This is a genomic window from Streptomyces sp. 17_S59 (assembly GCF_056930295.1).
In genome coordinates this window covers 7109010-7166286 of record NZ_JBXOWD010000001.1, presented here as the reverse complement: position 1 = coordinate 7166286, position 57277 = coordinate 7109010, and the positions used below count along the sequence as shown (strand labels likewise).

The following is a 57277-nucleotide window of genomic DNA, read 5'->3' as shown; positions in this document are numbered from 1 at the left end:
AGGGTGCCCCACACATACGGGTCGGCCTGGGCGCTGCCGTACGGTGCCCAGGCGAGGCGGGACTTGCCGGTCCTGTCCTGGGTGTCGGAGTCGTAGACGAGGATGTTCGCGGTGAGGCGCTCGGGGTCGGCGACCGCGGGGAGGGCGCCGAGCGGGATCCTGGCCTCCACCGTGTAGCCCGTGTACGGCTCGGTCACCGTGGACGCCACCGCCATGCCGGGGGCGGTGCTCTCCGCCGGGCCCTGGTGGTTGTCGCCGTCGCGCTCGGCGCAGGGGCCGCCGCCGTTGGCGGTGAAGGGGAGGATGCCCGTCTTGAAGGTGGTGGAGGTGTCGTCGGAGCGCCCCTGCGGGTCTAGGGTGATCTCGACGGAGTCGGTGCGCCAGTGGCGTTTGCAGTCGTCCCTGGCGTCGAGTGCGGCGCCCTTGGTGTCGTCCGTGACGTGGACGAGGACGTAGAGGTCGTCGCCGTGGCGGGCGATGCGGGCGTCGGCCGCGCAGTCCGCGGGGGTGCACTCCTTGCCGTCCCAGTGTCCGAGTCCGAGCTTCGGCCCGGGGTATTCGTCCGGGCCCGCCTTCCCGTCCACGACGGGGGCCTCGGCGACCTCGGGGACGGTGGTGGCGGGAGGGGTGGGGTAGGCCGGTTGGGCGTCGTTGGCCAGCCACGGCATCTTCACCTTGCCCGTCCAGTCGCGGAATTCGGCGTACTGCGGGCGCAGTCCGGACTGGGGGTGCACCGGGACGTTCACGGGCCTTCCGCCGTCGGCCAGGACCGTGAACCATTCGCAGGGCAGTTTCTCCGTCGGTGTCCCGACGTCCGCCGGCAGGGAGCCGAAGCCCTGGGTGACGTATGTGCGGGCCGCGTCCCTTTCGATCTGGGCCCAGGTCTTTCCGTTCGCGCGGGATCGCGCGCCGGGCCAGATGCCGATGACAGGCAGGCCGGTGTGCGGGTCCTCGGCCTTCCGCTCGGCGCACTGTTCGCCTGCCGGTCCCTGGAATCCCCAGTTCTGGGTGAGCAGGCGGGAGGGTTTCCACGCCTTGTAGTGCTCCTTGGCGATCTGCTCGGGGAACGCCTTCGGGTCCCCGGCCATGCCGAACGCCTCGATCGCGAGACGCCCGGCCTGCTGGTGGCCGCCGTGCTGGTTGAAGGGGCGGGGGTCCATGGTCACCACGGTCTTCGGGGTGGTCGCCCGGATCAGCCGCACCAGCCGTTCCAGGGTGTCGGCCGACTGCTGCGGGGGGCGGTTCCAGGACTTGCCGGTGAGCGGGGCCGACAGGGTGTACCAGAAGTCGGGCTTGTCGAGGTAGAAGACATTGCGGATGCCGGCGGTCGCGACGGCCTCGCGTTCCTCGCGCTCGCGGATCATGCCGAGTGCGGTGCCCTCTTCGGGGCCGACGGCGTTGCCGCCGCCCTCGCCGCGAGTGATGGTGACGACGCCGGTGCCGATCCCGCCCTGTTCCTTCCACCGGGCGAAGGTGGCCAGGGACTGGAACTCGTCGTCGGGATGGGCGCCGATGAACAGGACGTCCGTGTGGGCCGCGTCCCTTCCCGTGGGGGAGGCCGGGCTTCTGTGCTCGTCGGGCTCGGCGGATGAGCTGCACGCGGTCACGGCCAGCGCGCTCCCGACGAGTCCTGCCACGGCGAGGGCCGTCGGCAGGGCGCGGCGGGGCTTGTGAGGCTTGTGGGGCGTCAAGGGAACTCGTCCTTTCCTCGGCGACACACCGAGGCTTTCCGTGCTCCCGCGACTCAACCTTCACTCCTGCCGCGGAGTCTTCTCTTCCGGCCTCCGGGCCCGCCTCTGTCGGCGGGCCCGGGACCGGCGGGGGTCAGGAGCGCGCCCGGCGGGGCTGCTCGCTGCGCTCCTCGGCCTTCTCCTTGTTCTTCTCCTTGATGCGGACCGTTTCCTTCCGCACCTCGGCCTGAGTGGCGCGCTCCTTCTGGAGCCACTCGGGGGACTCGTTCTTCAGCGCTTCGATCTGCTCCGTGGTGAGGGCCTCGGTGACACCGCCGCGCGCGAGGCCCGAGATGGAGATGCCCAGCTTGGCCGCGACGACCGGGCGCGGGTGCGGGCCGTTGCTCCGCAGCTCCTGCAGCCACTGGGGCGGGTCGGCCTGGAGGGCGTTCAGCTCGTCGCGCGAGACGACACCCTCCCGGAACTCTGCGGGGGTGGCCTCGAGGTATACCCCCAGCTTCTTCGCCGCGGTCGCGGGCTTCATGGTCTGGGGATTCTTGTGCGACGTCATGCCGTCAAGGATATCGAGCGTGTGCGCTACCCCTGACCACGCCCGGTAATCTGGCCGGGTGACAGGCTCGGAAGCATCTCCCTCGTTCCAGCTCGCGTACGTACCGGGCGCGACCCCCGCCAAGTGGGTGCGGATCTGGCAGGAGCGGCTGCCGGACATTCCGCTGAACCTCGTCGCGGTGTCCGCCGCCGAGGCACCGGACGTGCTGCGCCACGGCGACGCCGACGCGGCTCTGCTGCGGCTGCCGATCGACCGGACGGACCTCAGCGCGATCCCGCTCTACACCGAGACGACGGTGGTCGTGCTCCCCAAGGACCACGTCGCGGCGGCGTTCGACGAGCTGGCCGTCGAGGACCTGGCCGACGAGGTCGTCTTCCACCCCCTCGACGACACCCTCGACTGGGAGCACCCGCCGGGGCGGCCCGCGATCGAGCGGCCCGCCACGACGGCGGACGCCATCGAGCTGGTGGCGGCCGGTGTGGGACTGCTCGTCGTGCCGCAGTCGCTCGCCCGCCTGCATCACCGCAAGGACCTCACCTACCGGACGGTGACGGGCGTGCCCCAGTCGCGCGTCGCGCTGTCGTGGCCGGAGGAGCGGACGACCGACCTGGTGGAGTACTTCATCGGAATCGTCCGCGGGCGGACCGTGAACAGCACGCGCGGTCCCCGTCCCGGGGCGCCGACGCAGCCCAAGCCGGAGGAGAAGCGCTCCGGCGCCACGAGCGGTGCACGGCGGAAGCCCGCGCCCCGCAAGACGGCCGGCAAGGGCGCGCGGGGCGGCTCCGGCGCCCACAAGGGCGGCCGGCGCGGCAAGCCAGGCCGCCGGTCGTAGCCCGGGCGGCCGCGCTCGTCAGCCCCTGTCCGTCCCGCACAGGGCGTGGTCGACCAGCTCCCGGGTGGCCTTGTTGAGCCGGACCGTGTCCGGGCGGCTTCCCGTGCTGGTCACCGACACGGCGACTGCCCGCCGCCCGTCCGCCGTGACGCCCGTGCGGGTGTACGAGCCGAAGCCGTCGCCCTCGTGGTGCCAGTACCCGCTGCCGCAGGACAGCGGCGTCCAGCGCAGCCCCAGCCCGTACCCGCCCTCCGGCCACTCCGCCAGGTCCTCGGCGGCGCCGGTACGGGCCACGGTGCGCTGCATCTCGGCGAGCTGGTCCTTCGGCAGCAGCCGACCGGTGACCAGGGCACTGCTCCCGCCAGCCCGCGCCGTCGGCCTTCTCCGCGATCATCCCGGCGAGGAGGTAGTTCGTGTTGGAGTAGGCCCAGCGCGGCTGCCGGTGGTCCGGGACGAACAGCGGCGGGTGCTGCAGGGCAACGGCCACCCACCGGTCGGCGGGCGTCGTGTCGTAGCGGTGCCGGTCGAAGTCCTCGGTCACGGCCCGGACGAGTTCGGGGTCCCGCACATAGTCGAACAGACCACTGGTCTGCTGGAGCAGATCCCGCACGGTGATCTTCGAACCGTCGTTGCCGTTGCCGGAGACCACGCCGGGCAGCCACTTCTCCACCGTGTCGTCCAGCGACAGTTTGCCGTCGGCCTCCAGCAGCAGGACCAGTGCGGCGGTGAACGTCTTGCTCGTGCTGGCGGTGCGGAACTGGGCGTCCCACGGCACCTGTGCACCCGTCCGTGCGCGGACGGTCTCCCGTCCGTTGCTCACCTCGGCCAGCACGGCCACGTCGCCGCCCATGGCCCGTACCGCCCGGACGTCCGCGTCCAGGGCACCGCGCCCGCGGCCCCCGTCGGCGCCGCCGTGACGATGCGAACGACTCTCCCCCGGGGGCCCCGACCCCGCGCGCATTGATCGCGTTCCGTGATGAGTGCGTACGCGGATCGGACCTTGGTCCGTGTGGTGCGTGCGGCTTGACTTGGGGTCAGGCGGAAAGGCCGCCGGAATCCGACGGAGCACGGGAGATCCTCATGAACAGCACCGAACCCCGGGACGTGGTGCAGCGCTACTTCGACGCGCTGGCGGCAGGCGACCAGGACGTGATCCGGGACTCCTGGGCCGAGGACGGCAGCTGCTGGTACGGCGGGGACCTGCCGATCTCCGGCACCTGGAAGGGCCGGGACGGGGTGATCGACGGGTTCCTGGCGACGGCCTTCGCCCATCTCGACCCGGAGCAGGAGATCGGGGTGCGGGTCACCAACGTGTTCGGCGAGGGCGAGCAGGTGCTCGTCGAGTGGGACTCCTGGGCGACCGGCAGGACCGGAAGGCCCTACCGGCAGAAGAACATCGGCGTCTTCATCGTCCGTGACGGCCGGATCGTCACCATGCGCGAGTACGCCGACACCCAGCACTGGGAGCGTGCGCTGGTCGCCGACGGGGCGTGAGCCGAGCGGCGGGACGCAGGGCGCGCCGGGCGCGCGCCGCGTCAGCCGACCGTCACCTTGACGATGCGGCCGGACGCCTCGACGACGAACAGCTCGCGCCCGGGGTCGTGGTCGCCGAATCCGCGGGGCAGCCGGACGCTGGTGGGCATCCGCAGGCCGCCCGCCAGGACGCAGGACCGGCCGGTCGCCGGGTTCACCCGGATCAGCTGGCCGTTACGGAAGCTCGCGACCACCAGGTCGTCGCCGAAGGCGGTGAGGTCGTCGAGGAGCTTGATGTCCAGGGGGTTCGGGCTGAGGTTGGTGATCGTGGTGTGGTGGGCGGGGTCCTTCAGGGGGATGCGCACGATCGGGGACGCGGTGCTGGTGATGACGCTCGCGTACAGCTGATCGCCGACGATCTCCAGGCCGTTGGTGCCGAAGACGTCCGCCTTCCTCGTCCACTCCTCGTCCCGGGTGCCGTCCGGCCGGAACTTGAGGATGCCGGTGGCCAGCTCGCGGCTGACGTAGAAGTTGCCGTCCGGGTCGACGGCGAGGCCGTTGATGCCGGATATCCCGGCCACGAACCTCTCAGGCCGCGGCTCGGCGGCGGTCGGGTCGAACCGCATGATGCCACCGGCCGGAGTCAGCGGATTCACACCGAAGTTGACGTACATCATCCCGTCCGGTCCCCGGCGGATCCCGCCGGGGCCGGGCACCGGGACAGTGACCCGCAGCGTCCCGTCGGGGGCGTACCCCTCGACCCGGTTCTTGGTGATGTGCGAGACCCAGAGGGTGCCGCGTCCGTCGAACTCCAGGTTCTCCCGCCAGTCCAGCAGGGGTATCCCGCCCTCGCGGAACACCTCCACCTTCGACTGTTCCGGGCACCGGGCCGAGGCCACGGCAGCCGACGGGCCGGGCGTCGCCGACGCCGCCGGGGCGCCAACCACCAATGCTGCCAGCAGACTTCCCACGACTGTCACTGAGCGAATAGGCATGCGGTCCGTTGTACCGGTGTGCCACTCGCCTCACCAGCCACCCGTCTGCCAATGGTTATCCGCCACCGACACTGCCGACGAGCGTCCGCACTTCCTGAATCCGGCCGGCCGGGGCCGGGCCCCGGTCAGCCGCGCCGCGGGAGCGCGAGCTGCCGGACTCCGGCCCTGGCGCCGCAGAGCGCGGCCAGCGCCCGGCTGTACTGGCTGACCACCGGTACGTGAGCGAGGTCCTGCCCGCCGCACACCATGGACTCGGCGGCCCCGGAGACGTTGCGGACGGGCCCCAGGGCGTTTCCGACGTTGTCGGCGTGGGCGGGTGCGGCCATGCCCAGGACTGCGGCACCGAACATTCCAAGAACGACGATCTTCTTCATGGCCGGTCCAACGATCCGCGGTGCCCGGTGGATGTGCCCCGGCGGGCAGAGCACCGTCCGGAATGGTGGACTGGATGCAGCAGGGATCGTCCATGCCCGCCTTCAGAGTCCCGAGCACCAGATGAGCAGCCACCCCGCCGATGCCCCCGCTCCCCCGCCGGACCGCGCCCTCAACGGCCCGGTCGTCTCCCGGCAGGAGTTCGACACGCTCTTCGAGGCGGTCCGTACGTGGGGCCGCTGGGCGGACGCCGGCCGCGGGGCCTGGAACCGGGTGACCCCGGAACACGTGCGGCAGGCCGCGGCCCTGGTCCGGTCCGGGGCCGTCGTCCCGATGGCGCGGCCCTGGGACACCGCGCCCGGCCCGGACAACGCCAGACCCGCGTTGCACTACATGTCCGACCTCGGCGACGTCGAGGCCCCGGAGCCCTCCACCCACAAGGACTTCATCGGCGTCGACTTCCACGGCAAGGCCGCCAGCCATCTGGACGCGCTGTCCCACATCGCCTACCGCGGGCAGCTCTACAACGGCGGCACGGCACGGGAACTCGTCGGCGCGGGCGGGGCCCGCTTCGGCGGTGTCCCGGCCCTCGGCGCCCTGGTGACCAAGGGGGTTCTCCTCGACCTGCCCGCCGTACTGGACCGCAGCTGGCTCGAGCCCGGACAGGCCGTGCACGCCACGGACATCACCGCTGCGGAGGCGGCACTCAAGGTGAGGATCGGCGAGGGCGACGCGGTGCTGGTGCGGGTCGGCCGCTTCCGTCGCCGCCGGGAGCTGGGGGCCTGGGACGCCGACGCGGCCTGTGCGGGCCTCCATGTGGATGCCGTGCCCGTGCTGGCCGAGCGCGGCATCGCCCTCCTCGGCAGCGACGGCGACAGCGATGTGCGCCCCTCCCCGGTCGAGGGGGTGCACTCCCCGGTCCACACCCTCGCCATTGCCGCGATGGGCGTGCCGCTGCTGGACAACCTCGATCTCGAGGCGCTCTCCGCCGCCTGTGCGCGGGCGGGCCGGTACGAGTTCCTGATCGTCGTGGCCCCTTTGAACATCCCGGGCGGTACGGGCTCGCCCGTCAATCCGGTCGCGGTCCTGTGACGGCCGGGGCCGCCCGGGGCCACCCTGGCGCTGCCCCCACCTCGGATGACTACGGACAGTGGCGGAGCATTCCCGTCCGCGATCGGTGCCGCTGAATCGGTGCCGCTAAATGGACAAAGTTCTAAAATGGAACGCTGGCGCAAAGGCTCCCGCGCACGAGTGGCCGGGCCGCGCGCACCGATGAGGGAAGTGATCCGGATGGGGCTCGTGGCAGACGACATCGGCCCCGTACTCGCCCGTGATCATTTCCTTCGGGGCGAGGCGGTGGAGGAAGCCGTGCGCAGCCCGATCCTGAGTTCCTGGCAGCGTTCCCTGGCCCTGGGGCTCTCGCCGGACGGATGCGAGCTTCCCTACACCGATGACCTCGACCTGGACGGGCGCCTCGTCCAGGCGGCCGCCCCCGTGCTGGACCGGCTGCAGCTCAGGTTCGCGGGCAAGAACATGAACGTGGCCCTGGCCGACGGGCGCGGGGCCGTGCTCCAGCGCCGCTTCGGCGAACCCACCATGGCCGGGAGCCTGGCCCCGATCCAGAGCGTCCCGGGCTTCGTGTTCGCCGAGAAGTACGGCGGAACCAACGGCATCGGCCTGGCGCTCGCAGAGCGCCGGCAGATCAACGTCTACGGCGCCGAGCACTTCGCCGAACGCTCCCAGTCGAACGCATGCTCGGCGATTCCCGTCCGTGACCCGCTCAACGGGCGCATCGAGGGCATCCTCTGCCTCGGCTATCCGCACACCGACGCGGACGCGGGGCTGGACGTCGTCATCCGCAGGGCGGCCGACGCCATCGAACGGCGGCTGCTGGAGCAGAGTTCGGCACGCGAGCGCGCCCTGCTGCAGGCGTACCTCGACGCCAGGTTCCGGCTGCCCGCCGGCGACGGACAGGTGGGCGAGCTTGCCGCGAGCGGGCTGGACTGGCGCGACCAGATGGTCCTCAAGGAGAAGGCCGCCGAGCTGATCTCCTCGGCGCAGCGCGCCGCCGTCGAGGTGTCCCTGCCCGGCGGCCGGCGGGTCACCCTGCTGAGCCGCCCCGTGACCAGCCCCACCGGGGTCGAGGGCCTCGTCGTCGAGGCGGTCCTGCCCGCGCTGCACCGGCGCCTGGCCGTCTCCACCGAGGCCGGGGCACCTGCGCACCTGCTGGGACGGCAGGCCCTCACCGATGCCGTCCCGCTGTCCTGGCACCTCGCCCCGGACACGCGCGGCCGGGCCCCCGCTCCGGCCCGCGAGCCCGTCGCGCCCGGGGTTCCGGAATCCGCGGCGGCCGGCAGCCTGGTGCTCGTGGGAGAGCCCGGGGTGGGCCAGTACGCCGTGGCGGCCCGGCGCCGCCTGGAGCTGCTGTCCGAGGCCAGCACCCGCATCGGCACCACCCTGGACGTGCGCCGCACCGCGCAGGAACTCGCCGAGATGGCCGTCCCGCGCCTGGCCGACTTCGTCACCATCGACCTGCCCGAGGCGGTGCTGCGCGGCGACGAGCCCACCGATCCGACCAAGGACCTCCACCGCACGGTGGTCCACGGCATCCGCGGGGACTGCCCCTTCTACCCCGTCGGCGAGCGGGTCCACCTCCGGCCGACCACCCCCCAGCTCCGCTGCCTGATCAGCGGACGGACCGTGCTGGAGCCCGAACTGAGGACCGCCACGGGCTGGATCGCCCAGGACCGCGTGGCGGCCCAGCGCATCCTTGCCCACAACGTCCACTCGCTCATCACCGTCCCGCTTCTCGCCCGCGGCATCGCCCTGGGCATAGCGAGCTTCTACCGTGCGCGGGATCCCGCGCCCTTCGGGGACGACGACCGCTCGCTGGCCCAGGAACTCGCCACGCGCGCCGCCATCTGCATCGACAACGCACGCCGCTACACCCGCGAGCACGCCATGGTCCTGGCCCTCCAGCACAGCCTGCTGCCGCAGGGCTTCCCCGAGCAGAACGCCGTCGAGGTCGCGCACCGCTACATGCCCGCCGAGTCCGGGGTCGGCGGCGACTGGTTCGACGTCATTCCCCTCTCCGGCACCCGCGTCGCCCTTGTCGTCGGGGACGTCGTCGGCCACGGGCTGCACGCCGCCGCCACCATGGGCCGGCTGCGCACGGCCGCCCGCAACTTCGCCGAGCTGGACCTTCCTCCGGACGAGGTCCTCTTCCACCTCGACAACCTCGTGGGGCGCCTGGACCGGGAGGAGTGCGGCGACAACCCCTTCGCCGGCATCACCGGGATCATCGGCGCCACCTGCCTGTACGCCATCTACGACCCCACCTCGCAGCTGTGCACCATGGCCAGGGCCGGGCACTGCCCGCCCGCGCTGGTGCGCCCGGACGGCACCGTCGTCTTCCCCGACCTGCCCGCCGGTCCGCCCCTGGGGCTGGGCGGGCTCCCCTTCGAGACCGCCGAATTCCACCTCCCCGAGGGCAGCCAGCTGGTCCTCTACACGGACGGGCTCATCGAGGACCGCGACCGCGACTTCGACACGGCCCTGGAGCAGCTGCGCCGGGCCGTGGCCCATGCGAACCGCCCGCCCGAGGAAACCTGCCGGGCCGTGGTCGAGGGCGTGGTGCCCGCCCACCCCGCCGACGACATCGCCCTGCTCGTCGCCCGCACCCACGCCCTGGACCCCCACCGCATCGCCACCTGGGACGTGCCCAGCGACCCGGCAGTCGTGTCCACCGTCCGCGCCGCGGTCACCCGGCAGCTGGCCGAATGGGGGCTGGAGGAGATCGGCTTCGCCACCGAACTGCTGCTCAGCGAGCTGGTCACCAACGCGATCCGGTACGGCTCCGGACCCATTCAGGTGCGTCTGCTCTACGACCGCACCCTCACCTGCGAGGTCTCGGACACCAGCAGCACCGCCCCGCACCTGCGGTACGCCGCCACCACCGACGAGGGCGGCCGGGGACTGTTCCTCGTCGCACAGCTCTCCCAGGCCTGGGGCACCCGCTACACCCCCGGCGGCAAGGTCATCTGGGCCGAGTGCGCCCTGGAGATGCCGCCGGGGACGTCCGGCATCGACGAGATCTCGCACGAGATCTCCTTCGACGACATTCCCGCGATCTGACGCCCTCCGGCATCCGGGCCGAAGCGGGTCGTAGCATGACGGGCATGCGGTAGCCGGTCCTGACAGGTCCCGACAACCGACTCCCGGAGAAGTCCGTGCACGACACTCCCGACACCACCCCCCGCCCGGGCCGCGACCCGGACCCCCTGGTCCGCATCCGCGGTCTCGGCAAGCGGTTCGGCGGCACGCTCGCGCTGGACGCGGTCGACCTCGACATCCGCTCCGGCAGCGTACTGGCGCTGCTCGGCCCCAACGGTGCCGGGAAGTCCACCCTCATCAAGGTGCTCGCGGGCGTCCACCACGCAGACCGGGGCGACGTGACCGTCGCGGGGCATCCGCTCGGCACCGAGGCGGCCTCCCGCGCCATGTCCTTCATCCACCAGGACCTGGGGCTGGCCGGGTGGATGACGGTCGCCGAGAACATCGCCCTGGGCACCGGGTACCCGCGCCGGGCGGGGCTGGTGTCCTGGCGGCGGACCCGCCGGCAGTGCGCCGAGGCCCTGGGCGTCGTCGCCGCGCACCTCGACCCGGACGCCGTCGTCGCCGACCTCACCCGGGCCGAGCGCTCCCTGGTGGCCATCGCCCGCGCACTGTGCACGCAGGCCGCACTCATCGTGCTGGACGAGCCGACCGCGAGCCTCCCGGCCGCGGACTGCGCCCGGCTCTTCGACGTGCTGCACACCCTGCGCGACCACGGCCGCGCCATCGTCTTCGTCACCCACCGGCTCGACGAGGTGCACAAGGTCGCCGACGAGTTCGCCGTCCTGCGCGACGGGCGCGTCGTCAGCCACGGGCCGCTCGCCGGTTACGCCCCGGCCCGGCTGGTGCACGACATCGTGGGCCACGAACCGGGCGGCCACCGCCTCGCCGACTCCGCCAGGGGCCCGGCCCTGCTGCGCCTCGAGGACGTGCGGGTCCAGGACACGGGGCCGGTCGGCCTGGAGCTGCACGCCGGCGAGATCCTCGGCATGGTGGGGCTCACCGGCGCCGGGCACATGGCCCTGGGCCGTGCCCTCGCCGGGACCGGGCCGATCCCCGGCGGGCGGGCCCTGCTCGGCGGCCTGCCGTACCGGCCCGGCTCGGTCGCGGCCGCCGTCGGCGCCGGTGTCGGCTTCGTGACCAGCAACCGCCAGGACGAGGGCTGCGCCGCGGAACTGACGGTGCGGGAGAACTTCCTGGCCAACCCGCATGCGGGCGGTGCGCCGGGCGGGCACTGGATCAGCCCCGGGCGCGAGCGCGCCGAGGCCGCCGCGCTGATCGAGCGGTTCTCGGTACGCCCGCGGGACAGCGAGGTGCCGATCGCCACCCTCTCCGGGGGGAACCAGCAGAAGGTCGTGCTCGGCCGGTGGCTCAGGCTGCGGATGAGGCTGCTGATCCTGGAGGAGCCGACCGCCGGGGTGGACGTGGGCGCCAAGGCGGCGATCTACCGCCTGCTCGAGGACGCACTCGCCGGCGGCCTCGCCGTCCTGCTCGTCTCCACCGACTTCGAGGAGGTCGCCGACGTGTGCCACCGGGCCCTGGTGTTCGTACGGGGCGGCGTGGCGGCGGAGCTGAGCGGCGCGGCCCTCACCGTCGGCTCCCTCACCCGCGCCGCCTCGGCCATCACTCCCCTCACCGGGGCGCCGGGATGAGCCCGTCGCCCGCGCCGCGGCCCCCGCTGGGGCGCCGCTTCGGGCACCTCGTCGGCGCCTACGGCCTCCTGGCCCTCACGGCCCTGCTGTTCCTGGCCTTCTCCCTCGCACTGCCGGACACCTTCCCCACGCTGGACAACATCTCCGCCGTCCTGTCCAACCAGTCGATCCCCGCCATCCTGGCCCTCGGCGCGACGATTCCCATCACCACCGGCAAGTTCGACCTGTCCATCGGCTACGGCCTGGGCCTCGCGCACGTCATGACGATGCGGCTCGTCGTCACCGAGGGCCGGCCCTGGCCGCTCGCCTGCCTCGTGGTGGTCCTCGGCGGGGCGGTCGTCGGCGCCGCCAACGGCGCCGTCGTCGAATGCGCGCGGATCGACTCCTTCATCGCGACCCTCGGCACCGGCAGCATCATGTACGCCTGCACCGGCTGGATCACCGGCGGGGCCCGGATCGTCCCCGGCCCGCACGGCCTGCCCGCCGCCTTCACCGACCTCTACGACTCCCGGTTCCTGGGGCTGCCGGTGTCCGCCTTCTACGTCCTGGCGCTCACGGCCGTCCTGTGGCTGCTCCTGGAGCGCCTGCCCCTGGGCCGGTACCTGTACGTCATCGGGTCCAACCCCCGTACCGCCGACCTGGTCGGCATCCCCACCCGGCGCTGCGTCGTCGTCGCCTTCGCCGGATCGGGCCTGGTCGTCGGCATCGCCGGGGTGCTGCTGGCCGCGCAGCAGCAGATCGGCAACCCCAGCGTCGGCATGGACTACCTGCTGCCCGCCTTCGTCGGCGCCCTGCTCGGCTCGACCGCGATCAGGCCGGGCCGGGCCAACGCCCTGGGCACCCTCGTGGCCGTCACCGTCCTGGCCGTGGGCCTCGCGGGCATCGGCCAGCTCGGCGCCCAGTTCTGGGTGACTCCGCTGTTCAACGGCGCCACGCTGATCGTCGCCGTCGGCATGGCGGGCTACGCCGCCCGGCGGCAGCTGCGGCAACGGCGGACGGACCCTTCCCGGTCGCTCCACGAACCGCCCGGGGCCGCCTCGTGACCTCCGGCCGCCGGCTGGCCGCGCTCGTGCTGGCCGTGGCGGCCACCGCCGTCACCGGCTGCGAGCGCGGTTCGTCGACGGGCTCCGTGCCGCCCCCCACGGGGCCGGTGCGCGCCGGCTGCCCCGCCGCACTGGCCGGTGCCGAAGCGGCCGTCGAGCAGGCCGAGAAGACGGACACCGAGTGGAACGGCCCCACCACCGGCCCCGCGGCGGTGCCGGGCAAGGACATCGTCTACGTCGCCCAGACCATGACCAACCCCGGCGTCGCGGGCACCGTCCAGGGCGTGCGGGACGCGGTGCGGGCCATCGGCTGGCGCGTCCGGGTGATCGACGGCCAGGGCACCCCCAACGGCATCCAGGCGGCGTTCGGGCAGGCCGTCACCCTCCGGCCGGCAGGCATCGTCATCGGCGGCTTCGACCCGCGGCTGACGTCCCAGCAGGTCGCGAAGGCCAACGCGCAGCGCATCCCGCTCATCGGCTGGCACGCGGTCGCCTCCCCCGGGCCGAGCAAGGCCCCCCTGCTCTTCGCCAACGTCACCACCAGGGTGGACGACGTCGCGCGGATCAGCGCGGACTGGGTCATCGCGCACTCGCGCGGCAACGCCGGGGTCGTCGTGTTCACCGATGCCTCGATTCCGTTCGCGCGGCACAAGTCGGACCTCATCGAGAAGGAACTCGCCGGCTGTCCGGGCACGAAGCTGCTGACGCAGGAGAACATCCCGATCCCCGACTCGAGCAGCAGGACTCCCCAGGCGGTCGCCGCGCTCCTGGCCCGCTTCCGGAACCGGTGGACCCACTCCGTCGCCATCAACGACGTGTACTTCGCCGACGCCGCCCCCGCCCTGCGCGCGGCGCGCAGGAAGGGCGCCGGAGCCCCCTTCAACATCGGTGCGGGCGACGGCGATCCCTCCGCCTTCCAGCGCATCAACAGCAGGCAGTTCCAGGCGGCCACCGTTCCCGAGGCGCTGCTCGAGCAGGGGTGGCAGATCGTCGACGAGTTCAACCGCGCCTTCGCCGGCGAGCCCGCCAGCGGATACGTCGCCCCCGTGCACATCGCCACCGCCGCCAACAGCGGCGGCGGCACCGGCTGGGACCCGCACGGCTACCGCGCGGCGTACCGGAGGATCTGGGGCCGCCGCTCCCCGGCAGAACCCCCTCACTGACCTCTCCTCGAACGCCACGCTCCGTGCCACCATGTCAAGTTATGGCACAGGGCGAGGGCGAGTTACGGCACAGCGTGCGCATCTCCGCACCCGGGCACGTGCAGGAAAGGGACGTCACGTCCCTGGAGGCGTGGCTCAAGGGCGAACCGGAGCTGAAGGACCGCGTACAGGTGAAGCGGGGCGCCCGGGGTGCGGAAGCCGGCGTTCCCATGGGCCCTCAGCTGGACATCGTGCTTCATGTCCTCGACTGGGGCGGTTCCGCGGCCGTGGCCGAGATCATGCGGCGCGCGATGGAGTCGATCAAGGAGTGGCGGACGAGCCGGCGGGCCCTCGGCGATCCGGACCCTCCCGACTTCCGGGCGGTGCAGGACGACGAGCAGGACCGGCGCGATGGCCGGACCTGAGCAGCACGGGGGAACCAACCGCGCGCTGCTCGTCGGCGTGGCGCACTACGCCAGCAGGAGGCCGCTGAGATTCGCAGAGGGCCTGGGGGACATCGCCGCCGTCGCACGCAATCTGGAGGAGCTGCGGACGGTGCTGTGCGAGGGCGGGGCGTTCGGCGAGGACGGCGTGGAGTCGCTCTCCTCGCCCGGCGTCGAGCAGTTCGAGCACCGCCTGGGGCACGCGAGGGACCGTACGGACGGGCTGCTGCTGGTCTACTTCGCCGGGCACGGCATCGTCGACACGCGTACGGGCGGACACGGCCGTCTGCTGCTGGGGCTGCGGGACGCCAAGGTGGAGCACGGACCCGGCTTCCCGGGGTGGATCCGCTGGGAGGACGTGCTCAACCGGCTGTGCTCCGGCGAGAGCAGGCCCCGGCACACCGTGGTGGTCCTCGACTGCTGCCATGCGGGCAACGCCGCCGGCGCCTGGGAGGAACTCGACGAGCAGGACCAGAAGCGCGTCTCGTTGCTGCTGGCGGTGCAGAAGAACCAGCGGATCGATGCGGGGAGCGCCAGGACGCCGACCCCGTACACGGCACAGCTGATCCGGCACCTCGGGCGGGCCGACGGCGCAACGGGCGGTGCCGTGACCCTGGGCGGCCTGCACAAGCGCCTGTCGGAGGGCCTGCGGACCGCCAGGACGGTGGGCGGCAGGGAGTGGAGCCCGCAGGCGTGCCGGACGGACGCCGCGGAGGGCGAAGTCCTGGCCCGCCCGGTGGCCGCCGCCGCTCCCGGCGGGGTGGACGGCGGGGCCTGCGACGGGGGCGGCGACCCTCCCGGGCCCGTTTCCCGGCCCCACCGCGTGCGGCTGATCTCCGCGCTGCTGCTGGCCTCGGTGGTCGCGCTCACCGCCGTCCTCTGGTGGACCGCTTCCGGGGACTCCCACGGTGAGGGGCCCGCCGCCTCGTGCGCGGGCCACCCCCCGCTCGAGCTGCGGGTGCTCACCGACCCGGATCTGGCGCCGGTCGTCCGCAAGGCGGCGGACAGCTTCGTCGCGTCCGACGCGAACAAGGACTCGGACAACTGCCGCCGCACCGGTATCACCGTCTTCGGCGCCGGTGCCGCCGAGACCGTGGAGGCGTTCCGCACCCAGTACGGGGAGTGGGCGCACGGCGGCCGGTCCGGGTTCAACCCGGTCGGCACGGTCGGGCCGCAGCCGGACGTATGGATACCGGCCTCCTCGGCGAGCCCGCACCGGGCACAGGACGAGGGGAGCAATCAGTCGTCGGTGCTCACCCTGGACTTCGACGACAGACACCCGCTGGCCCATGTGCCCATGGTCCTGCTGCTGCCCGAGCAGCTCGCCGAGCCCGAGGGCGGCCGCGCCGGCCGCACGCTCGCCGAGCTGCTGGCCTCGGCGAAGGGGAAGGACGGGCAGGCGGAGGTCCGGCGGGCCGACCCGCGGTACACCGACGCCGGGCTCGCCGCGGCCCGGGGGCTGTACCGGACGGACGCACCGCGCAACGTCGAGCTGGGGCAGCGGCGCCAGGGACACGCCGCGCCGACGGGCAAGGACCTGGTGTGCGGTCTGGCCGGGGGCACTTCGGCCGACGCCCGGGCGGTGGACCGGCGCACCGCGGTCCTGGTGGCGGAGCCCACCCTCGGGCAGTACCAGCACTGCGTCGGTGAGACCGGAGTGACGCGCGTGGCCGAGTACCCGAACGACGTGCCCGGGCTCGACCCGGTGTTCGTCCACGTCCGCTGGAACGACGCCCGTCTCGACGAGGGCGACCGCGACCGGGCCGTCCAGCGGTTCCGGTCCTGGCTGGCCTCGGACGACGGCCGGAACGCCTTCCAGGGCGAGGCGTTCCGCACGGCGGCGCAGTCCCCTCTCCCCTCCCCTCCGCCCGGCTTTCTGGCGAACCCCGGCCCGCTGCCCCGCGCCCTCGCCGCGGACGAGGCCGTGGACACGCTGGAGAAGTACCGGCAGGCCAACGCGGCGAGCCGGGTCCGCTTCCTGCTGGACAGCTCGGGGTCCATGAGCCGGTGGTGGGACGGGCCGAACGGCGCGCGGGAGATCCTCAAGCAGTCGATGAGCCGGTTCGGCTCCGAGGACATCTTCGGTGTGTGGAGCGTCGCCTCCGCGGGATCCGACCCCCCGTACCGCGAACTGCTCGCCTTCGGCACCCACGGCTCGTGGTCGAGGACGGCCGACAAGAGCGAGCAGGACAAGGCCGCCGAGGCGGGGAAGAAGGTGGACGACGCGGTGCCGGAACTCTCGAAGGAGGCGGACATCGGGGGTGCGCTGCGGGCGGCTCTGAACCAGATGCCCCGTGGCGACGAGGACGACGGGCACCCCCAGCTCGTCGTCCTGCTCACCGACGACGAGGACAACGACCGCTTGGACGCGGCGCAGCAGGCCGATCTCGTGACGTTCGTGGCCGGTCGGAAGGTGCCGGTGGTGATGGTCTCGTTCGACTCCGGCGGCTGTCTGAAGGGCCGGCTGGACCTGCGCGTGGCCGAGGCGAGCGGCGGCAGGTGCCTGGACGCCCGGGGCGACCTGGCCAGGGATCTCGGCACCGAGGTCGCCCAGGTCGCGCAGGGCCACCAATAGCACGACGGGGGCAGCAGCATGAATCTCTGGAGGATGGTCCGGTCGCTCGTCTGGGGTGCCGTCCTGGTGCTCGTCGCGACTGCCTGTTCCGGGCACGGCGAGCCGGACGGGCACACCGGGACGGCGTCGGTGCGGCCGCTGACCGGGACGCAGCTCGTGATAGCGACCGGCGTGGACGTCACGGGCAAGAACGGAATCCGCAAGCGCCTGGTCGACGCGTGGAACGAACTCCAGGAGAAGGAGAACTCGCCCTACCGTGCCCGTGCCGTCGTCCTGCCCGGCTCGGCGGATCTGCAACGGAGCCAGTTGCTGGCGGCGCTGCAGTCGGGGAGTGCCGGCTACGACGTCGTGAACCTGGACGTCACCTGGGTCGCGGAGTTCGCCGCGGCCGGACTGATCCGGGAACTGCCCACGGACTACGCCGACGACGGTGACGTCATCGGCAAGGTGGCCGCCACGGCCCGCTGGAAGGGAAAGGTCTATGCCGCGCCCTACAACAGCGATGTCGGCCTGCTGTACTACCGCCGTGACTACCTGGTCGGCGGCGCGGGGATCGACCGGAAGAGGCTCGATGCGCTCGCGGGCGAGCACGCGACGTGGGACGACGTGGCGTCGCTGATGGACGCGGTGGACGCATGGGCACGTGCCGACAAGTCCGACAAGTCGAAGGACTACCGCAGCGCCTGGACGAGTCAGCTCGGCGCCTACGAAGGGCTCACCGTCAACGGCACCGAAGCCTTCGCATCGGCGGGGGTGCGCCTGACCGGCGAGGACGGCCGCTATTCCGCCTCGCCGAAGGAGCTGGAGAAGGGAGTGGCGGAGTTCCGCCGCCGGACCGGGAGCCCGCACACGCTCGAGGGGGCCTTCGAGTCGGACGAGGCCGGCACTCTCAAGGACTTCGCGGAGGGCCGGACCGCCTTTCTCCGCCACTGGCCCTACGCGTACCGGACCCTTCACGCGGCCCTGGGCGACGACAAGTTCGGCGTCGCTCCCCTGCCCGGCGCCGCTGCGCTGGGCGGCCAGGACCTCGCGGTGTCCGCCAGCCCGGCCATGCCGGAGGAGCGGGTGCGGAAGGCCCGGGAGCTGGTCAGGTTCCTCACCGACAGGACCAGCGAGCGCTGTCTGCTGGACGCCGGCTTCGCGGCGACCCGCAAGTCCGCCTACACGGATTCGGGCGTGTCGTGCGACGACCGCCGCGCCGCGCCCGGTGCGGCCGGTCCGTCGGAGGGCAGCGGCGCCGACATGCCGCGCGACAAGGACCGGCGTCCGCTGTACGCCCAGGGCACGCTCCTGCCGGCTCTGGAGGCGGCGGCGCTGCGCCCGCGCACGCCGCTGTACGGGGCGTTCACCCACGCGTTCACCACGGAGCTGAGCAGGCTGCACAGCTCGCCGAAGGCCAGGTCGGCATCCGACGAGGACGTCGCCGAGGAGCTGGACGCGGCGCTCCGCAAGGTCCTGCCGAGCGGCTGAGGGCGAGCGGCCGAGGACGAACGGCCGGGGAGGGGTTCAGGAATCGCGGGTGATCGCCAGGACCGCCATGTCGTCGTCGCGCGGACCGCCGGTCCACTGCTCCACGTCGGCCACCAGGGTCTCGATCACCTCGTCCGGCCCGCGGAAGGGACCCAGGCCGGAGAGGCGGGCGGCGGGTTCGTAGAAGGCCCCGGAGCGGTTCCGGGCCTCCGTCACGCCGTCGGTGACCAGCAACAGGGTGGCGCCGGCCGGGAACGGCCAGGTCGAGGTGTCCGCCTGGGCCGCGCCCAGGCCGCTCATCGCCAGCGGGAGCCCCGGCTCTCCCGGATCCAGCGCCGACACCGCACCGCCTTCCAGGAGATACGGCGCGGGATGGCCGCAGTTCAGCAGCGAGACGTGGTCCGCGTCCGGCGGGATCTCACCGAGCAGGGCCGTGACGAACCCTTCCATCCGGACGTCCTCCTCGCGCCGCGCGGCCTCCTTCAGCAGTGCGCGCTCCAGGTGTTCGGCGAGCACCGGCAGGTCGGGGGCCTGCTCCGCGGCCTCGCGGAACGTGCCGAGCAGCACGGAGACCACGCCGACGGCGCCCAGGCCCTTGCCGCGTACGTCAGCGATCATCAGCCTGGTGCCGTGCCGCGTGTCGTGCACGGCGTAGGCGTCCCCGCCGATCAGCGCCTCGATCTGCGCGGCCTTGTAGACGGCGGCAACGGCCAGGGGGCCGAGCCGGGCCGGCGGCGCCGGCAGCACGGCGCGCTGGGCGACCTCCGCGACGGAGCGCATCGTTTCCAGGTGCCGGCCGTGGCGGGCGATCACCCTGTTCACGCCGACGCCGACGAGCGCCGCGAGCACCGCATTGGTCAGTTCGAGTGTGCCGACGACATGGCCGAAGTAGCCGTCCTTGACCGCCAGCGCCAGCTCGACGAGGACGACGGCCGCTCCCGTCGCGACGGTGTGCGGCAGCGGGAGCAGGGCCCCTGCCACCACGACGGAGGCGGCCAGCGTCGGATCGCCCCAGTACTGGTCGGGCGAGAAGACGTTCCAGAGGGTCCCGGCCACGATCAGTGCGGCGGGGGCGAACGAGGCGTACCGGGGCCACCGCGTGACGAGTGGGTCCATCCGTACCCCGCTCTCACATTCGACCGATCCGTACCGGATGCCGATCCTATGCATCCCCTGCGCGGAGCGGCGGGATCGCATCGCCAGCGGCGATCGCCGGATACGCACCCATACGGACGCCGCACGGCTGGCAGCCGTGATCCGGTCCGGGGATGCTGGACCGTGGTGTTCGGCACGGACGAGCGGGAGCGGGCAGGTGAAGGCACCGAGCGCAGGGCCGGCCACCGTGGTGCGCTGGCTCCTGGGCCACCTCCAGCTGGTGCCCCTGCTGATCCTGGCCGCGGGCGTCGTCATCGACCTGAACACTCCTCCGCACTTCAGCGCGGAGGCCTTCTACACGGCGGCGCCGATGACGGCCGCGGCGCTGCTGTCGCCGCGCGCGACGATCCTGGCGGGCATCGGCGCCTGTGCGGCCGATGCCGCGCTGCTCGCCCACTTCGGCTTCATCGGGGACCCCGGTGGGCTGAGCGAGCTGGCGGCGGTCGCGACCGTCTCGGCCTTCGCCGTCGTCGTCAACCGGCTCATGCACTACAGGGACGTGCGGCTCCAGTCCGCTCGCGAGGTCGCCCTCGCCGTGCAGCGCGCGGTGCTGCCGCACCCGCCGGAGTCCCTCGGCGCCCTGCGCATCGCCGTGCGCTACCGGTCCGCGGTCAGGGAGGCGCAGATCGGGGGCGATCTGTACGGCGTGCAGGACACTCCGTACGGCGTGCGCTGCCTGGTCGGCGACGTGCGGGGCAAGGGCATGGAGGCGGTCAAGGCGGTGGACGTGGCGCTGGGGGTGTTCCGGGAGGCGGCCGAGGAGGAGCCCGCGCTCGCCGCCGTCGCCGAGCGGCTCGACCGGGGGCTGGTGCGGGAAGCCGAGCGACGGGAGGGGCTCGAGCGGGCCGAGGGGTTCGTCACCGGCGTGCTGGCCGAGATCCCGCACGCGGGCGACGAGTTGCGGCTGGTCAACCGCGGCCACCCGGCACCCCTGCTGCTGCGGAACGGTGAGGTGCGCAGCGCGGAGCCGTCCGAGCCGGCTCTACCGCTGTGCCTGGCGGAACTCGGCCCCGGCAGGGACGTGGCCGACACGGTGCCGTTTCCTGCGGGGGCGACTCTCCTGCTGTACACCGACGGCCTCACCGAGGCCAAGGACCGTGCGGGTGCCTTCTTCGACCCTGTCGCGGCGCTGACCGGCCGTGTCTTCGCGGGTCCGGACGAGCTGCTCGACGCCCTTCTGGCCGATGTCGGCCATCACACCGGCGGCCGGATCACCGATGACATGGCGTTGCTGGCGATCACTCGGGACGCCGTCGACCAGGTGTAGGCGCCGGGGTCGAAGCTGTGCAGGCGTGTGACGAGGCGGCGGGTGGACCAGGGCCAGCAGAAGGTGTTCACGCCGGGGACGCCGAAGTAGTAGCCGGAGCAGTCGGCGGAGTTGTAGACGGTGGTCCGCAGGGCCCGGTGCAGGGCCGTGTGATGGGCTTGTTCGGCCTCGGGCCGTACGTCCATCGCGGTGTGCCCGTGGGTGCGCAGGTGGGTGAGGGCCGTGGTGACGTAGCGGAGCTGGGCTTCGAGGACGGTGGGGACCGCGGTGGTGCCGGTGAGCAGGTTCGGCCCGATGAGGAGGAAGAGGTTGGGGAATCCGCTGACGCTGGTGCCCAGGTAGGCGCGGCGGCTGCCGGCCCAGGTCCGGGCGAGTGCGGTGCCGTGCGTGCCGTGCAGGCGGGGGGCCAGGGGCAGGTCGCCGATGTGGAATCCGGTGGCGAGGATGACGACGTCGGCGGGGACGCGGGTGCCGTCGGCGCCGAGGACGTCCCGGCCGTGCACGGCGGTCGCCCGGGTGGGGTGGAGGTGGACGTTGGGCCGGGTCAGGGCCGGGTAGTAGGTGTCGGAGGCGATCAGGCGGCGGGCACCGAGGCGGTAGCGGGGGGTCAGGGCCTGCCTGAGGGCCGGGTCGGGCACGGAGTTGCGCAGGTGACGGCGGGCTGCGGCTTCGAGGGGCGGCAGCAGGCGGGGGTGGCGCAGCGGCACGCCGACGGCTTCCTGTGTCCAGTGGTGCAGGCCGCGCAGCGCGCGGCGCGCGGCCGGGTGGCGGCCGAGGAAGCGGTGGACGGCCGGGGGGAGCGCGTAGTCCGGTTTCGGGAGCACCCACTGGGGGGTGCTCTGGAAGACGTCCACGCGGGCTGCGCGGGGCTGGATCTCGGGCAGGAACTGGACCGTGGAGGCTCCGGTGCCCACCACGGCGACGCGGCGTCCCGTCAGATCGGTGTCGTGGCGCCAGCGGGCGGAGTGGAAGACCGTGCCGGGGAAGCCGTCCAGCCCGGGGATGTCGGGGTAGCGGGGCCGGTGCCAGGGGCCCGTGGCCACGAGGACCGCCCGGGCCGTGCGGGGGCCCGCGGTGGTGTGCAGGGTCCAGCGGTGCGCGTCCGGGTCCCAGCGGCCGGCCAGGACGTCCGTGCCGTAGCGGATCAGCTTGTCCACGCCGTGGTTCGCCGCGGTGGTCTCCAGATAGCCCAGGATCTCGGGCTGGGCGGCGAAGCACCTGCTCCAGGGGTGGGGGGCGAAGGAGTACTCGTACAGCACGGACGGTACGTCGCAGCCGCACCCCGGATAGGTGTTGTCGCGCCACGTGCCGCCGAGCCGGTCGGACTTCTCCAGCACGACGACGTCCTCGATGCCGGCTCGGCGCAGGGCTATCGCGGCGGCCACTCCGGAGAGGCCGGCCCCGATGACGAGGACCTCCGCCTCGCCGCGCCTGTTCCCGACGGATCCGTCGGCCATGGCCTCGTCCCCCTTGTCCCCCTCGACTGCCGTGCGCACCCCGGCACCGGTGCGGGAAGGGCGCGTGCGACCGGTCACACCAAGGCGAGGGAGCCTACCGGCGGGTGATACCGAAATGAGAGGTGTGACGAAAACATGACTCATACGAGTGATTTTTCCTGGATCGGAGATATCCGGTGCTCCGGCCTGTGATTGGCTCCCGGGTATGACCCTGGGGGCGGAGCTTCCGGAACCTCGCAGCCGACACCGTGCCGCCGGCGAGCAGGAACCCGGCCTCCCCTACCCAAGCGGCTGGTTCTGCCTCGCCCATTCCCGCGAACTCGCCCCCGGCACCGTCCTGACCCGCCGTCTCGCGGACGAGGACGTCGTCCTCTACCGCACCCGCGACGGACGGCCGTACGCGGTGCGCCCTTACTGCCCGCACCTCGGAGCCCACCTCGGCACCGGTGGCACCGTCGAGGAGGGGAACCTGGTGTGCCCCTTCCACCGCTTCGCCTTCGCCCCCGACGGCGCCTGCGTCGGCACCCCCGGCAGCCCGCCGCCGCGCGCCCGGCTGGAGCACCACACGCTGTGCGAGCGCAGCGGCTTCGTCTTCGTCTGGCGCGGGCACGACGGCGCCCCGCCCACGTGGGAAGTCCCCGACACCTCCCCGGCAGTGCTCGCACCGACGGCCGCCTGGAGCACCGAAGTCCACGCGCCCGCCCAGGAACTCGCCGAGAACTCGCTCGACTACCGGCACCTGCCGGTCGTGCACCACGTCGCGCTGGAGGAACTCGACCCGCCCCACGCCCAAGGCCCCTATCTGCGCACACGGCTCAGGCTCGGGCCGACCCGCCCTGCGGTGCTGAGGAAGATCCGGGCCGACCACTCGCTCCTGCTGGCGGGGGTGGGCTGTCTGCGGGTCGACCTGCCGCTGCCCCCGCTCGGCTGCGTCGTCCACCTGTGGGCCATGCACACACCGACCGGCCCCCGGCGCACACGCCTGCTCCTCGCGGCCGCCTGCACGGACAGCCGGCGGTCGCGGACGGCCGGGACGGCACTCCTGCGACATCCCGTGCACCGCGCCCTGGCCCGCGGAATGCTGCACGCCGCTGTCGCCAAGGTCCGGGACGACGTGCGGATCTGGAACGCCAAGCGCTACGAGCCCCGCCCCCGGCTCGCCGCGGGCGACGAGGCCATCGGCCTCTACCGGCACTGGGTCCGCCAGTTCCATCCGGCCTCGTGAGGGGCCGGCCCGCGCAGGACCTGGCCGGCTAGTCCTCGACCGGCAGCCCCCGCGGCTCCTTGATCCGCTTCATGACGATCTGCGAGTTCACCTCGGTGATACCGGAGAGCGTGGTGAGGCGCTCGATCCACAGCCGCTCGTAGGCGGTGATGTCAGCGACGGCGATGCGCAGCAGGCAGCCGGGGCTGCCGAAGAGGCGGTACGCCTCGATCACGTCGGGGATGTCCTCGAGGGCCGCCTCGAAGGCCTCGACCGCCTCCCGGTCGCGCTTGACCTCGACCGAGACGAGGACCTCGAAGCTGCGTCCGACGGCTTCCGGGTTGATGATCGCCCGGTAGCCCTGGATGACGCCGTCCTGTTCGAGCTGGCGGACGCGGCGCATGCAGGGCGAGGACGTGAGGCCGACCCGCTGGGCGAGTTCCTGGATGGTCAGCCGGCCGTCGCTCTGAAGCTCGCGCAAGATATTTCTGTCGATCTGGTCCACGGCGCAATTATCCTCCAGGGCTTTCGGGAGAGTGCGCCTGAATTGGCGATCAAATTGCGCGCGTTTCGTCCTATTGTTGCCCCCGGCCCGGCCGCCTGCGAACTGACGTACGAGGACACGGTCGGCGCCGATCACCCGGACGAAGCGGCAAGAGGAGCGAGCACACGTGGGACAGGTCGTCGTCATCAGCACCGGCGGGACGATCGCCAGCCGCTGGCAGGGGTCCGGATTCGCCGCCGAGGCCCGGGGCGGGGACGTCCTGGCCACGGCCGTCGTGCCCGAGGGCGTGACCGTGCGGGTGGTCGACCTGATGAGCGTGAACAGCGCCCGGCTCACCACCGCCCACCAGCTGACGCTCCTGCGCACCGTGCGCGAGGTGCTGGCCGACCCCGCCGTCGACGGGATCGTCGTCACGCACGGCACGGACACGTTGGAGGAGTCCGCCTTCCTGCTGGACCTCCATCACGACGACCCCCGCCCGGTGGTCTTCACCGGCGCCCAGCGCCCCCTCGAGGCGCCGGACGGCGACGGGCCGCGCAACCTCCACGACGCGCTGCTGACGGCGGCCTCGGTGCGCGACCTCGGCGTCCTGGTGGTCTTCGACGGGCAGGTGCACGCCGCGCGCGGCACGGTGAAGGTGCAGACGCTGGCCGCCGACGCGTTCGCCGACCCCTCCGGCAGCCGGGTCGCGGACGTGACGGCCGACGGCATCGTCGTCCACCGCCGGCCCGAGCGCCCGGCGCCGCTCGCCCTGCCGCCGGCCGTCGAGCCGCTGCCCCGGGTCGACGTCGTCATGCACCACTGCGACGGGGACCCGCTGCTCTTCAACGCCGCCGTCGAGGCGGGCGCCCAGGGCATCGTCCTGGTCGCCACGGGAGCGGGCAATGCCACCCCCGAGATCAGTGCCGCCGTCGGGGCGGCGGTCTCCCGCGGCGTCCTCGTCGCCGTGACCACGCGCGTGCCCTCCGGGCCGGTCGCGGAGATCTACACCCATGGCGGGGCCGTGGACCTCGCGGCCGCCGGAGCGGTGCTGACCGGCACCCTCCGCGCCGGCCAGGCGCGGATCGCCGTGCTCTCCGCGGTCCTCGCCACCACCGACCCGGCCGAGCGCGCCCGCGCACTCCGCCATGCCCTCGGCGGCGTCGTGCCCACCACGGTCGCCACGCCGGCCGCAGCGGCCTGACGTTCCTCCCCCTCCCCCACCCCGTCTTTTCCCCCCCACGCACCTGATCGGACCCTCCATGCCGGCTTCCGTTCCCAGCCCCTCCACCCCTGCGCAGGTGCGCAGCGAGCACGACCTCCTCGGCGACAGGGACGTGCCCGCGGCCGCGTACTACGGCGTCCACACCCTGCGGGCCGTGGAGAACTTCCCCATCACCGGCACGCCGATCTCCGCCTACCCCGACCTCGTCGTCGCCCTGGCCTCGGTCAAGCAGGCCGCCGCCCTGGCCAACCGGGACCTGGGGCTGCTGGACGAGCGCAAGGCGGACGCCGTCGTGCGGGCCTGCGAGGAGATCCGCGCCGGGCGGTTGCACGACCAGTTCGTCGTGGACGTCATCCAGGGCGGCGCCGGCACCTCCACCAACATGAACGCCAACGAGGTCGTCGCCAACCGGGCGCTGGAACTCCTCGGCCACGGCAAGGGCGAGTACCGCCACCTCCACCCGCTGGAGGACGTCAACGCCGGGCAGAGCACCAACGACGTCTACCCGACCGCCGTCAGGCTCTCCCTCCAGCTCGCCGCCGGCCGCCTGCTGGAGGCCATGGAGGTGCTGCGCGAGGCCTTCGCCGCCAAGGCCGAGGAGTTCGCGGACGTGCTGAAGATGGGCCGTACGCAGCTCCAGGACGCGGTGCCCATGACGCTCGGCCAGGAGTTCGCGGCCTACGCCGTGATGCTGGGCGAGGACCAGGCGCGCCTGCGCGAGGCGTGCGCGCTGCTGAGCGAGATCAACCTCGGCGGCACGGCCATCGGCACCGGCCTCAACGCCCACCCGCAGTACCCCCGGACGGCCTGCGCCCACCTGAGCGCGATCAGCGGCGTCCCGCTCTCCGTCGCCGGCGACCTCGTCGAGGCCACCCAGGACATGGGCGCGTTCGTCCAGCTCTCCGGCGTGCTCAAGCGGATCGCCGTCAAGCTCTCCAAGACCTGCAACGACCTGCGGCTGCTCTCCTGCGGTCCGCGCGCCGGCCTCGCCGAGATCAACCTGCCTCCGGTGCAGGCGGGTTCGAGCATCATGCCGGGCAAGGTCAACCCGGTGATCCCCGAGGTGGTCAACCAGATCGCCTTCGAGGTCGTCGGCAACGACGTGACCGTCACCATGGCCGCCGAGTCCGGCCAGCTCCAGCTCAACGCCTTCGAACCGGTCATCGCGCACAGCCTGCTCAAGAGCCTCACCCACCTGCGGGCCGGCTGCCTGACCCTCGCCGGGCGCTGCGTCAGCGGCATCACCGCCAACCGAGAGCACCTGGCACAGCTCGTCGGGCAGTCCATCGGGCTGGCCACCGCGCTCAACCCGCACATCGGGTACGAGCAGGCCACCGCCGTCGCCCAGGAGGCGCTGACCACTGGTGCCTCGGTCTACGACCTGGTGCTGGCCAAGGGCCTCCTCACCCCGGAGCGGCTGCAGGAGATCCTCCACCCGGACAACCTCGCCCGCCCGCACGCACAGGCCGCCGCGACCAGCGCGTCCTGATCTCCCTCCCCCCCGCACACGCACAAGTACCAAAAGGAAGAACCCCCCGATGGCAACGGCGCCCAGTGTCTCGTACTCGATGACCGTCCGACTGGAGGTCCCCGCAGGCGGGACCGCGGTCAGCCAGCTCACCACGGCCGTGGAGTCCTCCGGCGGCTCGGTGACCGGCCTGGACGTCACCGCCTCCGGCCACGAGAAGCTGCGCATCGACGTGACCGTCGCCGCCACCTCCACCTCGCACGCCGACGAGATCGTCGACAAGCTGCGCAGCATCGAGGGCGTGGTGCTGGGGAAGGTCTCGGACCGTACGTTCCTGATGCATCTGGGCGGCAAGATCGAGATGGCGTCCAAGCACCCCATCCGCAACCGTGACGACCTGTCCATGGTCTACACCCCCGGTGTGGCCCGGGTGTGCATGGCGATCGCGGAGAACCCCGAGGACGCGCGCCGTCTGACCATCAAGCGCAACTCCGTCGCGGTGGTCACGGACGGCTCGGCGGTGCTGGGCCTGGGCAACATCGGCCCGAAGGCCGCGCTGCCGGTCATGGAGGGCAAGGCCGCGCTCTTCAAGCGGTTCGCGGGCATCGACGCCTGGCCGATCTGCCTGGACACCCAGGACTCCGACGCCATCGTGGAGATCGTCAAGGCCATCGCCCCGGGCTTTGCGGGCATCAACCTCGAGGACATCTCCGCCCCGCGCTGCTTCGAGATCGAGGCCCGCCTGCGCGAGGCCCTGGACATCCCCGTCTTCCACGACGACCAGCACGGCACCGCCATCGTCGTCCTGGCCGCCCTCACCAACGCGCTGCGCGTGGTGAACAAGAACATCGGCGACGTACGGGTCGTCATGTCCGGCGCGGGCGCCGCCGGTACGGCCATCCTCAAGCTGCTGATGGCCGCGGGTGTCGGGCACGCGGTCGTCGCCGACATCCACGGCGTTGTCCACGCCGGCCGCAAGGACCTGGTGGACGCGGGCCCGGAGTCGGCGCTGCGGTGGATCGCGGACAACACCAACCCCGAGGGCATCACCGGCACGCTCAAGGAGGCCGTGCGCGGGGCGGACGTCTTCATCGGCGTCTCGGCCCCCAACGTCCTCGACGGCGACGACGTGGCCGCCATGGCGGGGGACGCGATCGTCTTCGCGCTGGCCAACCCCGACCCCGAGGTCGACCCGGCCATCGCCCGCCAGACCGCCGCGGTGGTGGCCACCGGCCGCTCGGACTTCCCGAACCAGATCAACAACGTGCTGGTCTTCCCCGGCGTCTTCCGCGGCCTGCTCGACGCCCAGTCCCGCACCGTGAACACCGACATGATGCTCGCCGCCGCCCGCGCCCTCGCCGACGTCGTCGCCGAGGACGAGCTCAACGCGAACTACATCATCCCCAGCGTCTTCAATGCGAAGGCGACGGAGGCCGTGGCCTCCGCGGTGAAGCGGGCCGCACTGGCGCTCCGTCACACCGACTGATCCCGCCGGGGCGAGGGTGAGTGCCGGACGGCTCAGGCGGCCTCCGGCACCGCCTTGAGCGCTGCTGAACAGCATCAATTACCCAGCTGCGCCACCGTGGCCGTCGTCAGCTCGGTGGCCAGCACGCTGTTCTCCAGCGGCAGCAGGCGGTGCGCCTTGCACCGCTGCGTCGGCAGCGCCGCGTACTTCTCCCCGACGATCCGCGTCCACGACGCGTCGAACCGCACCCGGATGATCAGGTCCTGCGCGGCGTCGGAGACGATCGACGACCCCAGCAGCCACAGGCCGTGCTCCCGCCCGCGCGCCGCGCCCGGCGGGTCGAAGGCCAGGTGCAGCAGCCACGCCGAACGTCCCTGCGGGCTGCGCAGCCGGTGCCAGACGATCCGTCCGTCCCCGTCGATCCGGCCGAACGTGCCGGTGCCCGCCTCCGCCGAGCCGAGGAGCACCACCCAGACCCCGCCCGGACCGCTCACCAGCCCGACCGGCGTACTGCCCTGCTCCGCCGGGACCGGGATCTGCGACGTACGCCCGCTCTGCGGGTCGATCCGCAGCAGCGAACTCGCGCCGTCCTGGCTGACGTAGAAGTCGCCGCTCGCCGGGTGGCGTGCGGCGAAGATGGGATGGGGCCTCGCCGCGAAGAGCCGGTGGCGCGCCGGACGCGTGTGGTCCAGCGCCAGGACCTGGTCGCTCCCCTTCAGCGTCACCCACAGCACGTCGCCGTACTCATTGACGTAGTGCGGCCCTCGGCCACCGCCCGGAATGCCGATCTCCCGCTCGATGCGCGGCGCCGCATCCGGCGTGTCCGCCCGCGGGTCCACCAGCAACAGCCGGTTCCCGCCCTCGTGTGTGGCCCAGATCCGCCCGGGATGGCGCGACGAGACCGCCAGCCCGTGCAGCATCGCGTCCGACGGCCCCAGCGCGAACGCCCCGGCACCCGTCACCTGCTCGGTGCGCGGGTCCAGGGTCAGTTTCACCAGACGGCTGTTGGACATCTGGGACACCAACACCACCGGCCTGCCCGGCATTTTGACGATCTCGTGCGTCTCCTCGGCGAACGGCAGCCCGTACTCCACCACCGACCGCCGGGGCGGCGCCCCCGCTCCTCTCCGCCCCGGCCCGGCCGCCGCCGCTCTCCCCGGCGCTCCGAACAGCGCCCCGGCAGCGGTCAGGCTGCCCAGCGAAAACAGCCGGCTCTGGAACGTACGGCGGTCCAACCGGTCCTCCCGGGACTCGTACGGCTTCTCGGCGACGGGTCCATGAAAGCGGTATTGACCGACTATCCGATGGTGGATTTGCTGCATTCATCCTTGTGGGCGATGGATTGTCGTCACTGCCGGTGCGACGAGCAAGGGGCAGTCCGTGCCGTGGATCAGGGTGCCGATGGCCGATCCGAGCAGCGCGTCCGTCACTCTGCCCCGCTTGTGCGAGCCGACCACCAGGCAGCGTGCGCGGCGGGCCGCCGAGGCGAGCATCGCCGCGGAATCGCCGGTGAGCACTTCCTGACGGACCTCGACGCCCGGGTACCGGTCGCGGCGTCCCGCCAGCAACTCCGCCATATCCACCCGGGCTTCCTCCAGGACGTCGCTCCGTCCCGCGTCCCGGGGCTTGCGCACCTCGATCGCGACGAGGCCGATGCCGCGCAGGGACGCCTCCTCGAAGGCCAGGTCGACGGCGGCGCCCGCCGATGGCGAGCCGTCCGCTTCCACCACCACCGGGGCATCGGCCGGCACGCCGGAGGGAGGCTCCCGCACGAGCACGACCGGGCAGGGAACGTGGCCGATCAAGGCGTCGGCCTCGTCCCGGGGAGCGAACAACGAGGACGCTCCGGCATACCGCGGCGTGCCCAGCACGACGAGGCTCGCGGCCCCGGCCGCTTCGCGCAGCACGCGTGCCGGCCGTCCGGAGGCCAGTTCCGTGCGTACGTCCAGCTCCCGGTGGCAGCGCAGGGCTTCGTCGCGCGCTTCGCGCAGCAGGGTTTCTCCCCGGGCGTGGAGGTGCGTGGCCCAGGAGTGGGCCCGGCTTCCGGGCGCCGTGCCGGGGGCTGTGCTCACCGGCCCCGCCTGGACGTGCACCAGCCGCAGGGGCATGCCCCGGAGGGCCGCCTCGTCCGCCGCCCAGCGCACGGCGTGATTGCTGAGGGGGTGGTCGGAGACCTCCGCGATCACCGACGCAGCGCTCACATCCATCCGGAGACCACCTCCGGTGTTGGCCTGACCTCCGCTTCCAGCGTGCATCCTCGGCGGCTGCCGCGCCACGGGCGCAGACCGGGGCCCGGACCGGCGCCGGAGCGCCGGTCCGGGCCCACGCGTCAGGAGGCCGTGCCGTCCAGCTCCTTCCGCACCGCACGGGCCGCCGCCACCAGGTTCTCCAGGGAGGCGCGGACCTCGGGCCAGCCGCGGGTCTTCAGGCCGCAGTCGGGGTTGACCCACAAGCGGTCGGCGGGGATCGCGGCCAGGCTCTTCCTCAGCAGGTCCGCCGCCTCGGCGGCAGTGGGGACGCGCGGGGAGTGGATGTCGTAGACGCCGGGGCCGACCTCGCGCGGGTATCCGGCGGTGGCCAGCTCGCCGGTGACCTGCATGTGCGAGCGGGCGGCTTCCAGGCTGATGACGTCGGCGTCGATGTCGTCGATGGCCGTCAGGATGTCGCCGAACTCGGCGTAGCACATGTGGGTGTGGATCTGGGTGTCCGGCCGGACGCCGCTCGTGGCGAGCCGGAAGGACTCGGTGGCCCAGGCGAGGTACGCCGCGTGGTCGGCGGCACGCAGCGGGAGGGTCTCGCGCAGGGCGGGCTCGTCCACCTGGATCACCGGTGTCCCGGCGGCCTCCAGGTCGTTCACCTCGTCGCGCAGGGCGAGGGCCACCTGCCGGGCGGTATCGGCGAGCGGCTGGTCGTCGCGGACGAAGGACCAGGCGAGCATGGTGACGGGCCCGGTGAGCATGCCCTTGACCGGGCGCTCGGTGAGCGACTGGGCGTAGCGGGTCCAGCGGACCGTCATCGGCTCGGGGCGGGAGATGTCGCCGGCGAGGATCGGCGGGCGGACGTAGCGGGTGCCGTAGGACTGGACCCAGCCGTGCCGGGTGGCCAGGTAGCCGGCGAGCTGCTCGGCGAAGTACTGCACCATGTCGTTGCGCTCGGGCTCGCCGTGCACCAGCACGTCGATGCCGGTCTTCTCCTGGAAGGCGATGACCTCGCCGATCTCCGCCTCGATGCGCTTCTCGTAGGCCTGGGTGCCGATGCGTCCGGCGCGCAGGTCGGCGCGCGCCGTGCGCAGCTCGGTCGTCTGGGGGAAGGAGCCGATCGTGGTGGTGGGCAGCGGCGGGAGCCCCAGGTGGGCGCGCTGGGCCGCCGCGCGCTCGGCGTAGGGCCGGGAGCGGTGTGCGTCGGCGTCGGTGACGGCGGAGGTGCGGGCGCGTACCGCCGGGTCCCGGGTGATGGCCGAGCCCGCGCGGGAGGCGAGGTCGGCGCGGTTGGCGGCGAGTTCGGCGGCGATGGCACCGGTGCCGTGCGCGAGCCCCTTGGCGAGGGTGACGGCCTCGTGGGCCTTCTGGCGGGCGAAGGAGAGCCAGCGGGCGATCTGTCCGTCGATCTCGCGCTCGGCCGTGGCGTCCAGGGGGACGTGCAGCAGGGAGCAGGAGGCGGCGACGTCGACCCGGTCGGCGAGGCCGAGGAGGGTGCCCAGGGTGGCCAGCGACTTCTCGAAGTCGTTGATCCACACGTTGCGCCCGTTGACCACGCCGGCCACCAGGCGCTTGCCGGGCAGCCCGCCGACGGCCGCGAGGTCGTCGAGGTTGGCGGCCGCGGAGCGGGTGAAGTCGAGGGCGAGGCCGTCGACGGGGGCCTTGGCCAGGACGGGCAGGGCCTCGCCGAGGCGGTCGAAGTAGGAGGCGACCAGCAGTTTCGGGCGGTCGTCGAGGGTGCCCAGCTCGCGGTAGGCGCGGGCGGCGGCGTTCAGCTCGGCCGGGGTGCGGTCCTGGACCAGCGCGGGCTCGTCGAGCTGGACCCATTCGGCCCCGGCGGCCCGCAGGTCGGCCAGCACCTCCGCGTAGACGGGCAGGAGCCGGTCGAGGAGGGTCAGCGGCTCGAAGCCGGGGGCGACGCCGGGCGCGGGCTTGGCCAGCAGGAGGTAGGTGACCGGGCCGACGAGGACGGGGCGGGCGGCCAGGCCGAGGGCGAGGGCTTCCCCGAGTTCGGCGACCTGCTTGGTGGAGTCGGTGGTGAAGACGGTGTCGGGGCCGAGTTCCGGGACCAGGTAGTGGTAGTTGGTGTCGAACCACTTGGTCATCTCCAGCGGCGCCGCGTCCTGGGTGCCGCGGGCCATGGCGAAGTAGCCGTCCAGGGCGTCGGCTTCGACGGCCGCGCGGTGCCGGGCGGGGATCGCGCCGACCATGACGCTGGTGTCCAGGACGTGGTCGTAGTACGAGAAGTCGCCGGTGGGCACCTCGTGGATGCCTGCGTCGGCGAGCTGCCGCCAGTTGGTGCGGCGCAGTGCGGCGGCCGTCTCCCGGAGGGCGTCGGCGGTGACGCGGCCCTTCCAGTAGCCCTCGATCGCCTTCTTCAGCTCTCGGCCCTGGCCCTGGCGGGGGTAGCCGTGCACGGTGGCGCGTGCTGCCGCGGCTGCGGACTTGCTGGTCACGGAACTCTCCTTCGCGAGTTTCTTCCGGAACCCCGGTGCACGAGGAGGGCGCGAAGGGACGACGGGCCGGCCGGGACACCACCGTCGTGCGTGCCCGTCCGCCGTGTACGCCGACCCGCCCTCGAGGTCACCGGGATTGCCGCGCGCGAACGCTCGCACGCGGGCAGCGGCAGGTCTTCGGACTCGCGGGCACGTCTGCCGGGGCAGACACCTACTGGCCGTCGCTTCCCGGACCCGCCCGGGCCCAGTGCGTATGACGGCGGTCGTTCCCGCTCACCGCTGCGGGGCAGTCCCGGATTCCCACCGGGTTCCCTCTTGCGACGCATCCCGCCTGGCGGACGGGGCGAACCGGCTGCACCGGCCACCCTAGAGGGAGAATCCCGTTCTCGAACAGGGTTGTTCATATGTCGGTCACATACCCGCGTCACACAGGTCCTCGCCGGGGCGGAGGCACTGGGCAGCACTCAGCAGCCCCTCGACGACCTCGTCCATCCCGATGCGCTGCTCCACCCGTTCCAGGTCGGGGACGTGCGCCCGGGTGCTCACCCCGGGCGGGGCTGCGAGGAACAGCTCGCCGGGCTTGAGGAGGACGCAGTGAGCGGACGGGGGCGGACAGGGGGACCCGGGGTCCGGGGCACTGGGCTGCCAGGGCACGGAACTCTCCTTCGCGAGTCACGTCACGGGCGGCCCCGGTTCGCCACGACGGTCCGGCCCCGCCGTGGCGAACCGGCTGCGTCCCCCAGGTTGAGGGCATGCCGGGCTCTCAGGCCCCAAGCCGTTGCCGGACGAGGTGGTGGGCGTAGGCGTCAGTGGTGAAGAACGCCGGATGCCCTCCGTAGGGACGTGAACCAGGCGGGCGGGCGCTCCTAGTGGAACTGCTCCTCCTCGGTGGAGCCGGTCAGCGCGGTGGTCGAGGAGGCCGGGTTGACGGCGGTGGAGACGAGGTCGAAGTAGCCCGTGCCGACCTCCCGCTGGTGCTTGACGGCGGTGAAGCCGTGCTGCTGGGCGGCGAACTCGCGCTCCTGGAGGTCGACGTAGGCGGTCATGCCGTGCTCGGCGTAGCCGCGGGCGAGGTCGAACATGCCGTGGTTGAGGGAGTGGAAGCCGGCGAGGGTGATGAACTGGAAGCGGTAGCCCATGGCGCCCAGTTCCCGCTGGAACTTGGCTATCTGGTCGTCGTCCAGCGCGGCCTTCCAGTTGAAGGAGGGCGAGCAGTTGTAGGCCAGCATCTTGCCGGGGTACCGGTGGTGGAGCGCCTCGGCGAACTCGCGGGCCTGGGCCAGGTCGGGGGTGCCGGTCTCCACCCAGATGAGGTCGGCGTACGGGGCGTAGGCCAGGCCGCGGGCGATCACGGGCGCCATGCCGTTGCGCACCTGGTAGAAGCCCTCCGCCGTGCGCTCCCCGGTGCAGAACTGCGCGTCGGTCTCGTCCACGTCGCTGGTCAGCAGGTTGGCGGCCAGGGCGTCCGTACGGGCGACGACGAGGGTGGGCACGTCGGCGATGTCGGCGGCGAGGCGGGCGGCGTTGAGGGTGCGGATGTGCTGGGAGGTGGGGACGAGGACCTTGCCGCCGAGGTGGCCGCACTTCTTCTCGGAGGCGAGCTGGTCCTCGTAGTGGATGCCGGCCGCACCCGCGGCGATCATCGCCTTGGTCAGCTCGAAGGCGTTGAGCGGGCCGCCGAAGCCCGCCTCGGCGTCCGCGACAATGGGTGCCAGCCAGTCGGTGGTGTCACCCGCGCCCTCGGCGGTGGCGATCTGGTCGGCCCGCAGCAGCGCGTTGTTGATGCGACGCACGACCTGCGGCACCGAGTTGGCGGGATAGAGGCTCTGGTCGGGGTAGGTGTGCCCGGCCTGGTTGGCGTCGGCGGCGACCTGCCAGCCGGACAGGTAGATCGCCTGGAGGCCGGCCTTGACCATCTGCACCGCCTGCCCGCCCGTGAGCGCGCCGAGGGCGTGGATGTAGTCGCGCTCGTGCAGCTGCCGCCACAGGCGCTCGGCCCCGCGGCGGGCAAGGGTGTGCTCCTCGCGGACGCTGCCGGACAGCCGGATCACATCGTCCGCGCTGTACGTCCGCTCGATGCCCTGCCAGCGGGGGTCGGTCGCCCACCGCCGGGCGAGGTCCTCGGCGGTCGTCCGGTTGCCCGTCGCTGCCTGTGCCATGACTGTCTCCTGGGATCGGTGTGGGAGCAGTGGTCGGGGGTCCGGGGCTCCTGCCGGGCATGTGAAGGGCAGGGAATTTCCCCCGGAGTGCGGCCCGCAGTGCCATCGGTGGTGAGCGGAAGCGGAGGAATCCGGGCCTGCGGGCCGCACGACGACTCTGGCAGTGGCACTGAGTGCCATCAAGTGTGGCTCCATGCCAAGTGTTGCGAATCTTCCGGGCACGTTCTGCCAAGTCTGCGAAGACGCACGCCGGTTGGGTGGCACGAGGGCCTGCCCGTCTCCCACGAGGCGTCACCGGCCCCCGCCGCCCTCCGGCACCAGCCACGCCTGCAGACGCATCGCCGCGTACCCGAGCGCGAATGCGGCGCACACGAGGCCCGCGTCGGGCAGGGCCGGGGGCCGGGTGCCCAGCAGTTCGCGCAGGAGCGGCACGTACGCTCCTGCGATCTGCAGGGCCAGCGCGGCCGCCAGCGCCAGGAGGAGGAAGGGATTGGCCAGGGTTCCGGGCCGGGCCCGTGACCCCAGGCCCACGCCGAGCTGGGTCGCGCCCAGGACCAGGAAGACCAGCGTCTGCCAGGGGCGGCCCGTGTCGTGGGCCCAGTGCCCGACGGTCAGGGTCAGCGCCGCGATGAGGACGCCCAGCACGAGGATGCGCGCCCACAGTCCCTCCCCCAGCACGCTCTCCTCCGGTGGCCTGGGCGGCCGGTGCATCGAGTCGCCGGCGGTGGGTTCGGCACCGATCGCCACGCCCGGCAGGCCGTGGGTGAGGAGGTTGATCCACAGGATCTGGGCCGGGAGCAGCGGCAGGGGCATGCCCAGGGCCGGGCCCGTGAGCATGACCAGGATCTCCGCGCTGCCGCCCGCCAGGGCGTAGAGCAGGAAGCGCCGTACGTTGGCGTAGACCCGGCGGCCCTCTTCGACGGCGGCCACGACCGTGCCGATGTCGTCGTCGGCCAGGACGAGGTCGGCTGCCTGCCGGGCGACCTCCGTCCCGCGCCGGCCCATGGCCACCCCGATGTCCGCCCGGCGCAGTGCCGGCCCGTCGTTGACGCCGTCGCCCGTCATGGCCACCACGTGCCCGGCCCGGCGCCACGACTCGACGATGCCGACCTTCTGCTCGGGTGTCGTACGGGCGAACACGCGCACCGCCGTGGGATCCCCTGCGGTACCGCGCCGGATCCCCTCGCCGGTGACGGCCTCGTCCCGGGCGGAGGCGATGCCCAGCCGCCGGGCCACGGCTTCGGCGGTCAGCGGATGGTCCCCGGTGACGAGCACGGGAGTGATGCCCGCCGCCCGGCACGCCGTGACCGTGCCCGCGGCCGCCTCCCTCGGCGGGTCGAGGATCGCGACCAGCCCGAGCAGGGTCAGGTCCCTCTCCCGGTCGTCCGGTGCGGGCTCCGCTCTGCCGGCCGCGGCCACGGCCAGGACCCGGTATCCCTGCTGCGCCCATTGCCGCGCCCGCTCCAGCGCCCGGTCGCGGGACTCCGGGCCGCCGTCCGCCAGGAGTCCCGTGCGAAGAACGGTTTCGGGGGCGCCTTTGCAGACGACGCGAAGCTCTCCCCCGGGGCAGCGGTGCACGGTGGTCATGCGCTTGCGCTCGCTGCTGAACGGGATCTCGTCCACGCGCGGCATGCGCTCGCGCAACTCCGCGGCATTCAGGCCGAGTCGCGCCGCGGCGGTCAGCAGGGCCGCTTCCGTGGGATCGCCCAGGGCCGTCCACGTCCCGTTCCCGGCGCCGGGCGGTTGCAGAGCCGCGTCGTTGCACAGCACCGCGGCAGTCAGCAACTCCGACAGGTCCGCGGCCTGATCGGCGCCGAGCACGTGTCCGTCCCGTTCGACCCGCCCTTGGGGCACGTAGCCGATGCCGGAGACGGTGGCCTCGCCGCCGCCGGGGGTCCACAGCCGCTGCGCGGCCATCCGCCCTTCGGTGAGGGTGCCGGTCTTGTCCGTGGCCAGCACGGTGATCGAGCCCAGGGTCTCGACGGCGGGCAGTCTGCGGACGATGGCGTGGCGCCGGGCCATCCGGTGCGCGCCCAGCGCCAGGGCGAGCGTCACCACGGCCGGCAACGACTCGGGGACCGCCGCGACGACCAGGCTGATCGCCGCGACCACCATCAGCTCCACGGGCTGCCCGCGGACGATCCCGACGAGCAGCACCACGCCGGACAGCGCGACGGCGATCAGGGCGAGACCGCGGCCGAAGCGTGCCAGCCGGTGCTGGAGCGGGGTGAGGCCGGGCGGCTCGGCCATCAGGGCGGCGATCCTGCCCATGGCGCCGGCGGCCCCGGTCGCCGTCACCTCGACGCGTCCGCGCCCGCGCAGGACCGTCGTGCCCGCCGACACCGTCCCCAGGCCCGGGTCGTCCGGGGAAGGCTCCTTGGCCACCGGCACCGATTCGCCGGTCAGGGAGGACTCGTCCACCAGCAGCGTGGCCGCCTCGAAGACGCGGCCGTCGGCGGGAACGATGTCGCCCTCGCCCAGGAGGACGACGTCGCCGGGTACGACGTCCGCCGCGTTCGCCTCCTGCTCGGTTCCGTCGCGCATCACGCGTACGACCGGGGCGCTCAGCGCCCGCAGAGCTGCCACGGCCCGTTCGGCGCGGACTTCCTGGGCCACGCCGACCGCGCTGTTGGCCACGACGACGATGGCGACGATCGATGTGTCGACCAGGTCGCCGGTCGCGACGGTGAGCACCATGGCTCCCAGCAGCACCAGAATCAACGGGTCCCGCAGCTGGGCGAGAGCCCTGCGCCACACCGGCGTGGGCCGGCCGGGGCCGACGATGTTGGGACCGTGGCACGCCAGACGGCGCACTGCTTCGGCCTGGGTCAGGCCCTGGGGGTTCTGGGGTCGGTTCGCCACCGTTCGCGTCCGGTTCGCAAGCTCTGTCCTCCGCATCTTCTCCAGCGGGAGTGGTGCCCGCACTCCGGACGTGCCGGGAGGTCGTCGGCGGGAGACGGTGGCAGCGGGGGACGACGACCAAGACCGGGCTCCGCCCTCCGTCCGGCCCGCACACCGCCCGGACGGAGCAGGGCAGCCCCGTTCGGCGGAGCCCCCTCGATGCCACGCAGGCAGAGGAGACCGTGACCACACGGCTCATTGCTCCGGACGGACGGCATCCGTTCCCGAGCATGCACAGGGCGTCCGGGCGAGGGTGGGGGCACCACGGACGAGAGACCCGAGCACAGGGAGCGGACCATGGCGGTCTCCCACCGCATCACGGTCGTCGGCGTCGGCAACGAGTTCCGGCGGGACGACGGCGTGGGTCCTGCGGTCGTCGCCCGGCTGCGGGAGCGCGCTGCCCGGGGCAGCCTGCCGACCGGAGTCCGGCTGGTGTGCTGTGACGGGGAACCGGGCCGGCTGATCGGGCTGTGGGAGGGCGCGGGGATGGCTGTGGTCGTGGACGCCGCCCATGCCCACCCGGGGCGTCCGGGCCGGATCCACCGACTGGAGCTGGACGGGTACGCGGTGTCGCGGACGGGCGCGGCGAGCAGCCACGGGCTCGGCCTGGGCGAGGCGGTCGAGCTGGCACGTGCGCTCGACCGGATGCCCCGGCGCCTGGTCGTCTACGCGGTCGAAGGAGCCGACGGTTCCCTGGGCACGGGGCTGACCCCCGCGGTCGCCGCGGCGGTCGGGCCCCTCACGGAGCGGGTCGAGCAGGAGATCGCCCGCTGCCTCGCCGGGGCTCGCGGCGGGACGACGCCTCGGAGCGTACGGCTGTGAGGGTGGCGTCCGGAGGCGCTGCGGCCGCGTCGGAGGCGCCTCGCCGGATCGCCCGGGCGGTCACGGTCTCCGGCAGGGTCCAGGGCGTGGGATTCCGCCCGTTCGTCCACCGCCTGGCTACGCGGCTGGGGCTCGACGGGTGGGTCCTCAACGCCGACGGCCGTGTCGAACTGGCCGTTGCCGGGCCGTCGGCAGCGGTCCAGGACCTGGTCGAGCTGCTGCGTACGCAGGCGCCCCCGCTGGCCGACATCCAGCGCGTGGCCGTGGCGGACCTGTCCGGCGCGCCCCCGCCGCAGGGGTCGGGCTTCACCGTCCGGGCCAGTGCCGCGAGCGGCGGGCGGAAGCCCGGCGTACGCGAGATCCCGCCGGACGTCGCCGCCTGCGAAGCCTGCCTGCGCGAACTCTTCGACCCCGCCGACCGCCGTTACCGCTACCCGTTCGTCAACTGCACGGACTGCGGCCCCCGCGCCACCGTCATCGAAGACCTTCCCTACGACCGCGAGCGCACCGTCATGCGGCGCTTTCCACTGTGCGCCGCATGCGCCGCCGAATACGCCGATCCGGCTGGCCGACGCTTCCACGCCGAGCCGGTGGCATGCCCCGGCTGCGGACCCCGCCTGGCATGGGAGGACCTCACCGGCGAACCAGCGCTGCGCGCCGCGGAATCGGTCGTCGACAGCGGTGGCATCGTGGCGGTCAAGGGGCTGGGCGGCTTCCAGTTGGTGTGCGACGCCACCGACGTACAGGCCGTGGACCGGCTGCGCGCCCGCAAACAGCGGCCGGTCAAGCCGTTCGCCGTCATGACCGCCGACGACGCAGCCGCCCGGCGCCTGGCACGGCTGTCCTCCGCCGGGCTGACGGCACTGACGTCCCCGGCCGCGCCCGTGGTGCTGGCGCCGGCCTGCCGGGGCTCCGGCATCGCACCCGGCGTACACCCGGGCACCGACCGGATCGGCGTGTTCCTGCCCACCACGCCACTGCACCACCTGCTGCTGCGCGACCTCGGCAGGCCGCTGGTCGTGACCAGCGGCAACCGCTCGGGTGAACCCATCGCCGTCGACGAGCCGTCGGCCCGCGGGACGCTGGCGGGTGTGGCCGACGGCTTCCTCGTCCACGACCGGCCGATCCGGGCCCGCTACGACGACTCCGTGGTGCGCCCGGTGGGCCGTACGGTCCTGACCGTGCGCCGGGCCCGGGGTCTGGCCCCTGCCCCGCTCGCGATCCCCGTCGCGGCCGCCCGGCCGGTCGTGGCGGCCGGTGCGCAGCTGAAGCACACCTTCGCGCTCGCGGAAGGGTCCCGCGCCGTCCTCGGGCCGCACACCGGCGACCTGGAGGACGTGCCGACACTGGACGCCTTCGAAGCCGCCTGCGCCGACCTGGTCCGGCTGACCGGGATCGAACCCCGGGTCGTCGCCCACGACCTGCATCCCGGCTACCTGTCCACCCAGTGGGCGCTGGCCCGGCCCGCCGAGCGGCGGATCGCCGTGCAGCACCACCACGCGCACGTCGCCGCCTGCGCCGCCGAACACGGGCTGGACCGGCCTTTCCTCGGGGTGGCCTACGACGGGCTGGGCCTCGGCGACGACGGCACGCTGTGGGGCGGCGAGTTCCTGGTCGCCGGCCTCGCCCGCTGCCGCCGGGTGGCGCGCTTCGCCACCGCCCCCCTGCCCGGCGGGGCGGCGGCCGTGCGCAGGCCCGCCCGTATGGCCCTGGGGTATCTGTACGGGGCCGAGGCGCTCGACGGGCCGTGTGTCCCGCTCTCCCTTGCCGGATCGTTCGTCCGGCGGCTCCCCCCGGAGGAGGCCCGAGTGGTCCGGACGATGGTCGAACGGGGCGTCAACTGCCCGCGGGCGTCCAGCGCCGGGCGCCTCTTCGACGCCGCAGCCGCCCTGCTCGGCCTGTGCGACGACGCCACGTACGAAGGACAGGCGGCCGTCGCCCTGGAGACGGCGGCAGGGGACGAATGCGCCGAAGCCCTCCCCTGGCGCCTCGCGCGGGCCGACGGGCTGTGGGTGTATGACCCCGTCCCCACCTTGACCGCCCTGCTCGACCGCGCCGTGGCCGGCGAGCGGACGGGCGCGCTCGCCGCGGCTTTCCACCGCACGCTGGCCGAGGTGACCTCCGGCCTGGTCCGGCGGGTCGTGGCGGCCGGGGCGCCGTCGACCGTGTGCCTGGCGGGTGGTTGCTTCCAGAACGCCCGCCTGCTCGCGGAGACGCGATCCCTGCTCGAGGACCAGGGACTGCGGGTACTGGTGGGCAGTGCCGTGCCGGTCAACGACGGGGGAATCAGCTACGGGCAGGCGGCAGTGGCCGCGGCCCGCCTGCGGGAAGGATGACGCGATGTGTCTGGGCATTCCGGGCCGGGTGGTGGAGATCCACGACCGTGCGGGACTGCGGATGGCCACGGTCGACTTCGGCGGGGTCCGCCGTGAGGCGTGCCTGGCCTACACACCCGATGCCGGCGTGGGCACGTATGTGGTGATCCATGTGGGGTTCGCCATCACCACGGTCGACGAGGCCGAGGCGGAGCGGACCCTGGACGTGCTGCGGGCCATGGCCGATGCGGTGGAGGGGGAACTCGGGGAGCCGCTGCCCCGCTCCCGCTGACCTACGGAAAGCGGCCGCCCGTGCGGCCCCCGCACACCGCGGGCCATGCTGGAAGGCGAGGAGGCGACCGTGCCATGACCCGTACCCCGGAGTCGCCGGCCACCGCGGTGTACGCGCTGCTGGCCGACGGGACGACCGTGCGGGTCAGGCCCGTCATGCCGGCCGACCGCGCGGCGGTCTTCCGGCTCTACGAGCACATGTCCCCCGAGAACTTGCGGTTGCGGTTCTTCTCCTCCGGCCCCCGCGTCGCGCAGCAGGCGGCGGACGCCCTGTGCCTGGGCGCCGGGCCGGGAGACCGGGCTCTGCTGGCCGAGGCGGACGGTGACATCGTGGGACTGGCCGAGTACCACGCGACCCCCACCGATCCGCCCGGAGGCAGACCGACCGCCGCCGAGGTCGCCCTCGCCGTGGCGGACGACTGGCACCACCGTGGCGTCGGAACGCTCCTGCTGGAACACCTCGTCGACCTCGCGCGTGCCGAGGGGATCCGGGAGCTGACGGCCGACGCGCTGAGCGAGAACATGCGCGTCGTCAAGGTCTTCGCCGACCTCGGGCTCCCCGTACGACGGCGTTTCGAGGGACCGGAGGTCCGCGTCAGGGTGTCGCTGGCGCCGGACGAGCACTATCTGACGGCCCTCGACACGCGGGGACGCGCCGCCGACGTCGCCAGCCTCCGGCCGTTGCTGCGGCCCGGCTCGGTCGCCGTGGTGGGCGCCGGTCACCGCCCCGGGTCCGTGGGACGGGCGATTCTGCGCAACCTGCGGGCCAACGGCTTCACCGGCCCGGTGCACGTCGTCAACCCGCACGGCCCGGCCCTCGACGGCCTGCCCTGCCACCCCGCCGTCTCCGGCCTGCCGGAGACCCCGGACCTGGCCGTGCTGGCCGTCCCCGCGCACGCGGTGCCCGCCGTCGCCGAGGAGTGCGGCGTCCGCGGGGTGCGGGCGCTGGCGGTGGTGACGTCCGGGCTCGACGCGGCCCAGGCGGCAGGGCTGCGGGCGGCCTGCCGCCGGCACGGCATGCGAGTCGTCGGGCCCAACTGCCTGGGCCTGGCCAACACGGAGAAGGACGTCCGGCTGGACGCGACGTTCGCCGCCCGCTTCCCGCTGCCGGGCACGGCCGGCGTCGCCACCCAGTCGGGCGGTGTCGGCATCGCCCTGCTCGACGGGCTGTCCCGGCTGGGGATCGGCGTGTCGACGTTCGTCTCGCTCGGGGACAAGTACGACGTGAGCGGCAACGACCTGCTCCAGTGGTGGGAGGAGGACGGGCGTACCGATCTGGCGGTGCTGCACCTGGAGTCGTTCGGCAACCCCCGCGCCTTCTCCCGTACCGCGCGGCGGGTGAGCAGGCGTATGCCGGTGCTCACGGTCGACGCGGGGCGGTCGGAGGCCGGGCGCCGTGCGGCGGCCTCGCACACGGCCGCTGCCGCCACGCCGACGATGACCCGGCAGGCGCTCTTCCACCAGGCGGGTGTCATCGCCACCCGGACCATCGGGGAACTGCTGGACACGGTGGCGCTGCTGCACGCCCAGCCGCCGCCCGCCGGCGATCGCGTGGTGGTGGTCACCAATGCAGGCGGCGTGGGCGTGCTGGCCGCCGACGCGTGCAGCGAGGCCGGGCTGAGCGTACGTCCGCTGGAGCCCGCCCTGGCGGCGGAGGTCGCGGCCGTCCTGCCGGAGGGCGCGGCGGTCGGCAATCCGGTCGACGCGACCGCCGCCGTGCCGGAGGAACGCCTGCGTGCCTGCGTGGATCTGCTGGCGGCGCACCGGGACGTCGACGCCGTGCTGGGCGTCCTGGTCCCGACGGCCCTGGCCGCAGCCACCGGCGACGATCCGGTGCGGGCGTTCACCCACGCCCCGGCACGGGCACCGTGCACGACGGCGCTCGTCCTGGTGGACCGGTCCGCGCGCGTGGAGTTGCTGCCGGCCGAGCGCGGTGGTGCCGTGCCCGCGTACGCCGATGCGCAGGACGCGGCCCGCGCCCTCTCGTACGCGGTGGCCTACGCCCGGCGCCGGAGCCTCCCGCAGAGCCTGCCGCCGGAGCCGTCCGGCATCGACGTCGAAGGGGCCCGGGCGGACGTGGCCGCGTGGCTCGCCGAACGGCCTGAAGGCGGTTGGCTCGACCCGGTCCAGTGCGCGCGGCTCCTCACGCACTACGGCATTCCGCAGGTCGCCTGGGAGTGGGTGTGCGACGAGGAGACGGCCGTGGCGGCGGCCGGGCGGCTGGCAGGCCCGGGCGGCCGGGTCGTCCTCAAGGCCCACTGGCCGGGCCTGGTGCACAAGACCGACGAGGGCGCCGTCCGCCTCGACCTCCAGGGCGAGGAGCGGGTACGGGCCGCCTACCGCGACCTCGTGGACCGCTTCGGCGACCGGCTCTCCGGCGTGGTGGTGCAGCCGCAGGCCCCGCACGTCCTGGAGCTGGTGGCGGGCGTCGTCCAGGACCCGGTCTTCGGTCCGCTCGTGCTCTTCGGCCAGGGCGGCACGGCCACCGACGTGCTGGCCGACCACGCCGCGCGCCTCGCCCCGCTCACCACCTACGACCTCGACGACCTCATCACCTCGCCGCGCTGCTCCGTCCTCCTGTCGGGCCGCCACGGCGGCGTCCCCGTCGACCTCGGAGCCCTCGAACACCTGCTGTCGTGCCTGTCCCGGATGGCCTGCGACCTGCCCCAGCTCGCCGAGGCCGACCTCAATCCCGTGGTGGCCTGCCCGGACGGCGTCATGGCGCTGGACGCCCGCGTGCGGCTGGAGCCCCACCAGGCGTACGACCCGTACCTGCGACGTCTGCGCTGAGACCGGCGCCCGGATGGCCCGCACCCCTACCGGCGCGCTCGGCGTGCGGCCCGTCGAGGGTGTGTCCAGGCTGAAGGGAGCACCTCACCGAGCGAGCAGGAGATGCCATGCCCTCCGCGACGGCACCGCCGGACGCCGGCAGCACGCCCTGCGTGCTGGACCTGGAAGGCATCGGGGCCCTCGTGCGGGAGCTGCGCGCCCGGGGCCGGACGGTGATCGGTCCGACCGAGCGGGACGGCGCCATCGTGCTGGCCGAGCTGGAATCCGCCGACGAGTTGCCCTACGGCTGGGGAGTGGAGCTGGAGGGCGGCTACTACCGGATCGAGCGGCGGACCGACGCCGCCGCATTCGCCCACAGCGCCGGCCCCCAGTCGTGGAAGAACTTCCTGCATCCCGAGCGGGTGCGGCAGTGGACCGCCGACCGCGCTCCCGACGGCGGGATGACGGTCCGTGCCGAACGCCCCGAGCCCACCTCGTTCGCCTTCCTGGGCGTACGGCCCTGCGATTTGAGGGCCATCCGGATCCAGGACCGCGTCATGCTCGGCGGCCGGCACCGGGACGACGCCTACGAGGAACGCCGTACCGGCGCGTTCCTGATCGTGGTCGAGTGCACCGAGCCGGGCGCCACCTGCTTCTGCGTCTCCATGGGCACCGGCCCCGCCGCGCAGCCCGGCTACGACCTGGCGCTGACCGAGGTGCTGGACGACGCCGGGCACCGCTTCCTGGCCCGCGCCGGCACCGAGGAGGGCGCGGAGATCCTGGAGAGCCTGCCGCGCCGGCCCGCCGACGACCTGACGCGCACCCGGGCCCGCGAGGACGTCGAGGCCGCCGCCGGGCGGATGGGCCGCACCATGCCGGACGTCGACCTGCGCGCGCTGCTCGCCGGCACGCTGGAGGCCGAGCGCTGGAACGACGTCGCCGCGCGCTGCCTGACCTGCGGCAACTGCACCATGGCCTGCCCGACGTGCTTCTGCACCACCACCGAGGACGTCACCGACCTGACCGGCGACCACGCCGAACGCTGGCGGCGCTGGGAATCCTGCTACGACCTGGACTTCACGCACCTGCCCGGCGGTTCGGTCCGGAGTACCGGTCGCAGCCGGTACCGCCAGTGGCTCACCCACAAACTGGGTACCTGGTGGGACCAGTTCGACAGCTCCGGCTGCGTGGGCTGCGGCCGCTGCATCGTGTGGTGTCCGGTCGCCATCGACATCACCGAGGAAGCCCACGCCCTGCACCAGGAATCCCTCGACCGCGAAGCCGGGAGAAAGGACGGAGCGCCGTGAAGCGCACCGGTGTCCTCGACGCCATCCCCCAAGGCCCCCGTGAACGGCTGATGGAGCTGGGCCGCGAGGTGTCGTTCCCCGCGGGCACGAGGATCTTCGAGGAGGGCGGCAGGGCGGACCGGTTCTGGGTGATCCGCTCCGGGACGGTCAGCCTCGACGTCCATGTGCCGGGACGCCGGGCCGCGGTCGTCGAGACCCTCGGGGCGGGGCGGCTGGTCGGGTGGTCCTGGCTGTGCCCGCCGCACCAGTGGCACCTGGGCGCCGAGGCGACGACCCCTGTGGCCGCCTGGGAATTCGACGCGGCCGAGGTCCACGCCCTGCGCGAAGGCGACCCCGAACTCGACCGCGCGCTGCTCACCTGCGTCGTGGAGGTCATCGGCGAACGTCTGCGGGCCGCCCGCACCCGGCTGCTCGACCTCTACGGCCCGTACGGGAGCGGGCCGACACGGTGACCGCCGTCCCCCTCCCCTACCGGGTGGTGGGCAACCGGCCCGAGACCACCGACACCCGCACGATCGAGCTGCGGCCGGCCGGCGGCGGGCTTCCCGCCTTCGCCCCGGGGCAGTTCGCGATGCTCTACGCCTTCGGGGTCGGCGAGATCCCGGTGTCCGTCGCCGGTCTGCGGGACGGCACCCTGACCCACACCCTCCGCGGGGTGGGCGCGGTGTCGCGCGCCCTGTGCGCCGTCCGCCCGGGCACGCAGGTCGGAGTGCGGGGCCCCTTCGGCACCGGCTGGGACCTGCCGGCCGCCGCCGGACGCGACCTCCTCGTGGTGGCGGGCGGCATCGGCCTGGCCCCGCTGCGGCCCCTCGTCCAGGCGGCGTTGTCCATGCCCCGCGACCACGGCCGGCTGAACGTCCTCGTCGGCGCCCGCACGCCCGGGGACCTGCTGTACCGGGAGGAGCTGGACGGCTGGGGGCGGCCGTACTGCGGAGTGACGGTGGACCGCGCGGGTCCGGAGTGGACCGGGCACGTCGGCGTGGTGACCACCCTGCTGGACCAGGCGGCGTTCACCCCGCACGAGACCACGGCCTTCGTCTGCGGCCCCGAGGTCATGATCCGCGCCACTGCCCGCGAGCTGCTCCATCGCGGCGTCCCGGCGCAGCACATCCGCGTCTCCCTCGAACGCAACATGCACTGCGCGACCGGCCACTGCGGCCACTGCCAGCTCGGCCCCCTGCTCCTGTGCCGGGACGGGCCCGTCATCGGCTACGACCGCGCCGAGCCCCTGCTCGCCGTACGGGAGCTGTGAGATGACCGAGCCGCCCGTACGCCCCCGGCCCCGGCTCGGCGTGTTCAAGTTCGCCTCCTGCGACGGCTGTCAGCTGACCCTGCTGGACTGCGAGGACGAGCTGCTGCCGCTGGCCGCCGAGATCGAGATCGCCCACTTCGTCGAGGCGTCGAGCGACATCCGGCCGGGCCCGTACGACCTGTCCCTCGTCGAGGGATCGGTCTCCACCCCGGAACACCTCGAACGCGTCCGGCGCATCCGCGCCGAATCACGCCACCTGGTGACCATCGGCGCCTGCGCCACGGCGGGCGGTGTCCAGGCCCTGCGCAACTTCGCCGACGTCGCCGAATTCCGCGCGACCGTCTACGCGAAACCCGAGTACATCGAGACCCTCGCCACCTCCACCCCGATCTCGGCCCACGTCCCCGTCGACTTCGAGCTGCGCGGCTGCCCCATCGACCGCGGGCAGCTGATCGAGGTCATCACCGCCTTCCTCGCCGACCGCCGCCCGGACATCCCCGACCACAGCGTCTGCTTCGCCTGCAAACGACGCGGCACCACCTGCCTCCCCGTCGCACACGGCATCCCCTGTCTGGGGCCGGTGACGCACGCGGGATGCGGGGCGCTGTGCCCGGCCTACGGGCGGGGCTGCTACGGCTGCTTCGGGCCGTCGGGCTCGACGAACATGCCCGCGATGATCCCGCTGCTCCGCAGTGACGGCATGAGCGACGACGACATCCTCCGCTTCCTGCACACCTTCAACGTCCACGACTTCGCCGCGATCGAACCACCCGGCGTACTCGGCACAGAGGGGACACCCTCATGACGCACCGCGGCTCGCGCGTTCTGCACGTCGGCGCCCTCGCCCGTGTCGAGGGGGAAGGAGCACTGCGCCTGTGGATCGGCGACGGCACCGTCACCCGGGCCGAGCTGAGCATCTACGAGCCGCCGCGCTTCTTCGAGGCGTTCCTGCGCGGCCGCCGGCACACCGAACCACCGGACATCACGTCCCGCGTGTGCGGCATCTGCCCCGTCGCCTACCAGACGAGCGCCTGCCACGCGATCGAGGACGTCTGCGGCGTCACCGTCGACGGGCAACTGGCCGCGCTGCGGCGGCTGCTGTACTGCGGCGAGTGGATCGAGAGCCACACCCTGCACATCTATCTGCTCCACGCACCCGACTTCCTCGGCTGCGGCAACGCGATCGAACTCTCCCGGACCCACCGCGCCGACGTCGAGCGGGGACTGCGGCTCAAGCAGGCCGGCAACAGCATCATGGAATTCCTCGGCGGCCGTTCCATCCACCCCGTCAACGTCCGTGTCGGCGGCTTCCACCGCACCCCCACGCGTACGGAACTCCGCCCCCTGGCCGAGCGTCTGCGGCAGGCGCGCGACGACGCGCTCGGAACCGTCGCCTGGGTGGCCGGCTTCGACTTCCCGGACGCCGAGTGCGACGCCGACCTGCTCGCCCTCTCCGCGCCGGGCACGTACGCCATCGAGACGGGCACCCCCACCGTGCTGCCCCACGGCGACGGGCACCGCACCAGGACGTTCCCCGTCGCGGACTTCACCACCCATGTGGTCGAGGAGCAGGTCCCCCACTCGACCGCGCTCCAGGCCCGGCTGGACGGCGGACGCCACCTCACCGGCGCCCTGGCCCGGTACGCCATCAGCGGCCACCGGCTGCCGCTCGCCGTCCGAGAGGCGGCCCGGGCGGCCGGACTGGCCGATCCGGCCTCCGGGGAGATCTGCCGCAATCCCTTCCGCAGCGTCGTCGTCCGCGCCGTCGAAGTCCTCTACGCCGTGGAGGAAGCGCTGCGCCTGATCGAAGCCTACGAGCGCCCGCCGCACCCCGCCGTGGACGTCCCCGCGCGGGCCGGAACGGGCCACGGCGCGACCGAGGCGCCGCGCGGCACCCTCTACCACCGCTACACCCTCGACGCCGAAGGGCTCGTCACCGATGCCTGCCTCGTCCCGCCCACCTCCCAGAACCAGGGCGCCATCGAGGAGGACCTGAGGCGGATCGTCCAGGACCGGCTGCGGCACGGCGACGCCACCGACGCCGAGCTGACCCGGCTGTGCGAACGGGCCATCCGCAATCACGACCCCTGCATCTCCTGCTCGGCCCACTTCCTCGACCTGACCGTCGAACGAGCGTGAGGAAAGCCGCGTGAAGTATCTCGACGAATACCGCGACCCGGCGCTCGCCCGCCGGCTGCTGGACGAACTCCACCGCACCGCCACCCGCCCCTGGCAGATCATGGAGGTCTGCGGCGGCCAGACCCACACCCTCGTCCGCCAGGGCATCGACGAACTCCTGCCCGCCGGCATGCGCATGATCCACGGCCCCGGCTGCCCGGTCTGCGTCACCCCGCTGGAGACCCTCGACCGGGCCATGGCCATCGCCGCCCGCCCGGGGGTGATCCTGACCAGTTTCGGCGACATGCTCCGCGTCCCCGGTTCCCGCACCGATCTGCTCGCCCTGCGGGCCCGCGGCGCGGACGTACGCGTCGTCTACACCCCCATGGACGCGGTCGAACTCGCCGAGGAGCATCCGGACCGGGACGTCGTGTTCCTCGCCGTCGGCTTCGAGACCACGGCCCCCGCCAACGCCATGGCCGTACTGCACGCCTCCCGCCTCGGGCTGCGCAACTTCAGCATGCTGGTGAGCCACGTCCTCGTACCGCCCGCCATGACGGCGCTGCTGGAGTCGCCCGAGTGCGAGGTCCAGGCGTTCCTGGCGGCCGGGCACGTGTGCGCGGTCATGGGGTGGACGGAGTACGAACCCATCGTCGCCCGCTACCGGGTACCCGTCGTCGTCACCGGCTTCGAACCGCTCGACCTGCTCGAAGGCATCCTCATGGCCACACGGCAGCTCGAGGACGGCAGGGCCGGGATCGAGAACCAGTACGTGCGGGCGGTGCGCCGCCGGGGCAACGGCGAGGCGCAGTCCGCCGTCGCCCGCGTCTTCCAGGTCACCGACCGGGCCTGGCGCGGCATCGGCGACCTCCCCCGGAGCGGCCTGGAACTCCGCCCGGAATTCGCCGCGTTCGACGCCGCGCGGCGGTACGACGTCGACGGCCTGCACTCGGCGGAGCACCCCGAGTGCATCGCCGGCGGCATCCTCACAGGCGCGCGGCTGCCCACCGACTGCACCGCCTACGGAACCCGCTGCACGCCCCGCCACCCGCTCGGCGCGCCCATGGTGTCGGCCGAGGGCACCTGCGCGGCGTTCCACGCGGCGGGGCGCGTCGCCACCCCTGCCGGGAAGGGCTCGTCCTCATGATCACCGAATGCCCCGTACCCCGCGCGGAGACCGAGCGGGTCCTCCTCGGTCACGGCGCCGGCGGGCGGCTCACCGCGGAACTCCTGGAGCACACGGTCCTTCCGGCCTTCGGCGGGGCCGAAGGCCCGTTGGAGGACGCCTCGGTCCTGCCCGGGCTCGGCGAACTCGTGATGACCACGGACGGCTTCGTCGTCAGCCCGCTGTTCTTCCCCGGCGGCGACATCGGTTCGCTCGCCGTCCACGGCACCGTCAACGACCTGGCGATGCGCGGCGCCGGGCCCGTCGCCCTGTCGGTGGCCCTGATCGTCGAGGAAGGACTCGAACTGGAGCGGTTGGAGGCCGTACTGCGTTCGCTGGGCAAGGCGGCCCGGGACGTGGGCGTGCCGGTGATCACCGGGGACACCAAGGTCGTGGGCCGGGGCGCGGCCGACCAGGTGTTCATCACCACGACCGGCATCGGCAGACGCCTCCCCGGCCTCTCCCCTTCCGCCGCCGGTGCCCGTCCGGGCGACGCCGTGCTGCTGTCGGGCCCCATCGGTCTGCACGGCACGGCTGTGCTCAGTACCCGGGAGGGCCTGGGCTTCGAAGCCGACATCGCCTCCGACACCCGCCCCCTCCACCGCCTGGTGGCGGCCCTCGCTCCGCTCGGCGACCGGCTGCACGTCCTGCGTGACCCCACCCGCGGCGGACTGGCCGCCGCACTCAACGAGGTCGCACGCGACTCGGGAGTGACGGTCGACATCGACGAGCGCGCCGTACCGGTGCCGGAGCCGGTCGCTGCGGCGTGCGACATCCTCGGGCTGGACCCCCTGCACGTGGCCAACGAAGGCTGCATGATCGCCTTCGTCGCGCCCGGCGCCGCCGACGCGGCTCTCACCGCATTGCGCTCCTTGCCGGAGGGCGGCGGCGCCGTGCGGATCGGGGACGTCCTGCCGGCCGACGGCCACCCCGGCCGTGTCGCCATGCGGACCGTCGTGGGCGCCCGTCGCGTGGTGGACATGCCGCTCGGCGAGCAGCTGCCCCGCATCTGCTGAGCCACCGCACCGAGGGACCATGGAGGTGAGACACCAGGGCAAGCACGCCCCGGCCCCGGATGACGTGGGGAAGTGAATCGATGATGTTCTGGTACCACCATGGCGTCGGCGGCTGGGGCCTGTTCGCGATGACGGTGGGCATGGTCCTGTTCTGGGCGCTGATCATCACCGTCGCGGTCCTGCTCTTCCGAGCGCTCGCGCGTCCGTCGCACGGCGGTCAGTTCACCGGCTGGCAGAAGGGCCCGGCACCCGGCCACGCCGAGCAGATCCTCGCCGAGCGGTACGCCCGCGGCGAGATCGACGAGGAGGAGTACGCGCGACGCCTGGCCACCCTGAGGGGCTCTCCGCCCGGCGCTGCCGGACGATGACGCGCCGCCGTCACCGCCCTGTCCGGCCTCTTTCGCCGGTCCCGGGCGGGACAAGCGTGTTGCCGCCGGTCCGGCCGGCGAGGTGATCCGCGATGTTCCGGGCGGTGGTCTCGACGATCTGGCCGACCGCATCCCGGCTGAAGTAGCCCTGGTGGGAGGTGACCAGGACGTTGCCGAAGGTCATGAGCCGGGCGAGGGTGTCGTCCGTCATCACCTCCAGCGACTTGTCGAAGAAGAAGACACCGGCCTCCTCCTCGTACACGTCCAGACCCACGCCCAGAAGCCGCCCGGCGAGCAGGGTACCGACCAGCGCGTGGGCGTCGACGAGCCCGCCTCTGCTGGTGTTGATCAGGATGGCGTCGTCCTTCATGAGCGCCAGCGCCGCAGCGTCCACCACGTGGTGGGTCTCCGGCAGCAGAGGTGCATGAAGGCTCAGCAGATCGGACTCGGCGAACAACCGGTCCCGTTCGACGTACTCGACGCCCAGCGCGCGGCACTCGTCGTTCGGCGCCACGTCGTGGCCGAGCAGCCGCATGCCGAAGCCTGCGGCGATGCGGGCGAACGCGGTGCCGATCTTGCCGGTGCCCAGGATGCCGGCGGTCCGCCCGTGGAAGTCCCGGCCCATGAGCCCGTCCAGCCGGAAGTCGAAGTCCCGGGTGCGGGTCACCGCCCGCGGGATCCCGCGGTTGACCGCCAGGGCCAGCGCCCAGGCGAACTCCGCCACCGAATACGGCGAGTACCACGACACCCGGGACACCGCCAGGCCGAGCGCCCGCGCCGCCGTCAGGTCGATGTTGTTGTAGCCGGTGGCACGCTGGGTGACCAGCTCGGTGCCGCCGTCGGCGAGGATCCGCAGCACTTCCTCGTCCAGGACGTCATTGACGCTGCTGCACACCACCCGGCGGCCGGCCGCCGTCGCGGCCGTGTCCCGGTTGAGGATCAGATCCAGGCAGCGCAGGTCGTGCGCCTCGCCCAGTGCCCGTTCCAGCAGTGGCCGCTCGTCGGCGGTCACCCCGTACGCGACGACTCCCACCATGGGTCCCGCCCTTCCGTAGCCGGTGCTCGGCACCCATGATTCCCCGCATTCCGGACAGCGCCATGGGCCGGACCGCCCATCAGCGTGACGACCGGCCCATAGGAGATCTCCCGCCCGGCGAGGGATCGTGGAAGGAGAAGACCGTCCGACGACGGCACTCGCAGAGGAGGCCACCATGGCAAGCACGCCCGCCCCGCGGCACCGGTCCGGGCTTCCCGAGCTGATGGAATGGCTGGGCTCGGGATTCCCCGTCGTACCGATGGCCGCCTGGGGAAGCGCCCACACCATCCCGATCGAGGTCTCGGACAGCGGTGAGCAGTACGTCCTGCGCGCCGAGCTGCCCGGCGTCGATCCCGAGAAGGACATCGAGATCACGACCGAGGGCGACACCCTCACGGTCCGGGCCGAGCACAGCGAGAGCACGGAGGGCAAGCGCCACTCGGAATTCCGGTACGGCTCATTCGAGCGCACGGTGCGGCTGCCGTTCCCCATCCCGGACGACGGCCTCACGGCCGAGTACCGGGACGGCATCCTGACCGTGATCGTCCCCCGCGCGGCCGAAAAGGAACGCGCCCCGCGCAGGATCCCCGTACGGCGCACCGACTGACGGGAAAGCGGCTGGTCACAGCACTGGCGGTGCGCTCCTGGGAGTGGTGTCATGGAAGTGGCGGGAGGACCCGCAAGAGACGCGGGGAAGCGGCTCGCGGCCGTGCACCGCGCAATCGGGATCCGCGAGAAGCGGATGGGCCCTCCCGTTCATGACGCCCGGTGATCGGAACCCCCCGCGGAGGAGGTCATCGTGACGCGACCGGTGGCCGTGGGCGTCGACGGCTCGGAGGAGAGCCTGGCCGCCGCGGCGTGGGCTGTGCGCGAGGCGGTGGCGCGGGGCGCGCCGTTGCGCATCGTGCACGCACTGGAGTGGAGGACGAGCAACCTGCAGTTCTCCCCCGGTGTCTCGGCCCAGCGCGCATGGGCGGCGGACCGGATCGAGGGGGCGCGGCAGGAGCTGGCCGAGGCGCATCCGGGCCTGCGGGTCGATGTGGACGAGGTGTCCGAGCTGCCGGCGAAGGCGCTCCTCGAAGCGGCCCGGGAGTCCCAGCTGCTCGTGCTGGGGTCACGAGGGCTCGGTGGCTTCGAGGGCTGGCTGCTGGGCTCGGTGAGCCTGGCGGTGATCGCCCATGCGGCCATACCGGTGGTGCTGGTCCGTGCCGGGGTGGAGCCGTCGGTACGCGAGGGCAACGGTCCGGTCGTGGTGGGGGTCGGGCGGGACGGTTCGTACGAACCCTTGCTGGACTTCGCCTTCCGCGCCGCGGCAGCCAGGCAGTGCGTGCTGCGGGTCGTCCACGCCCGGCAGCCGGAGGCCCCGGTCGGCAGCCGTGAGGGCGAAGAGGAACCGGGCGGGGGCTTCCCCGTGGACCGGCTGGCCCCATGGCGGCAGCAGTGGCCGGGCGTGGAAGTGGACGAGCGGCTGACGACCGGGCCGGCCGCCCAGCGCCTGATCGAGGCGGCCCGGGACGCGGACCTGCTGGTCGTCGGCCGCCGTGTGCACTGGTCGGCACTCGGTGCGCGCATCGGGCCCGTGACCCATGCCGCGGTCCACCACGTCAGGTGTCCGGTGGCGGTCGTCCCGCACAGCTGACATAAACAGGAATAGCTGGGATCTTCCGGAAGGGACCCGAACAGCATGCTGCAGCACCGCACGGTCGACGAACTCATGACCCGCAACGTGGTGCGGGTGCGCCCGGACACGCCGTTCAAGGAGATCGTCCGGGAACTCGCCCAGAACGACGTCACGGCCGTGCCGGTCGTCGACCCCGGCGGCCGGGTGGTCGGCGTGGTCTCCGAGGCCGACCTGATGCGCAAGTCGGCCGACCAGCCCGACCCCTTCGGGCGCGTACCCGTACCCAGTCTCGAGTCGTGGGAGCGGGCCAAGGCGGAAGGCGCCCGGGCCGAGGAACTGATGTCCGCTCCCCCGGTGTGCGCGCGGCCGGAGTGGAACGTGGTGGAGACCGCCCGGCTGATGACGGCGCAGAACGTCAAGCGCCTGCCGGTGGTCGACGAGACCGACAGGCTCGTCGGCATCATCAGCCGGGCCGACATCCTGCGGGTCTTCCTCCGCGAGGACGACGCCATCCGCTCCGAGATCGAACGGGACCTGCTGGCCCACACCATGGGTCTGGCCCCTTCGGCCGTGCGGGCCGAGGTGTCCGAAGGACAGGTCGTCCTCACCGGCAACGTCGAGGCCCGCAGCACCATCCCGCTCATCGAACGCCTGTGCCGCTCGGTGGACGGCGTCGTCTCGGTCCACCAGCGCCTGACGTACACGACGGACGACACCGGAGGCGGCTTCCCCGCCCCATGACCGCGCGCGGGCACCCTCACGAGGAGCCGGAGATGCACGACACGCAGCGCACCGTCAGCGACGTGATGACGCAGACCGTCGTGGCGGTCAGCCGTGATGCGCCCTACAAGGAAATCGCCAGGACGCTCGCGGAGTGGAAGGTCAGCGCCGTGCCCGTCCTGGCGGGCGAGGGCCGTGTCATCGGCGTCGTCTCCGAGGCCGACCTCCTGTCGAAGGAGGAGTACAAGGGCCGCGAGCCGGCGGACGTCACCCGGCCCGAGCAGCTCGGCGACCTGGCGAAGGCGGGTGCGCGGACCGCGGAGGACCTGATGACCACTCCCGCGGTCACCGTGCACGCAAGCGCCACCGTCGCCGAAGCCGCACGCATCATGGCCCGCAAGGGCGTCAAACGCCTGCCCGTCGTCGACGCCGAGGGCATGCTCGCCGGCATCGTCAGCCGCGCCGACCTGCTCAAGGTCTACCTCCGCAGCGACGAGGACATCGCGGAGGAGGTCCGCGACGAGGTCGTCGCCCGCCTCTTCCCCCACCGCCGCCCGACCGTCGAGGTCCGGGTGGACGAAGGTGTGGTCACCCTCTCGGGCCACCTGCCCGACGCGACGGTGATCCCACTCGTGGCACGGCTGGTCGGGGCGGTGGAGGGCGTCGTCAACGTCGACCTCCGCCTGGACGACCCGACGGCCTGAACGCCACCCGAGCGTGCACGCCGCTCTCCGGGCTCCCGGTCGGCGGCGCACGGCTGGCACGAGCCCTCACGTTCTGTTCCCCTGGGAGACGGGCGGCTCACGACCCGGGTAACGACGGCGACGGCACGCCGCACCGGGGCGGCCACGTGGAGGCTGGGACGATGCACGACGGCGGGCCGCGACCCGGCGACCCCGGGACGGACTCCACGGGTCCACGCGTGGACACAGTGGCGACCCGCTGTGCCGTACGCCGCAAGCAGCTGGGGCTGACCCGTGAACAAGTGGCGCACCGCGCGGGGATGTCGGTCCCCTATCTGAGCCAGCTGGAGACGTTCGGCGGCGACTTCGACCCCGCCGCCCTCATGCGCCTCGCCGCCGCCCTGGAGATTCCGTACGACGAACTCACCGGAGGCCCTCGTGAAGCGGCGCCCGGCCAGCAGCCCGCCGCTGACAGCCCCCTGCTGGCGCGGCTCTCCGAGGACGACTGCTGGCGCAGGCTCGGCACCCACGGCATCGGCAGGATCGGCCTGACCGCCGGGCCCGCTCCCGTCGTCCTGCCCGTGAACTTCCTGGTCGACGGCCGCACCGTCGTCTACCGGACCGACGCGGGAGGTGCGGCGGCCGCGGCCGCCGGGGACCAGCTCGCGTTCGAGGCCGACCACATCGACGCACACGTCAGCCGCGGCTGGAGCGTCCTCATCACCGGAACGGCCGAACATGTCACCGACCCCGGCGCCGTGGAAGCCCTTGCCACCCGGCCCGGAGCGGAACCCTGGGCCGGCGGAAAGCGCGACCTGTGGATTCGTATCCGCCCCGGCCAGGTGACCGGCCGCACGATTCACACCCGGTGAAGTCTCACCGAGGTCACCTCGCCCGGCAGCACGGTGAGCGAGCGATCGGGCAGGACGATCCTGACCGCCGATTCCTCCGAGTCCGGCACACCGACCGTCAGCTCGTCGCCGCGTACCCGCACTCCGATGCCCCAGTGCCCCCGGTAGCGAAGGGTGAAGCCGAACTCGGAGAGTTCCGGCAGCTCCACCGGGTCCAGCCAGAGGGCGTCCTCCCGGGTCTCCAGACCCGTCAGGCCGCGCTGGACCAGGTCGAGGGTGCCGGCCATGGCACCGAGGTGGATGCCTTCCGGCGTGGTGCCGCCCTGGAGGTCCGCGATGTCGCCCTCGAGGGCTTCACGGCAGTACCGCCAGGCGTCGGCGCGGCGGGCGCGGGCCAGGACCCAGCCGTGGACGACCTCGCTGAGGGTGGAGCCGTGGCTGGTGCGCTGCAGGTAGTAGTCGACCGTGCGCTGCCACAGCTCATCGGTGAGCCGGTACCCGAGGCGCCGGAACAGCGAGGCGAGTTCGGCCGGTGAGAAGAGGTAGCCGAGCATCAGCACGTCCGCCTGCTTCGACACCTGGTACCGGTTGACCGCATCGCCCTCGGCTTCCAGGATGCGGTCCAGTCTCCGAATGTCGTCGCCGTAGCGTTCCCGATAGCCGTTCCAGTCCAGCTCCGCCAGCTCCCCGTAGCCGTCGAACTGGCTGATGACCCCTTGGTGGAACGGCACCGTGAGACGCCGGGAGATCTCCTCCCACAGCGGGAGTTCGCCGATGTCGAGTCCGCCGCGCTCGACGAGTTCCTGCCGGCGCCGGACCGGCAGGCCCCGGGCCAGTTCGAGGGCCCGGGCGAGGACCCAGGCGGCCGTGACGTTGGTGTACGCGTTGTCGTCGATCCCGGGCCGGGCGGCACCCGGGTAGGCGTCGTGGTACTCGTCGGGGCCGACGACTCCGCGGATGCGGTAACGGCCGCTCGCGGGATCGGACTCCGCGCTGCTCGCCCAGAAGCGGGCGATCTGCAGCACCATGTCCGCGCCCTTGGTGTGCAGGTAGCGGGTGTCGCCGGTGGCCTCGCAGTACTGCCACACGTTGTACGCGATCGCGGAGCCGACGTGCCGCTGGAGCCGGGTGTGGTCCGGCACCCAACGGCCCG

Annotated in this window: 48 protein-coding genes, 1 pseudogene and 1 riboswitch (2 of these 50 only partly in view); of the genes and pseudogenes, 32 read left to right on the top strand and 17 right to left on the bottom strand. The window is 73.1% G+C overall.

Annotation, left to right across the window (positions count from 1 at the left end):
• Both AC1Z4A_RS32180 and AC1Z4A_RS32175 read right to left on the bottom strand, forming a co-directional pair.
• A protein-coding gene (locus tag AC1Z4A_RS32180; RefSeq protein WP_483683417.1) for a sugar-binding protein crosses the window boundary here: on the bottom strand, positions 1-1691 show its 5' portion. Its footprint begins 154 nt before the window's first position; only the first 1691 of its 1845 coding nucleotides appear in the window; the start codon lies at positions 1689-1691; its stop codon lies off the left edge, out of view.
• Positions 1692-1824: 133 nt separating this feature from the next.
• Entirely contained in the window at positions 1825-2241 is a 417-nt protein-coding gene (locus tag AC1Z4A_RS32175; protein ID WP_483683416.1) for a DUF5997 family protein, read from the bottom strand.
• A 58-nt stretch (positions 2242-2299) separates the two neighbouring features.
• Here AC1Z4A_RS32175 and AC1Z4A_RS32170 point away from each other — a divergent pair, with 58 nt between their 5' ends.
• Complete coding sequence (locus tag AC1Z4A_RS32170) at positions 2300-3073, top strand: LysR family transcriptional regulator substrate-binding protein (RefSeq protein WP_483683415.1); 774 nt, start codon at positions 2300-2302, stop codon at positions 3071-3073.
• An 18-nt stretch (positions 3074-3091) separates the two neighbouring features.
• Here the strand turns inward: AC1Z4A_RS32170 and AC1Z4A_RS32165 are convergent, their stop codons facing one another.
• Positions 3092-3379, bottom strand: coding sequence for a hypothetical protein (locus AC1Z4A_RS32165; protein WP_483683803.1), 288 nt, complete (start codon positions 3377-3379; stop codon positions 3092-3094).
• A gap of 103 nt (positions 3380-3482) precedes the next feature.
• A pseudogene (locus tag AC1Z4A_RS32160) lies at positions 3483-3923 on the bottom strand (serine hydrolase domain-containing protein); the annotation flags it as partial.
• A 230-nt stretch (positions 3924-4153) separates the two neighbouring features.
• Between AC1Z4A_RS32160 and AC1Z4A_RS32155 the strand changes: the two are divergent.
• Positions 4154-4567, top strand: coding sequence for a nuclear transport factor 2 family protein (locus AC1Z4A_RS32155; RefSeq protein WP_483683414.1), 414 nt, complete (start codon positions 4154-4156; stop codon positions 4565-4567).
• Between the two features lie 41 nt (positions 4568-4608).
• Here AC1Z4A_RS32155 and AC1Z4A_RS32150 read toward each other — a convergent pair whose 3' ends face one another.
• Positions 4609-5541, bottom strand: coding sequence for an SMP-30/gluconolactonase/LRE family protein (locus AC1Z4A_RS32150; RefSeq protein WP_483683413.1), 933 nt, complete (start codon positions 5539-5541; stop codon positions 4609-4611).
• A 125-nt stretch (positions 5542-5666) separates the two neighbouring features.
• Positions 5667-5915, bottom strand: a complete 249-nt coding sequence (locus tag AC1Z4A_RS32145; RefSeq protein WP_483683412.1) for a hypothetical protein — start codon at positions 5913-5915, stop codon at positions 5667-5669.
• Between the two features lie 121 nt (positions 5916-6036).
• Here AC1Z4A_RS32145 and AC1Z4A_RS32140 point away from each other — a divergent pair, with 121 nt between their 5' ends.
• The 8 genes from AC1Z4A_RS32140 (at position 6037) to AC1Z4A_RS32105 (ending at position 18351) form a co-directional block, all read left to right on the top strand.
• A complete protein-coding gene (locus tag AC1Z4A_RS32140) occupies positions 6037-7005 on the top strand; it encodes a cyclase family protein (RefSeq protein ID WP_483683411.1) in 969 nt (322 codons plus the stop codon).
• Between the two features lie 198 nt (positions 7006-7203).
• Positions 7204-10047: a SpoIIE family protein phosphatase gene (locus tag AC1Z4A_RS32135; protein WP_483683410.1), complete on the top strand. Its 2844-nt coding sequence runs from the start codon at positions 7204-7206 to the stop codon at positions 10045-10047.
• 95 nt (positions 10048-10142) lie between these two features.
• Complete coding sequence (locus AC1Z4A_RS32130) at positions 10143-11678, top strand: sugar ABC transporter ATP-binding protein (RefSeq protein WP_483683409.1); 1536 nt, start codon at positions 10143-10145, stop codon at positions 11676-11678.
• The gene (locus tag AC1Z4A_RS32125; RefSeq protein WP_483683408.1) at positions 11675-12721 is read left to right on the top strand and encodes an ABC transporter permease; all 1047 of its coding nucleotides are present in this window, start codon (positions 11675-11677) and stop codon (positions 12719-12721) included. Before AC1Z4A_RS32130 ends, AC1Z4A_RS32125 begins: the two co-directional genes overlap by 4 nt.
• The gene (locus tag AC1Z4A_RS32120) at positions 12718-13884 is read left to right on the top strand and encodes a substrate-binding domain-containing protein (RefSeq protein ID WP_483683407.1); all 1167 of its coding nucleotides are present in this window, start codon (positions 12718-12720) and stop codon (positions 13882-13884) included. The genes AC1Z4A_RS32125 and AC1Z4A_RS32120 overlap by 4 nt, the downstream gene beginning before the upstream one ends.
• A gap of 41 nt (positions 13885-13925) precedes the next feature.
• Positions 13926-14288, top strand: a complete 363-nt coding sequence (locus AC1Z4A_RS32115) for an effector-associated constant component EACC1 (RefSeq protein ID WP_483683406.1) — start codon at positions 13926-13928, stop codon at positions 14286-14288.
• Positions 14275-16881, top strand: a complete 2607-nt coding sequence (locus AC1Z4A_RS32110; protein ID WP_483683405.1) for a substrate-binding domain-containing protein — start codon at positions 14275-14277, stop codon at positions 16879-16881. The genes AC1Z4A_RS32115 and AC1Z4A_RS32110 overlap by 14 nt, the downstream gene beginning before the upstream one ends.
• Before the next feature lie 18 nt (positions 16882-16899).
• A complete protein-coding gene (locus AC1Z4A_RS32105; protein WP_483683404.1) occupies positions 16900-18351 on the top strand; it encodes an extracellular solute-binding protein in 1452 nt (483 codons plus the stop codon).
• A gap of 36 nt (positions 18352-18387) precedes the next feature.
• On the opposite strand, the gene AC1Z4A_RS32100 is transcribed toward AC1Z4A_RS32105, so the two are convergent.
• Positions 18388-19467, bottom strand: coding sequence for a PP2C family protein-serine/threonine phosphatase (locus AC1Z4A_RS32100; RefSeq protein WP_483683403.1), 1080 nt, complete (start codon positions 19465-19467; stop codon positions 18388-18390).
• Positions 19468-19663: 196 nt separating this feature from the next.
• On the opposite strand from AC1Z4A_RS32100, the gene AC1Z4A_RS32095 reads away from it, so the two are divergent.
• Positions 19664-20773 carry a PP2C family protein-serine/threonine phosphatase gene (locus AC1Z4A_RS32095; protein ID WP_483683402.1) on the top strand — a complete coding sequence of 370 codons (1110 nt, stop codon included), beginning with the start codon at positions 19664-19666 and terminating at the stop codon, positions 20771-20773.
• Here AC1Z4A_RS32095 and AC1Z4A_RS32090 read toward each other — a convergent pair.
• Positions 20701-22230 carry a flavin-containing monooxygenase gene (locus tag AC1Z4A_RS32090; RefSeq protein WP_483683401.1) on the bottom strand — a complete coding sequence of 510 codons (1530 nt, stop codon included), beginning with the start codon at positions 22228-22230 and terminating at the stop codon, positions 20701-20703. The genes AC1Z4A_RS32095 and AC1Z4A_RS32090 overlap by 73 nt on opposite strands.
• Positions 22231-22435: 205 nt before the next feature.
• Between AC1Z4A_RS32090 and AC1Z4A_RS32085 the strand changes: the two genes are divergently transcribed.
• On the top strand, positions 22436-23455 hold the full coding sequence (locus AC1Z4A_RS32085; protein WP_483683400.1) for a Rieske 2Fe-2S domain-containing protein: 1020 nt from the start codon (positions 22436-22438) through the stop codon (positions 23453-23455).
• 28 nt (positions 23456-23483) lie between these two features.
• Here the strand turns inward: AC1Z4A_RS32085 and AC1Z4A_RS32080 are convergent, their stop codons facing one another.
• The gene (locus AC1Z4A_RS32080; protein ID WP_483683399.1) at positions 23484-23939 is read right to left on the bottom strand and encodes an Lrp/AsnC family transcriptional regulator; all 456 of its coding nucleotides are present in this window, start codon (positions 23937-23939) and stop codon (positions 23484-23486) included.
• Positions 23940-24105: 166 nt separating this feature from the next.
• Here AC1Z4A_RS32080 and AC1Z4A_RS32075 point away from each other — a divergent pair, with 166 nt between their 5' ends.
• The 3 genes from AC1Z4A_RS32075 to AC1Z4A_RS32065 are packed head-to-tail and all read left to right on the top strand — an operon-like array spanning position 24106 to position 28097.
• Positions 24106-25122, top strand: a complete 1017-nt coding sequence (locus tag AC1Z4A_RS32075; protein WP_483683398.1) for an asparaginase — start codon at positions 24106-24108, stop codon at positions 25120-25122.
• Between the two features lie 58 nt (positions 25123-25180).
• Positions 25181-26632: an aspartate ammonia-lyase gene (gene aspA / locus AC1Z4A_RS32070; RefSeq protein ID WP_483683397.1), complete on the top strand. Its 1452-nt coding sequence runs from the start codon at positions 25181-25183 to the stop codon at positions 26630-26632.
• A gap of 49 nt (positions 26633-26681) precedes the next feature.
• Positions 26682-28097 (top strand): NAD-dependent malic enzyme, encoded by a 1416-nt coding sequence (locus AC1Z4A_RS32065; protein ID WP_483683396.1) that lies wholly within the window; start codon positions 26682-26684, stop codon positions 28095-28097.
• A gap of 74 nt (positions 28098-28171) precedes the next feature.
• On the opposite strand, the gene AC1Z4A_RS32060 is transcribed toward AC1Z4A_RS32065, so the two are convergent.
• From AC1Z4A_RS32060 to AC1Z4A_RS32035, 6 genes are all read right to left on the bottom strand, one after another.
• Positions 28172-29311, bottom strand: coding sequence for an NHL repeat-containing protein (locus tag AC1Z4A_RS32060; protein ID WP_483683395.1), 1140 nt, complete (start codon positions 29309-29311; stop codon positions 28172-28174).
• Between the two features lie 87 nt (positions 29312-29398).
• Positions 29399-30283 carry a universal stress protein gene (locus AC1Z4A_RS32055; protein ID WP_483683394.1) on the bottom strand — a complete coding sequence of 295 codons (885 nt, stop codon included), beginning with the start codon at positions 30281-30283 and terminating at the stop codon, positions 29399-29401.
• Between the two features lie 122 nt (positions 30284-30405).
• Positions 30406-32730 carry a 5-methyltetrahydropteroyltriglutamate--homocysteine S-methyltransferase gene (gene metE, locus AC1Z4A_RS32050; protein ID WP_483683393.1) on the bottom strand — a complete coding sequence of 775 codons (2325 nt, stop codon included), beginning with the start codon at positions 32728-32730 and terminating at the stop codon, positions 30406-30408.
• Positions 32731-32901: 171 nt separating this feature from the next.
• Positions 32902-33044, bottom strand: a riboswitch (cobalamin riboswitch).
• A gap of 97 nt (positions 33045-33141) precedes the next feature.
• Positions 33142-33384: a hypothetical protein gene (locus AC1Z4A_RS32045; RefSeq protein ID WP_483683392.1), complete on the bottom strand. Its 243-nt coding sequence runs from the start codon at positions 33382-33384 to the stop codon at positions 33142-33144.
• 212 nt (positions 33385-33596) lie between these two features.
• On the bottom strand, positions 33597-34889 hold the full coding sequence (aceA, locus tag AC1Z4A_RS32040) for an isocitrate lyase (RefSeq protein WP_483683391.1): 1293 nt from the start codon (positions 34887-34889) through the stop codon (positions 33597-33599).
• Positions 34890-35180: 291 nt separating this feature from the next.
• Positions 35181-37751: a cation-translocating P-type ATPase gene (locus tag AC1Z4A_RS32035; RefSeq protein ID WP_483683390.1), complete on the bottom strand. Its 2571-nt coding sequence runs from the start codon at positions 37749-37751 to the stop codon at positions 35181-35183.
• A 336-nt stretch (positions 37752-38087) separates the two neighbouring features.
• Here AC1Z4A_RS32035 and AC1Z4A_RS32030 point away from each other — a divergent pair, with 336 nt between their 5' ends.
• The 12 genes from AC1Z4A_RS32030 (at position 38088) to AC1Z4A_RS31975 (ending at position 51213) form a co-directional block, all read left to right on the top strand.
• Complete coding sequence (locus tag AC1Z4A_RS32030; protein WP_483683389.1) at positions 38088-38612, top strand: hydrogenase maturation protease; 525 nt, start codon at positions 38088-38090, stop codon at positions 38610-38612.
• Between the two features lie 2 nt (positions 38613-38614).
• Positions 38615-40948: a carbamoyltransferase HypF gene (gene hypF / locus AC1Z4A_RS32025; RefSeq protein WP_483683388.1), complete on the top strand. Its 2334-nt coding sequence runs from the start codon at positions 38615-38617 to the stop codon at positions 40946-40948.
• Between the two features lie 4 nt (positions 40949-40952).
• On the top strand, positions 40953-41219 hold the full coding sequence (locus tag AC1Z4A_RS32020; RefSeq protein ID WP_483683387.1) for a HypC/HybG/HupF family hydrogenase formation chaperone: 267 nt from the start codon (positions 40953-40955) through the stop codon (positions 41217-41219).
• 74 nt (positions 41220-41293) lie between these two features.
• The gene (locus AC1Z4A_RS32015) at positions 41294-44008 is read left to right on the top strand and encodes a bifunctional acetate--CoA ligase family protein/GNAT family N-acetyltransferase (protein WP_483683386.1); all 2715 of its coding nucleotides are present in this window, start codon (positions 41294-41296) and stop codon (positions 44006-44008) included.
• Positions 44009-44115: 107 nt separating this feature from the next.
• Positions 44116-45294: a 4Fe-4S dicluster domain-containing protein gene (locus tag AC1Z4A_RS32010; RefSeq protein WP_483683385.1), complete on the top strand. Its 1179-nt coding sequence runs from the start codon at positions 44116-44118 to the stop codon at positions 45292-45294.
• Positions 45291-45746, top strand: coding sequence for a Crp/Fnr family transcriptional regulator (locus AC1Z4A_RS32005; protein ID WP_483683384.1), 456 nt, complete (start codon positions 45291-45293; stop codon positions 45744-45746). Before AC1Z4A_RS32010 ends, AC1Z4A_RS32005 begins: the two co-directional genes overlap by 4 nt.
• Positions 45743-46546 (top strand): FAD/NAD(P)-binding protein, encoded by an 804-nt coding sequence (locus tag AC1Z4A_RS32000; protein ID WP_483683383.1) that lies wholly within the window; start codon positions 45743-45745, stop codon positions 46544-46546. Before AC1Z4A_RS32005 ends, AC1Z4A_RS32000 begins: the two co-directional genes overlap by 4 nt.
• 1 nt (position 46547) lies before the next feature.
• On the top strand, positions 46548-47351 hold the full coding sequence (locus AC1Z4A_RS31995; protein ID WP_483683382.1) for an NADH-quinone oxidoreductase subunit B family protein: 804 nt from the start codon (positions 46548-46550) through the stop codon (positions 47349-47351).
• Positions 47348-48685: a Ni/Fe hydrogenase subunit alpha gene (locus tag AC1Z4A_RS31990; RefSeq protein ID WP_483683381.1), complete on the top strand. Its 1338-nt coding sequence runs from the start codon at positions 47348-47350 to the stop codon at positions 48683-48685. Before AC1Z4A_RS31995 ends, AC1Z4A_RS31990 begins: the two co-directional genes overlap by 4 nt.
• 10 nt (positions 48686-48695) lie before the next feature.
• Positions 48696-49811, top strand: coding sequence for a hydrogenase formation protein HypD (hypD, locus tag AC1Z4A_RS31985; protein WP_483683380.1), 1116 nt, complete (start codon positions 48696-48698; stop codon positions 49809-49811).
• Positions 49808-50845: a hydrogenase expression/formation protein HypE gene (gene hypE, locus AC1Z4A_RS31980; protein WP_483683379.1), complete on the top strand. Its 1038-nt coding sequence runs from the start codon at positions 49808-49810 to the stop codon at positions 50843-50845. Before hypD ends, hypE begins: the two co-directional genes overlap by 4 nt.
• Before the next feature lie 80 nt (positions 50846-50925).
• A complete protein-coding gene (locus tag AC1Z4A_RS31975; RefSeq protein ID WP_483683378.1) occupies positions 50926-51213 on the top strand; it encodes an SHOCT domain-containing protein in 288 nt (95 codons plus the stop codon).
• A 10-nt stretch (positions 51214-51223) separates the two neighbouring features.
• Here AC1Z4A_RS31975 and AC1Z4A_RS31970 read toward each other — a convergent pair whose 3' ends face one another.
• The gene (locus tag AC1Z4A_RS31970) at positions 51224-52246 is read right to left on the bottom strand and encodes a 2-hydroxyacid dehydrogenase (protein WP_483683791.1); all 1023 of its coding nucleotides are present in this window, start codon (positions 52244-52246) and stop codon (positions 51224-51226) included.
• Between the two features lie 178 nt (positions 52247-52424).
• On the opposite strand from AC1Z4A_RS31970, the gene AC1Z4A_RS31965 reads away from it, so the two are divergent.
• From AC1Z4A_RS31965 to AC1Z4A_RS31945, 5 genes are all read left to right on the top strand, one after another.
• The gene (locus AC1Z4A_RS31965; protein ID WP_483683377.1) at positions 52425-52856 is read left to right on the top strand and encodes an Hsp20/alpha crystallin family protein; all 432 of its coding nucleotides are present in this window, start codon (positions 52425-52427) and stop codon (positions 52854-52856) included.
• Positions 52857-53048: 192 nt separating this feature from the next.
• Entirely contained in the window at positions 53049-53888 is an 840-nt protein-coding gene (locus AC1Z4A_RS31960) for a universal stress protein (protein WP_483683376.1), read from the top strand.
• Positions 53889-53936: 48 nt separating this feature from the next.
• Positions 53937-54611, top strand: a complete 675-nt coding sequence (locus AC1Z4A_RS31955) for a CBS domain-containing protein (RefSeq protein ID WP_483683790.1) — start codon at positions 53937-53939, stop codon at positions 54609-54611.
• A gap of 32 nt (positions 54612-54643) precedes the next feature.
• Positions 54644-55294, top strand: coding sequence for a CBS domain-containing protein (locus tag AC1Z4A_RS31950; protein ID WP_483683375.1), 651 nt, complete (start codon positions 54644-54646; stop codon positions 55292-55294).
• Positions 55295-55512: 218 nt separating this feature from the next.
• Entirely contained in the window at positions 55513-56145 is a 633-nt protein-coding gene (locus AC1Z4A_RS31945) for a pyridoxamine 5'-phosphate oxidase family protein (RefSeq protein WP_483683374.1), read from the top strand.
• Here the strand turns inward: AC1Z4A_RS31945 and AC1Z4A_RS31940 are convergent.
• Positions 56133-57277 carry the end of a glycoside hydrolase family 65 protein gene (locus AC1Z4A_RS31940; RefSeq protein WP_483683373.1) on the bottom strand. The gene runs 1258 nt beyond the window's last position, so the window shows 1145 of its 2403 coding nt (coding positions 1259-2403); its start codon lies off the right edge, out of view — the gene reads right to left on this strand; its stop codon occupies positions 56133-56135. The two genes, AC1Z4A_RS31945 and AC1Z4A_RS31940, sit on opposite strands and share 13 nt — an antisense overlap.

What these genes read in the sequence shown, in the direction of transcription:
- AC1Z4A_RS32055 (WP_483683394.1), bottom strand. Translation starts at nt 30,283, where the DNA reads ATGGATGTGAGCGCTGCGTCGGTGATCGCGGAGGTCTCCGACCACCCC.
- AC1Z4A_RS32125 (WP_483683408.1), top strand. Translation starts at nt 11,675, where the DNA reads ATGAGCCCGTCGCCCGCGCCGCGGCCCCCGCTGGGGCGCCGCTTCGGG.
- AC1Z4A_RS32150 (WP_483683413.1), bottom strand. Translation starts at nt 5,541, where the DNA reads ATGCCTATTCGCTCAGTGACAGTCGTGGGAAGTCTGCTGGCAGCATTG.
- AC1Z4A_RS32020 (WP_483683387.1), top strand. Translation starts at nt 40,953, where the DNA reads ATGTGTCTGGGCATTCCGGGCCGGGTGGTGGAGATCCACGACCGTGCG.
- AC1Z4A_RS31965 (WP_483683377.1), top strand. Translation starts at nt 52,425, where the DNA reads ATGGCAAGCACGCCCGCCCCGCGGCACCGGTCCGGGCTTCCCGAGCTG.
- aceA (WP_483683391.1), bottom strand. Translation starts at nt 34,889, where the DNA reads ATGGCACAGGCAGCGACGGGCAACCGGACGACCGCCGAGGACCTCGCC.
- AC1Z4A_RS32105 (WP_483683404.1), top strand. Translation starts at nt 16,900, where the DNA reads ATGAATCTCTGGAGGATGGTCCGGTCGCTCGTCTGGGGTGCCGTCCTG.
- AC1Z4A_RS31950 (WP_483683375.1), top strand. Translation starts at nt 54,644, where the DNA reads ATGCACGACACGCAGCGCACCGTCAGCGACGTGATGACGCAGACCGTC.
- hypE (WP_483683379.1), top strand. Translation starts at nt 49,808, where the DNA reads ATGATCACCGAATGCCCCGTACCCCGCGCGGAGACCGAGCGGGTCCTC.
- AC1Z4A_RS32100 (WP_483683403.1), bottom strand. Translation starts at nt 19,467, where the DNA reads ATGGACCCACTCGTCACGCGGTGGCCCCGGTACGCCTCGTTCGCCCCC.
- AC1Z4A_RS32175 (WP_483683416.1), bottom strand. Translation starts at nt 2,241, where the DNA reads ATGACGTCGCACAAGAATCCCCAGACCATGAAGCCCGCGACCGCGGCG.
- AC1Z4A_RS32165 (WP_483683803.1), bottom strand. Translation starts at nt 3,379, where the DNA reads ATGCAGCGCACCGTGGCCCGTACCGGCGCCGCCGAGGACCTGGCGGAG.
- AC1Z4A_RS31995 (WP_483683382.1), top strand. Translation starts at nt 46,548, where the DNA reads ATGACCGAGCCGCCCGTACGCCCCCGGCCCCGGCTCGGCGTGTTCAAG.
- aspA (WP_483683397.1), top strand. Translation starts at nt 25,181, where the DNA reads ATGCCGGCTTCCGTTCCCAGCCCCTCCACCCCTGCGCAGGTGCGCAGC.
- AC1Z4A_RS32015 (WP_483683386.1), top strand. Translation starts at nt 41,294, where the DNA reads ATGACCCGTACCCCGGAGTCGCCGGCCACCGCGGTGTACGCGCTGCTG.
- AC1Z4A_RS31975 (WP_483683378.1), top strand. Translation starts at nt 50,926, where the DNA reads ATGATGTTCTGGTACCACCATGGCGTCGGCGGCTGGGGCCTGTTCGCG.
- AC1Z4A_RS32155 (WP_483683414.1), top strand. Translation starts at nt 4,154, where the DNA reads ATGAACAGCACCGAACCCCGGGACGTGGTGCAGCGCTACTTCGACGCG.
- AC1Z4A_RS32135 (WP_483683410.1), top strand. Translation starts at nt 7,204, where the DNA reads ATGGGGCTCGTGGCAGACGACATCGGCCCCGTACTCGCCCGTGATCAT.
- AC1Z4A_RS32090 (WP_483683401.1), bottom strand. Translation starts at nt 22,230, where the DNA reads ATGGCCGACGGATCCGTCGGGAACAGGCGCGGCGAGGCGGAGGTCCTC.
- AC1Z4A_RS32145 (WP_483683412.1), bottom strand. Translation starts at nt 5,915, where the DNA reads ATGAAGAAGATCGTCGTTCTTGGAATGTTCGGTGCCGCAGTCCTGGGC.
- AC1Z4A_RS32085 (WP_483683400.1), top strand. Translation starts at nt 22,436, where the DNA reads ATGACCCTGGGGGCGGAGCTTCCGGAACCTCGCAGCCGACACCGTGCC.
- AC1Z4A_RS32110 (WP_483683405.1), top strand. Translation starts at nt 14,275, where the DNA reads ATGGCCGGACCTGAGCAGCACGGGGGAACCAACCGCGCGCTGCTCGTC.
- AC1Z4A_RS32115 (WP_483683406.1), top strand. Translation starts at nt 13,926, where the DNA reads ATGGCACAGGGCGAGGGCGAGTTACGGCACAGCGTGCGCATCTCCGCA.
- AC1Z4A_RS31990 (WP_483683381.1), top strand. Translation starts at nt 47,348, where the DNA reads ATGACGCACCGCGGCTCGCGCGTTCTGCACGTCGGCGCCCTCGCCCGT.
- AC1Z4A_RS32010 (WP_483683385.1), top strand. Translation starts at nt 44,116, where the DNA reads ATGCCCTCCGCGACGGCACCGCCGGACGCCGGCAGCACGCCCTGCGTG.
- AC1Z4A_RS32065 (WP_483683396.1), top strand. Translation starts at nt 26,682, where the DNA reads ATGGCAACGGCGCCCAGTGTCTCGTACTCGATGACCGTCCGACTGGAG.
- AC1Z4A_RS32030 (WP_483683389.1), top strand. Translation starts at nt 38,088, where the DNA reads ATGGCGGTCTCCCACCGCATCACGGTCGTCGGCGTCGGCAACGAGTTC.
- AC1Z4A_RS32140 (WP_483683411.1), top strand. Translation starts at nt 6,037, where the DNA reads ATGAGCAGCCACCCCGCCGATGCCCCCGCTCCCCCGCCGGACCGCGCC.